The organism is bacterium (assembly GCA_021372515.1).
Lineage (GTDB): Bacteria > Gemmatimonadota > Glassbacteria > GWA2-58-10 > GWA2-58-10 > JAJFUG01.
The window spans coordinates 1-43,285 of record JAJFUG010000207.1 but is presented as its reverse complement, the minus strand read 5'-3'; the positions used below and the strand labels follow the sequence as shown (position 1 = coordinate 43,285).

36 protein-coding genes are annotated in these 43,285 nt (G+C 65.6%); 25 read left to right on the top strand and 11 right to left on the bottom strand.

The window, feature by feature from the left end; all coding sequences use genetic code 11:
- The 4 genes from LLH00_18725 to LLH00_18710 form a co-directional block, all read right to left on the bottom strand.
- Positions 1–323, bottom strand: a 323-nt coding sequence (locus LLH00_18725; protein ID MCE5273318.1) for a hypothetical protein, incomplete at its 3' end; no start/stop codon positions are given.
- Between the two features lie 42 nt (positions 324–365).
- Positions 366–1,169 (bottom strand): cytochrome b/b6 domain-containing protein, encoded by an 804-nt coding sequence (locus LLH00_18720; protein MCE5273317.1) that lies wholly within the window; start codon positions 1,167–1,169, stop codon positions 366–368.
- Positions 1,166–2,425 carry a cytochrome c3 family protein gene (locus tag LLH00_18715; protein ID MCE5273316.1) on the bottom strand — a complete coding sequence of 420 codons (1,260 nt, stop codon included), beginning with the start codon at positions 2,423–2,425 and terminating at the stop codon, positions 1,166–1,168. The genes LLH00_18720 and LLH00_18715 overlap by 4 nt, the downstream gene beginning before the upstream one ends.
- Entirely contained in the window at positions 2,422–3,690 is a 1,269-nt protein-coding gene (locus LLH00_18710; GenBank protein ID MCE5273315.1) for a cytochrome c3 family protein, read from the bottom strand. The genes LLH00_18715 and LLH00_18710 overlap by 4 nt, the downstream gene beginning before the upstream one ends.
- Positions 3,691–4,352: 662 nt before the next feature.
- Between LLH00_18710 and LLH00_18705 the strand changes: the two genes are divergently transcribed.
- From LLH00_18705 to LLH00_18695, 3 genes are read left to right on the top strand one after another with little or no spacing between them, the layout of a single operon-like run.
- Entirely contained in the window at positions 4,353–5,138 is a 786-nt protein-coding gene (locus tag LLH00_18705) for a 4Fe-4S dicluster domain-containing protein (GenBank protein ID MCE5273314.1), read from the top strand.
- Positions 5,135–6,283 carry a Ni/Fe-hydrogenase cytochrome b subunit gene (gene hybB / locus LLH00_18700; protein ID MCE5273313.1) on the top strand — a complete coding sequence of 383 codons (1,149 nt, stop codon included), beginning with the start codon at positions 5,135–5,137 and terminating at the stop codon, positions 6,281–6,283. The genes LLH00_18705 and hybB overlap by 4 nt, the downstream gene beginning before the upstream one ends.
- 28 nt (positions 6,284–6,311) lie before the next feature.
- On the top strand, positions 6,312–6,680 hold the full coding sequence (locus LLH00_18695) for a cytochrome c family protein (protein MCE5273312.1): 369 nt from the start codon (positions 6,312–6,314) through the stop codon (positions 6,678–6,680).
- 230 nt (positions 6,681–6,910) lie between these two features.
- Here the strand turns inward: LLH00_18695 and LLH00_18690 are convergent, their stop codons facing one another.
- A complete protein-coding gene (locus LLH00_18690; GenBank protein ID MCE5273311.1) occupies positions 6,911–7,492 on the bottom strand; it encodes a PepSY-associated TM helix domain-containing protein in 582 nt (193 codons plus the stop codon).
- Positions 7,493–7,494: 2 nt separating this feature from the next.
- Positions 7,495–8,082: a PepSY-associated TM helix domain-containing protein gene (locus LLH00_18685; protein MCE5273310.1), complete on the bottom strand. Its 588-nt coding sequence runs from the start codon at positions 8,080–8,082 to the stop codon at positions 7,495–7,497.
- Positions 8,083–8,415: 333 nt separating this feature from the next.
- Between LLH00_18685 and LLH00_18680 the strand changes: the two genes are divergently transcribed.
- From LLH00_18680 to LLH00_18630, 11 genes are all read left to right on the top strand, one after another.
- Entirely contained in the window at positions 8,416–9,798 is a 1,383-nt protein-coding gene (locus LLH00_18680; protein ID MCE5273309.1) for a DUF3365 domain-containing protein, read from the top strand.
- Positions 9,799–9,918: 120 nt separating this feature from the next.
- On the top strand, positions 9,919–13,011 hold the full coding sequence (locus LLH00_18675; protein MCE5273308.1) for a PD-(D/E)XK nuclease family protein: 3,093 nt from the start codon (positions 9,919–9,921) through the stop codon (positions 13,009–13,011).
- Positions 13,008–16,244, top strand: a complete 3,237-nt coding sequence (locus LLH00_18670) for a UvrD-helicase domain-containing protein (GenBank protein MCE5273307.1) — start codon at positions 13,008–13,010, stop codon at positions 16,242–16,244. The genes LLH00_18675 and LLH00_18670 overlap by 4 nt, the downstream gene beginning before the upstream one ends.
- Before the next feature lie 40 nt (positions 16,245–16,284).
- A complete protein-coding gene (gene moaCB / locus LLH00_18665) occupies positions 16,285–17,199 on the top strand; it encodes a bifunctional molybdenum cofactor biosynthesis protein MoaC/MoaB (GenBank protein MCE5273306.1) in 915 nt (304 codons plus the stop codon).
- A gap of 341 nt (positions 17,200–17,540) precedes the next feature.
- Positions 17,541–18,506 carry a family 43 glycosylhydrolase gene (locus LLH00_18660; GenBank protein ID MCE5273305.1) on the top strand — a complete coding sequence of 322 codons (966 nt, stop codon included), beginning with the start codon at positions 17,541–17,543 and terminating at the stop codon, positions 18,504–18,506.
- A 22-nt stretch (positions 18,507–18,528) separates the two neighbouring features.
- Positions 18,529–18,972, top strand: coding sequence for a hypothetical protein (locus LLH00_18655; GenBank protein MCE5273304.1), 444 nt, complete (start codon positions 18,529–18,531; stop codon positions 18,970–18,972).
- A gap of 32 nt (positions 18,973–19,004) precedes the next feature.
- On the top strand, positions 19,005–19,340 hold the full coding sequence (locus LLH00_18650; GenBank protein ID MCE5273303.1) for a VOC family protein: 336 nt from the start codon (positions 19,005–19,007) through the stop codon (positions 19,338–19,340).
- A 49-nt stretch (positions 19,341–19,389) separates the two neighbouring features.
- Positions 19,390–20,397 (top strand): uroporphyrinogen decarboxylase family protein, encoded by a 1,008-nt coding sequence (locus tag LLH00_18645; protein MCE5273302.1) that lies wholly within the window; start codon positions 19,390–19,392, stop codon positions 20,395–20,397.
- Between the two features lie 288 nt (positions 20,398–20,685).
- Positions 20,686–21,786, top strand: a complete 1,101-nt coding sequence (locus tag LLH00_18640; GenBank protein MCE5273301.1) for a sugar kinase — start codon at positions 20,686–20,688, stop codon at positions 21,784–21,786.
- 104 nt (positions 21,787–21,890) lie between these two features.
- On the top strand, positions 21,891–22,973 hold the full coding sequence (locus tag LLH00_18635) for a hypothetical protein (GenBank protein MCE5273300.1): 1,083 nt from the start codon (positions 21,891–21,893) through the stop codon (positions 22,971–22,973).
- Positions 22,974–23,187: 214 nt separating this feature from the next.
- The gene (locus tag LLH00_18630; GenBank protein ID MCE5273299.1) at positions 23,188–24,741 is read left to right on the top strand and encodes a DoxX family protein; all 1,554 of its coding nucleotides are present in this window, start codon (positions 23,188–23,190) and stop codon (positions 24,739–24,741) included.
- Positions 24,742–24,921: 180 nt separating this feature from the next.
- Here the strand turns inward: LLH00_18630 and LLH00_18625 are convergent, their stop codons facing one another.
- The 3 genes from LLH00_18625 to LLH00_18615 all read right to left on the bottom strand — a co-directional run bounded on the left by LLH00_18625 (position 24,922) and on the right by LLH00_18615 (position 27,088).
- On the bottom strand, positions 24,922–25,185 hold the full coding sequence (locus LLH00_18625; protein MCE5273298.1) for a transposase: 264 nt from the start codon (positions 25,183–25,185) through the stop codon (positions 24,922–24,924).
- The gene (locus LLH00_18620; GenBank protein ID MCE5273297.1) at positions 25,107–25,520 is read right to left on the bottom strand and encodes a transposase; all 414 of its coding nucleotides are present in this window, start codon (positions 25,518–25,520) and stop codon (positions 25,107–25,109) included. Before LLH00_18620 ends, LLH00_18625 begins: the two co-directional genes overlap by 79 nt.
- A gap of 257 nt (positions 25,521–25,777) precedes the next feature.
- On the bottom strand, positions 25,778–27,088 hold the full coding sequence (locus tag LLH00_18615) for a family 1 glycosylhydrolase (GenBank protein MCE5273296.1): 1,311 nt from the start codon (positions 27,086–27,088) through the stop codon (positions 25,778–25,780).
- Positions 27,089–27,249: 161 nt separating this feature from the next.
- On the opposite strand from LLH00_18615, the gene LLH00_18610 reads away from it, so the two are divergent.
- The 9 genes from LLH00_18610 (at position 27,250) to pta (ending at position 39,971) form a co-directional block, all read left to right on the top strand.
- Positions 27,250–28,125 carry a hypothetical protein gene (locus tag LLH00_18610; protein ID MCE5273295.1) on the top strand — a complete coding sequence of 292 codons (876 nt, stop codon included), beginning with the start codon at positions 27,250–27,252 and terminating at the stop codon, positions 28,123–28,125.
- Positions 28,125–31,631 carry a hypothetical protein gene (locus tag LLH00_18605; GenBank protein MCE5273294.1) on the top strand — a complete coding sequence of 1,169 codons (3,507 nt, stop codon included), beginning with the start codon at positions 28,125–28,127 and terminating at the stop codon, positions 31,629–31,631. The genes LLH00_18610 and LLH00_18605 overlap by 1 nt, the downstream gene beginning before the upstream one ends.
- 323 nt (positions 31,632–31,954) lie before the next feature.
- Positions 31,955–33,727, top strand: coding sequence for a BamA/TamA family outer membrane protein (locus LLH00_18600; protein ID MCE5273293.1), 1,773 nt, complete (start codon positions 31,955–31,957; stop codon positions 33,725–33,727).
- Between the two features lie 168 nt (positions 33,728–33,895).
- Positions 33,896–34,828, top strand: coding sequence for a hypothetical protein (locus LLH00_18595; GenBank protein ID MCE5273292.1), 933 nt, complete (start codon positions 33,896–33,898; stop codon positions 34,826–34,828).
- Positions 34,821–35,540 (top strand): UDP-N-acetylglucosamine diphosphorylase, encoded by a 720-nt coding sequence (locus tag LLH00_18590; protein MCE5273291.1) that lies wholly within the window; start codon positions 34,821–34,823, stop codon positions 35,538–35,540. The genes LLH00_18595 and LLH00_18590 overlap by 8 nt, the downstream gene beginning before the upstream one ends.
- A gap of 171 nt (positions 35,541–35,711) precedes the next feature.
- Positions 35,712–37,040 (top strand): phenylacetate--CoA ligase, encoded by a 1,329-nt coding sequence (locus LLH00_18585; protein ID MCE5273290.1) that lies wholly within the window; start codon positions 35,712–35,714, stop codon positions 37,038–37,040.
- Positions 37,040–38,245 carry a PLP-dependent aminotransferase family protein gene (locus LLH00_18580; protein MCE5273289.1) on the top strand — a complete coding sequence of 402 codons (1,206 nt, stop codon included), beginning with the start codon at positions 37,040–37,042 and terminating at the stop codon, positions 38,243–38,245. The genes LLH00_18585 and LLH00_18580 overlap by 1 nt, the downstream gene beginning before the upstream one ends.
- A gap of 19 nt (positions 38,246–38,264) precedes the next feature.
- Positions 38,265–38,855, top strand: a complete 591-nt coding sequence (locus LLH00_18575) for a DJ-1/PfpI family protein (protein MCE5273288.1) — start codon at positions 38,265–38,267, stop codon at positions 38,853–38,855.
- 126 nt (positions 38,856–38,981) lie between these two features.
- Positions 38,982–39,971 (top strand): phosphate acetyltransferase, encoded by a 990-nt coding sequence (gene pta, locus LLH00_18570; GenBank protein ID MCE5273287.1) that lies wholly within the window; start codon positions 38,982–38,984, stop codon positions 39,969–39,971.
- Between the two features lie 80 nt (positions 39,972–40,051).
- Here pta and LLH00_18565 read toward each other — a convergent pair whose 3' ends face one another.
- On the bottom strand, positions 40,052–40,813 hold the full coding sequence (locus LLH00_18565) for a sugar phosphate isomerase/epimerase (protein ID MCE5273286.1): 762 nt from the start codon (positions 40,811–40,813) through the stop codon (positions 40,052–40,054).
- 217 nt (positions 40,814–41,030) lie between these two features.
- On the opposite strand from LLH00_18565, the gene queC reads away from it, so the two are divergent.
- A complete protein-coding gene (gene queC, locus LLH00_18560; GenBank protein MCE5273285.1) occupies positions 41,031–41,720 on the top strand; it encodes a 7-cyano-7-deazaguanine synthase QueC in 690 nt (229 codons plus the stop codon).
- Positions 41,717–41,923 carry a hypothetical protein gene (locus tag LLH00_18555; protein ID MCE5273284.1) on the top strand — a complete coding sequence of 69 codons (207 nt, stop codon included), beginning with the start codon at positions 41,717–41,719 and terminating at the stop codon, positions 41,921–41,923. The genes queC and LLH00_18555 overlap by 4 nt, the downstream gene beginning before the upstream one ends.
- Here the strand turns inward: LLH00_18555 and LLH00_18550 are convergent.
- A complete protein-coding gene (locus LLH00_18550; protein ID MCE5273283.1) occupies positions 41,863–43,053 on the bottom strand; it encodes a glycosyltransferase family 4 protein in 1,191 nt (396 codons plus the stop codon). The two genes, LLH00_18555 and LLH00_18550, sit on opposite strands and share 61 nt — an antisense overlap.
- Positions 43,054–43,285 lie beyond the last annotated feature (232 nt).

Here is a 43,285-nt window from a genome sequence, read left to right as displayed (position 1 = left end):
CAGGTGGAACAGTCCACCTGCGGCACCGGGGTGTCGTGGCCGCCCTCATCCACTCCGGCCAGGGCGGCGTGGCAGTCCACGCAGCTTAAGGACGCGTGGCTGGAGCTGTCCAGCTGGGCCGCGCGGATATAGAGCGAGTGCTCGGCTCCGCTGGAATCAGTTGTGCTCAGGTCGGTCTGGCCGTGGCAGGTCAGGCAGACTTTGGAATCCTGGGCCGCGGCGGGCCGGGCGACAAACAGGCCGAGTAAGAAAAGCGGCAGGACGAGGCAAAAAGCGGCTGCTTTGCGGCTCGTGACAGAACGTTCAAGGTCGAGTGCGTGCATGCGCCGGGTTCCGTAAAGAGTTGAATGGTTCAGTTGTCTCTGTCAGGTCGTGACGGCCCCGGACACTGTGGGGCCGGAGGGGAAATGCACGCCCATCTGCGCCCGCACCCGTCCGGCCATATCCGCCGGGATGTGCCGCAGCATGCGCTCGAACTCCAGCGGGTGGTGCTCGGCCAGGTGCTCCAGCTCCATGCGGCCGTTCATCCAGACCCGGCTCATCGGGAACACCTCCGGGTTCAGGTGCACGTTGTACATGTGCCAGATGATCACCGCCAGGAAAGCCAGGATCGCCTCGAAGCCGTGGATCACACGGATGATGTCGAGCACGGGCCGCGGGAACACCAGCGTAGCCTGGACCGGGAACCAGAGGCAGGCCCCGGTGGCCAGCATGATCGCGCTGCCCCAGGCCGCGGCGTAGTACTCGAATTTCTCGATGAAATTGAAACGGTCGAAACGGGGCGGCTCGCCGCTGCGTCCAAGGTTGAAACTCAGCATGGCGAACGCCTGGCGGATGTCGTCGATCCAGACCACCATGCGCCGAAGGTCGCTGTTGCCGCGCACGCTGAACAGCACGTAGAACACATGAAACACCGACGCCGCCAGGAGCACCACCGCGGCAACCCGGTGGATCAGCCCGCGCAGCTCGTAGGCCCCTTCGAAGAAAAACATGTGGCGCACGAGCGGGCTGCCGGCGAACAGCAGAGGCATGCCGGTGGCGATCAGGGCGAAAAAGCTCGAAAAGAGCAGGATATGCTGGACCCGCTGGACCACTGAAAAGCGCTGGTAGTACAGACGGCCCTCGTGTTCGACCAGGCGGTCGGCGTATTCGTCCTCTCGCGCGCTCATGGCTTTTTCTCCGGGCCTTCTTCTTTATCGCCGCCCTGCGTCCGTCTGCGGCGACGCGCGGCCAGGTCGAGCGTGATGTAGCCCACGAACCCGCCCACCAGGGCCAGGATCAGCAGCACATAGGCCCGCTTGACCAGCCAAGCGCCCAGGTTCTCGTGCGGCTGGCCCTGCACGTGGATCTTGCCCTTGGCGAAATTCTCCCCGGCGTTGGGGTGGCACTTGCCGCAGGTGGCGGCCAGGTTGGCCGGGTTGACCGGGCTTTTGGGGTCGCTTGAGGGCCGGATGTTGTGGAACCCGTGGCAACTGGCGCAGTTGGCCACACGCATGTCGCCCAGCTTGAGCGCCACGCCGTGGTAGCTGGTCAGATAGCTGTCCAGCCGTCCCAGGGGCAGGCCGTACTTGGCGCTCAGGCTCTGGTCCTCGTGGCAGCGCGAGCAGACCTGGGCCAGCTGGCGCGGGTTCACCCGGCTCTCGGGGTCATCCGGCGGGCGGATGTCGTGCTCGCCGTGGCAGTCGGTGCAGAGCGGGACATCCCGGTTGCCTTTAAGGTACTCCGCGCCGTGCACGCCCTCCACATAGTCCCGGTAGATGCCGGCGTGGCACTCGCCGCAGGTGCGGGGAATGCCGGCCAGGAACTTGTCCAGCGGCTGGATGCTGTGTGAGCCGTGGCAGCTCGAGCAGGTGGCCGAGATCACAAGGCCGCGCTTTTCCAGGGCCTGGGCGTGCACGCTTCCCAGGTAGAGGCTGGCTTTTTCGGGCTTGCCCATACCCTCGTGCTTGAGTCCCAGGCTGCTGTCGGCGTGGCAGCGCAGGCAGGTGGCCGGCAGGTTGGAGGGGTAGACCGGACTCTGCGGGTCCTTGACCGGCAGGATATAGTGCGAGCCGTGGCAGTCGGCGCACCCGGCGGCGTCAAGGTCGCCCTTGTCGTGGGCCGCCTTGCCGTGCACGCTGCCGGTCCAGTCGAGCATGGCCTTGTCGTGGCAGGCCGAGCAGTCCACTTTCTTAAGGCTCTCCGGGTGTGGCCAGTCGGTCACGCCGGCCAGGTCCTGGTGGCAGGCGGTGCACTCCAGGCCGGCCTGGGCGTGGACCGAGGCGGTCCAGCGCTCGGAGTCGACATAGAGCGTGTCGCCGCGTGAGCCGGTGGCGGACTGGTCGTTGTGGCACTCGAAACAGACAGCCGTGTCCTGGCCGTGCAGCGTGGCGGCCAGGACGATGAGCAACAGCAGGACCGGGAGGAGGAGTATTCGCCTGGTCATTTATCCCGCCCCCGGCGTTTTTTGAGGATTATGTCCAGGACCATCCAGACAACCACGAAAGCGCCCACGGCCCAGGCCAGCCAGATCATCGCCCGGCGCAGGTAGAAGACCGCCCCGGCGCTCCTGGACCGCACGTCCACATGAATCTTGCCGGCGATGAAATTGGCCGTGGCCTTGGGATGGCACTTGCCGCAGGTGGTGAGCATGTTCTGCGGGTTGACGCTGGAGCGGGGGTCCGAGGCCGGGTAGATATCGTGCCAGCCGTGGCAGCTGACGCAGTTGGCCGCGTTCTGGTCGCCCAGGCCCGTGGCCGTGCCGTGGAAACTCTGCTTGTAGGTGTCCAGGCGATCGGTGGAGATATCGTACCGGGCCATACGTGTCTGGTCGGCGTGGCAGGAGGCGCAGGTCTTGGGGATATTCGCCCGGCTGATCGGGGACTCCTTGCTGGTGGGGGCCAGGATGCCGTGCTCACCGTGGCAGTCGATGCAGCCCGGGGCGTTGGGGTCGTGCCGTTCCAGGTGCAGCTGGCCGTGGATACTGGCGCGGTAGGTGTCGTACACCGCCACGTGGCACTTGCCGCAGGTGGCGGGCTGGGCCGCCATGGGCAGGCTGTCGCCGGCGGCCTGGATGGAGTGCGCGCCGTGGCAGTCGGTGCAGACCGCGGCCACCTGCAGCAGGCCGTCCTTGTACAGCGCCTTGCCGTGCACGCTGCGCTCGTACTCGTGATACGGAGCCTCGGCGTGGATGTCGTGCTTGAGCACCACCCGGTTGTCCTCGTGGCAGCGGGCGCAGGTGAGCGGGATGTTGCGACGGTTGACCATGGAAAGCGGGTCGTCCTGGCCCCGGATGTCGTGCCGTCCGTGACAGTCGGTGCAGACTGCAGCCCCGGAGCTGTCGGGAGCGGCCGCCACCGCCCGGCCGTGCACGCTGTCGTGCCAACGCTCGACCGGCTTGCCCTGGACATCGGTGGAGTTTTCGTGGCAGTTCAGGCAGTTGACCGGTCCGGGTTTGGCCGGGTGCGGCAGGGTGGTGACATCGGTGTGGCAGCCGGTGCAAGTCTGGTCGGAGTGCGCAGAGTGGCTCAGGGCCAGGGTGTCAATCCAGAGGCTGTCCTGACTGAGGTGGCAGTGCAGGCAGGCCTGGTCGGCCAGGCCCTCGGCCGCGGCGGCGGGAGTCACCCCGGAGGCGAGCCAGAGGGCCAGCAGCACCGGAAAGAGTGTGGCTCCGGAAAAAACTCGCCCGACTCTGCGTTTTCTACATTCCATTTTGACCTCTGTGCTTGAGTCCCGCTTTCAGGGGCCGGACGCAAAACGGCCGCGCCGCCTGGCACTTTCTATCCCTGGAGGGAGATGCGCGATACAATTGATATGGGAAGACTGTGTTGCCGTGCCGCCGGGTCCGTGACCCGATGGCCGGGACAATTCGATCTGGAGGGCTGCCCGTTCAACGAAAGCCGCAGGTAGTCTAACGGCCCCGGAACGCTCCGGGTTTCATTCTTCCCGGCCGGGAGAGGACTGAAATACTGTCCGGCCCGGAGGCATGAAGATTATCTATCCCAACGGGCGGTCCGGGGCAGATAGCGCCCGGTCCGGCCCGGCAGCCGACAGTGCGGGAGGAGCGGGTGCGGCCGCTCCCGTGTGTGGTTCTTACTTGCTTGAAAAGCTTTGATTTAGGCGGAAAAAGCTTGTATGAATAAATTATTGCATTACTTTCGCAACGCATCTACGTTAAACAAAAATATACAACATATTTGTTCCGGCCACAATTTTGTAGAGGTTTTTCAAAATCCCACCTTATTTGATTATGCCATATACGGCAAATCCATGTCAAGCGAGCCGGAGCGACAGCGGCTCAACATAATTGCATACTTCAGAAAAGAAGAATATTTTAAGCGCTTCTCAAGACAACCCCGCTTCGAGGAGTGTATATGGAAGAACCGCTCGGGATACTGATCGATTTCACCGAGTGCATCGGCTGCGGCGAATGCGTCAAAGCCTGCCGCCAGGAGAACCACCTGACCGGCACGCCCAACGACCGGGACCTGTCGGCCGCGAACTACACAGTTGTGCTCAAGCACGATGAGATGTACTACCGCAAGATGTGCATGCACTGTCTGGAGCCGACCTGCGTCTCGGTCTGCCCGGTGGCGGCTCTGACCAAGAGCCCGGACGGGCCGGTGCTGTACGACGCGGACAAGTGCATGGGCTGCCGCTACTGCATGATGGCCTGCCCGTTCGGCGTGCCGCGCTACCACTGGAATTCGCCTGTGCCCGTGATCGAGAAGTGCATTTTCTGCCACAGCCGGGTGGAATCGGGCGGCGAGACCGCCTGCGCCTGGGTCTGCCCGATGGGGGCGACCCGCATGGGACGGCGCAGCCACCTGCTGGAGATCGCCCGAGCCCGCATCGCCCTGCGGCCGGAGCGCTACGTCAATTATATCTACGGCGAGCATGATGCCGGCGGGACCAGTGTGCTGATGCTGTCAAGCGTCCCGTTCGAGCGGCTCGGTTTCCCGATGAAACTGGGCGATGAGCCGCTGCCCACGCTCACCTGGGCCGTGCTCAGCCGCATCCCGGGGATCGTGGTCACCGGCGGGGTGCTCCTGGGCGGGATCAGCTGGATCATCAACCGCCGCATACAGCTCGAGAAGACCGGCGGGGAAGACCTGCCGGACGGCACCGAGCCGCGCTCCCGGAAAGGGGGCGGACAATGAGGGAACTGTGGCGTATCCTGGACGTCAAGGGCCGTCATATCCTGCTGCCCGCCATGCTGATTATTCTGGGAGTGGGCGTGGTGCTCACTTTCCTGCGCTTTTTCGGCGGGCTGGGCGCGGTCACCGCGCTCAACGACCACCAGCCCTGGGGCTTCTGGATCGGGTTCGATGTCCTGGGCGGGGTGGCCCTGGCCGCGGGCGGGTTCGTGCTGACCGGCACCGTGCACCTGCTGAATTTCGAGCGCTACCGCAGCGTGGTGCGCCCCACCGTGCTCACTGCGTTCCTGGGCTACATCCTGGTCAGCCTGGGCCTTCTGTACGACATCGGCAAGCCCTGGAACATCTGGCACCCGCTGATCATGTGGAACCCGCACTCGGTGATGTTCGAGGTGGCCTGGTGCGTGATGCTCTATTCCACGGTGCTGGCCCTGGAGTTCAGCCCGGTGGTGCTGGAAAAGCTGGGCTCGCAGCGGATGCTGCGCGCGGTGCACTCGTTCACCCTGCCCATCGTGATCGCGGGCGTGCTGCTTTCCACCCTGCACCAGAGCTCGCTGGGAACGGTGTTCCTGATCGTGCCGCTCAAGCTGCACCCGCTGTGGTACACACCGCTGCTGCCGCTGCACTTTTTCCTGAGCGCGGTGACAGTGGGTTTCGCCATGGTGATAGTCGAGAGCTACGTTTCCAGTTTCCTGTTCCGCAAGAGCCTGGAGACCAAGATCCTGGTGGACCTGGGCCAGTTCATGGTGGTGGCCCTGATGCTGCACCTGGTGGTGCGGCTGCAGGACCTCTGGGGCCGGGTGCCGCTGTCGGCCGTGTTCAGCGGGAAACTCGAAAGCTGGGCTTTCCTGCTTGAAATGAGCCTGTTCGTGCTGCCGCTGGTGCTGATGCTCGCTTTCCGCAACCGGATGCGGCCCTCGGTGCTGTTTGTCTCGGGGCTTTCCACCGTGCTGGCCGTGCTGACCAACCGTCTGAACGTGAGCGTTGTCGGCATGGCGCGCTCGGCAGGTTTCAGCTATTTCCCCTCCTGGTCGGAGATCTGGCTCTCGCTGTTCCTGGTTACCGGCGGGTTCATCGTGTTCATCCTCTGCGCCAAGTACCTGCCGATCTTCCCCGAGGAAGAGGGCCGGGAGTCGGCCGGGGCGTAACCCTTTCACTCGAACGTGCGAGGTACAGATGGTGAAGAGGCTCCTGTTGATCGGCTTCGTGCTGATGGCCGTGGCCAACGTGGTGCTCATCCGGGCCAACATGCGCCTGGGCTACAACATCGAGGCCAAGATCAAGCAGCCGCCCAAGGTCCACGTGTTCCAGACCCAGTACAAGGGCGGCACCCAGATCGTGTTCGACCACGAGACCCACGTGCAGGGCTACGGCCTGGAGTGCATCGAGTGCCACCATGTCGAGTCCTGCGACCACTGCCACAGCAAGGAGATCAACATGGTGGAGGTGGAGGAGCTCAAGGTGGCGCTGCACAAGAACTGCCTGAACTGCCACCGTGCGATGGAGGTGGGGCCGCGCGAGTGTGACGAGTGCCACAAGCAGTAGAGGCAACGATCTGGAACGAGACTTGATCCGAAGGGGCGTCCATGCGTGGGGGCGGGTTTCAAACCCGCCCCTTGCCGTTTATACCGGTTTGCCTTCAAGAGGCATTGGTTCGGAAGCGCTTCTGTTTTTGTAGGGGCAGGCCCCTGTGCCTGCCCTGTTTGTTTCGGGCGGCCACTGGGGGCCGCCCCTACGCGATTTTTCTTTGTTCCCGGGTTCAACGCGAATCAGTATTACGGCATCAGCAGGAAATACAGCACCATCGCCGCAGTGAGCCCCAGCCCCGCGGCCAGGCAGAGCCAGCCCGCCCCACTTTTCTCCCGCCGCCCGAACCAGATCCACAGCCCGCTGGCCGCGAACAGGATCAGCGCGGCGCTCGAAAAATCGTACATGAATGCCCACAGGTCGTAGAGCGCCCCGCCGCCGTAGCCGTGCAGACGGTGGAAACCGACCAGGGTGCCGCGCAGACCCTGGCGGGTGGTGGTCAGGGTCAGGCTGTCGCCCGAGGCCCAGACCCGCGCCTGGACGCCCAGGCCGGGACGCATCCAGTCCAGCTGCCAGGAGCCGTCCGGCAGGCCGCGCGGGGCCAGGCGCTTACCCCGGATGCCGAAACGCAGCTCCAGCACCGAGGCCAGCTGCTCCGGCTCCAGGTTGCCTTTCAGCTCCAGGCGCTCGCTCCGGACAGTCCTTTCCGGGTCCGTGCGCGGGAACCAGCTCTCGTGGACCAGGGCCAGCCCGGTCACGAAATACATCATCAGGAAAGCGGCCGCGGCCAGTCCTGCGTAAAGGTGGATTTTCCGCAGTATCTCCCGCATTCTCACCCCCTCAGCCAGACAAGAAGCATGAACAGGAGCGACAGAACGCTCACCGCGGCCAGCACGACCAGCCCGGACAGCCGCTCGCGCCGGCCCTGGGTCCAGAGCGCTATTCCGCTCACGCCGGCGAACAGGACAAAGAAAGTGCAGAACTCCGTATACCAGGGCCAGAGGGCGCTGAAACGTGAGCCTGGGATCCGCTCCATGGCGTGAAGGTTGCCGAACACACGCCAGAACCCGAAACGCTGCTCCTCCACCCGGGCGAACCCACGCGCGGGGTAGTAGTGCACCGTGTAGTGCTTGCCGGGCCTGGAAAGCCCGAACTGGAACACCCCTCCGGAGTCCCGTTCAGTCTCCCAGGGCAGCGGCCAGCCCATCAGGCCCAGCGAGTCGCGCAGAGCCTCGGCCTGCGGCATGTCCTCCCCGAGCCCGGCCACGCGCACGGCGGCCTCCCAGCTTGCCAGAGTCGGCTCGTGATTGGCGAACGCGAAACGGTGGTTGAAATTGAGCGAACTGAACCCGAACACGATCAGGTAGGGGAAACAGAGCAGGCCGCCGTACATATGGATGCGGTACAGCCACTTGCGCATCGGCACCTCCTGGATGGGGAACACTTTCTATGGCGCGCAGGCCAATTATATTCCTTTCGGCATTAAACGCCAGAATTATCATAACGGTTATAGCAAAGTGAAACGGGCCGTCCGACACAGTGCGCGATTTCGTACAGCCGCGGGCGGGATAAACGGCTCAATCAGGACAGGATCTATTGGCGTGAGGGGCATAGATGTTTGCGGCTTAAGTGATTAACGGTATTCCGGATTGTGGCATGCGTCATGCTAAGTTGGAATCCTGGAGTCTTTTGTCACTCCGCTGTTTTGTCCGCGGCGGCGAGAAAGCCGAAGGTAACTAACGCTGGAATATTTATGACTGAATTGGATGAAAAAGAGGACATCTCCATCACCCGGGGCGGAATCCGTTCCCTGGCGCTGGTCTGGACCATGCTGGTCGCCCTGTCCTTTGCCTGGTTTTGTTACACCCAGCGCAATCTGAAAGAGGAATACGCCCTGAACGAGGCGCGGGAATCTTTCAAGCGCGAGTTGCTGCTCATGGACTGGTTGACCGGTAAAAGAGATACCAGCCAGGTGCAGACGCCGTTTTCAGCGCCGCAGCAGACCGGCGCCGGCGTGACTGCGGCAACTCTGGACAGGTTGAGAATTTCGTCCGGCCACTTTTCGGTGGCTTGTTTCGGCGTTACGGGCGCCTTTCTGCACCTGACCAGCCAGCAGCCGCTCGACGAGGAAAACCGTCCCGATGACTGGGAGCGTGAGGCCCTGGTGCAATTGGCGGGTGGCAGCAGCGAGGTGCACGCCGTGGCCCGCAAGGAGGGCCATAACTATTTGCGTTTCATGGGCCCGGTCAAGTGGGCGGATGAATGCTCCACCTGCCACGGCGGCCGGGACGGGGTCCAGAACGGCCTGAGCATCTCGCTGCCGCTGGACGGTCCGACCAGAGTGGCGCGGATGCACCTGCTGGAAACAGGATTGTCGTATCTTGTGCTGTGGGTTATCGGTCTTTCGGGGCTGCTCTGGGTCGGGCTGCGTTTCGGCCGTCAGAGGCGTGTCCACTCGGAGGTCCAGCGCGAGCTGACCCGTATCCGCTCGGCTGTGGAATGCGCCAGCGAGGCGATCCTGATAACCGATGAATCCGGCCAGGCCGTGTACACCAACCCGGCTTTCATCCTGCTGTTCAGCCGCACGCTCGAAGACATGAAAAGCGGCGGAATAGACGCCCTGTTCGACGAGCCGGCGGCTGCGACTCACGTGACCGACATCCTGGACGGCAAGCTCGATTTCTGGGAGGGCGAGGTGCTGGTGCTGGCCACCGAGCGGCGGCAGATTCCGGCTTGGTGCCGTTTCAGCCGCATCTACGACAGCGGTGGATTCAACGACGGGATGCGGCTGATGTTCACCGACATGACCGAGACGAAAAAGAACCAGGAGGAAAGCCTCAAGCGCGAGCGCCTGTCCGCGGCCCTGGCCCTGGCCGGCGCGACCTGCCACGAGATCAACCAGCCCCTGCAGGCCGCCCTGGGCTACAGCGAGCTGGCGATCATGAACGCCAAGGCCTGCACCTGCGGTAAATCGAACACCCAGTCCCTTGTCACCATCCGCGAGCAGGTGCTCCGCGTGGCCGACATCGTCAAGAAGCTCCACGGCATCTCGCGCTACCGCACCGCCGATTACGTGGGTAAGAGCCATATCGTGGACCTCGAAAAATCTTCCTCCACCGAACCTCCCGGCGAGTGAGCCGCCGCGGCCAGCCGTGTTTTATTATCTCCATCCGCACATTTTGGTCTGGAGTTGAGGCCCCTATCGTTGTAGGTTTATCCAGCGCGGTTATCGAATTCCCGGCCTGGAGAGACCAAGATGCGGCTGACCGAGACCCTGTCCGAGCTGTGCCGCACGCACCCGCTCACCGAAAAATGGCTGCTCGCCCCCTCGCGCCGCGTGGGTTACCAGTGGCTCGACCGTCTGGCCGCAGACGGGACCCCTGCGATCAATATGCGGGTGCGCACCCTGCGCTTCATGGCTTTCGAGCTGGCCGCGCCGCGGCTGGCCGGTCTCGGGCTGGGATTCCTTTCCCGGAGCGTGGGCACGTTCCTGGTCGGGGTGCTGTTCGAGCGCCTGCGCGGACGGGGCTCGGGCTACCTTCTGGCCCAACCGGCCGGGGAGGGCCTGTTCGACACCCTGCTGGGGGCGTTGACCGACCTGCGCCTGGCTGGCCTGAGCCCGGAGGCGCTCGCCCCGCGCCGTTTCGAGGACCCGGGCAAGGCCGAGGACCTGCGCCTTCTGCTGACTGAATACCTGCGCGAGCTGGAACGCCGCCGCCTGACCGATTACGCCGGGCTGCTGGAGCTGGCCTCGGCTCGACTGCAGAACGACAGCACGGCTCTGCCCGCGCTTTTGCGGGTGCTGCTGCCCGGCTGCCCCCGTCTCTCCCGCCTGGAAAAACGCCTGCTCGGCCTTCTGCCTCCCGGCTGCCTGTTGCGGACTGAGAATGAGGATGCCTGTGTCCGGCGCGGTTTCGACCCGCAGCGCCTGGGGGCTGCCCTGGCCCCGGAGGGCGGAGACGCTCTGCACACCTCGATTTTCCGCGCGGTGGGCGAGTCGAACGAGGTGCGCGCGGTGCTGCGGGAAGTGCTCGGCTCCGGCGCGCCCCTGGACCGGGTGGAGGTCCTTCACACCGACAGCGCGGTCTACGTGCCGCTGTTCTACGAGATCGTTCGGGCCTGCCTGCCCGCGGGAGAGTGGAACAGCCCGCTCGGGTTGCCGCTCACTTTCGCCGAGGGCATCCCCCTGCGCCTGACCCGTCCTGGGCGCGCCCTGGCCGCCTGGCTCGACTGGCAGGCGCAGGGTTACCCGCAGAGCGCCCTGACCGGGATGCTGCAGGAGGGGCTTCTGGAGCTGGGACAGGCCCCGGCCTCGGGCGCCGAGCTGGCCGCCGTTCTGCGCCGGGTCCCCCTGGGCCTGGGCCGCAGCCGCTACAGTCCGGGCCTCGCCGTCTGGCTGGAGAACCTGCAAAGCCGCTTGAAAACCAGCGGGCAAACGGATGAGGACAGCGATCCATCCGGAGCGGAAAGCCTTTCCCGCCAGATCGAGCTGACCCGCTGGCTGAAAGACTTCACGGGACGCCTGCTGGATATAACCCCTGAACTCGACCCACATGATCCGGTTCTTCTGGCGCGGGCGGCAGACTTCCTCGAACGTTTCGCACGCACCTCCGGCGAGCCGGACAATTTCGCCCGCAAGTCTCTCTGCGAGCGCCTGGATGAGTTGCGCCCCTGGGCTTCCGAAAGCGGCGGCGGCCTCGACCTGCGTGCGCATCTGGCCGGGCTTCTTGATTCGGTCAGCGTGCTGGGGGCCAACCCCGCGCCCGGCTGCCTGCACGTGGCCAACCTGCGCTCGGGCGGCCACAGCGGCCGTCCGGTGACTTTCATCCTCGGTCTGGATGACAGCCGTTTCCCCGGCGGTGCGATCCAGGACCCGGTTCTTCTGGATAGCGAGCGCACGGTCCTGTCCGGGAGCCTTCCTACCGCTGCGGCGCGCCAGGAACAGGGCCTGGCCGATTTCTGCGACCTGATCGGGGGGCTGAGCGGCGAGCTGCACCTGGGTTTTTCCTGCCGCAGCCTGGAGGACAGCCGCGAGATGTTCCCCAGCCCGGTCCTACTGCAGATTTTCCGCCGTCTGTCCGGCGAGCCGGAGGCCGACCAGGGCCGCATGCTGGAATACCTGCCCGCGGCGGCCTCTTTCGCCCCTGCGCCGGGCCAGGCCTGCCTGGATGGAAGTGAATGGTGGTTGCGCGAACTCTGCCCGCACGGCTCCGCCGACGCGGCCCGGCCGGTGGTGGAAAAGTGTTTCCCGTTTTTGGAACAGGGGCGGCTCGCGGACCGGGCCCGGCACAGCGGCCACCTGACCGGCTATGACGGGTTCGTGCCCGAGGCCGGGCGCGACCTCGACCCGACTCTTGCTTCTGACCGCGTGATGTCGCCTTCCGCGTTCGAGCACCTGGGACGCTGCCCGCTGGCCTATTTTTTCCAATACGCCCTCAGGCTCAAGCCACCCGAGGATTACGACGCCGACCTGTCGCTCTGGCTGGACCACCGCCAGGCCGGCAGCCTTCTGCACGAGGTCTTCCATAAATTTATCCGTAGCCTGATCGAACAGGGGGCGAAACCGGAGGATACCCCCGCGCAACGTGATCTTCTGGCCGCGACCCTTGAGCGTGTGGTCGGCCGCTACCGCGCGCAGTACCCGCCCGCCACCGAGGGGGCTTACCATCGCCGTCGCCGCGAGCTGGAGCGCACCGCGGCAGTATTCCTGGCCGAGGAGGCCGAGCACTGCCGCCGTAGCACGCCGTTCTACCTGGAATGGTCGATCGGCATGCAGGAGGACCCCCAGGCCGGGGACACGAGCGAAGCCCCGGGAGCGATTCGCCTGCCGGATGGCCGCACGCTGCGTCTGCGCGGACGGATCGACCGGGTGGACCGCGAGCCGGACGGCGCTTTCGTGATCTGGGATTACAAGACCGGGAGTGCAAGCCGGTTCAGCCTGTCCGACCCGCTCAAGCAGGGGCGGGTGGTCCAGCCCGCCCTTTACCTGGAGCTGGCCGGAGGGGCGCTGCGCGGGCTGCATGGCGAATCGGCGCGGGCCGCGGCGTTCGGGTTTTTCTTCCCCGGGCCGCGCGGACAGGGGCGGCGCCTGCGCTGGCGTCGCGAGGATTTGGTGGAATGGGGCGACACCCTGACCCACCTCTGCGATAGCCTGGCCGCGGGGGCCTTTATCGCCACGGATGCCGACAGCACCTCCGGCGACCCGCCCGACTGTGTCAATTGCGACTACCGGGCCGCCTGCGGCGACCTTCACCGCACCGTGGCTGCCTCCTCGGACAAGCGGCGCAATCTCGAAAACACGGCCCTCGAACCGTTCCGCCTTCTGCGGCCGGAGAAAGGGGAGGCATGAGCGGCAACCCTCACAGCGCGCCCCCGGACCAAGCCCAGCGCGAGCTGATCGACCGGGAGCTGACCCGCTGCCTCCTGGTGGAGGCCGCCGCGGGCACGGGCAAGACCACCAAGATGGTCGACCGTCTGCTGGCCCTGCTCGCCGCGGGGAGCTGCCGGGTGGAGAGCATCGCCGCGGTGACATTCACCCGCAAGGCCGCCTCCGAGCTGCGCGGGCGGTTCGTGGCCGCGCTGGAGCGACGAGCCGCCGCCTCCGCGGAGCCGCAGGAGCGCGCGCGTCTGGCCGCGGCCCTCGGGAGCCTCGACCGCTGCTTCATCGGCACGATCCACTCGTTCTGCGCGCGCCTTCTGCGGGAGCGCCCAGTGGAGGCCGGCGTGCGGGTGGGCTTCGAGGAGGCGGATGACGAGACCGATGAGCGGGTGATGGCCGAGGCCTGGCAGGAGTTCCTGGCCGGGATCTACGCCGCCGACAGTCCCTGGCTCGACCGTCTGGAGGCCCTGGGCCTGGAGCCCTCAGTCCTGGAGAGCGCCTACCGCAACCTCTGCCGTTTCGGCGACCTGGGGGATGACGCCTGGCCCGCCCCGGAGGTCCCGCTGACAGGCAGTGCGGCAGTGATCGCCGAACTGCGACGCTGGTGCGCCCATTTTGACTCGCTCGATCTGCCGGAGGACACGGGCAACGATGAGCTGATCCCCACGGGCCGTCTGGTGACCCGCCTGGTGCGGGCCCGCGACCTCGATGAGCCGGCCGGCCTGGCCGAGGTGCTGGAGGCGTTCAAGAAAGTCAAGACAGTCCAGAAAATCTGGCCCGGGAAAAAGGCCCAGGCCGGGGAAGAACTGGAACGCTGGGAGACATTCCGCAGCGAGCACGCCGCGCCCTGGCTGGAGCGCTGGCGGGCGCACCGCTATCAGGCGGCCCTGGGTTTCGCCCTGGAGGGGCGGAAAGCCTACCGCGGCCTTCTGGAATCGCGCGGCCTGCTCAGCTACCAGGACCTGCTCTGCCGGGCGGCGGCGCTTCTGCGCGACAACCCGGCGGTGCGGCGGTATTTCCGCGCGCGGTTCAGCCACGTGCTGGTGGATGAGTTCCAGGACACCGACCCCCTTCAGGCCGAGGTGCTTCTGCTGCTCACCGCCACCGACCCGCAGGAAACCGACTGGCGGCGCTGCGTACCCGCGCCCGGCTCTCTGTTCGTGGTGGGCGACCCCAAGCAGTCGATCTACCGTTTCCGCCGCGCCGATATAGTCACCTACAACCAGGTGCGCGGCCGGATCGAGGCCGCGGGTGGACTGCGGGTGGCCTTGAGCGCCAATTTCCGCTCCGACCCGGAGATTATCGGCTGGGTGAACGGGGCGTTCGAGGAGGCTTTCGCCGCGCGGGCCGGGGACTGCTCGCCCGAGTGGATGCCCCTTCTGCCCGGCCGCCAGCCGGAAAGCCCCGGCGAGCTGTCGGGGATACGTGCCCTGCGCTTGCCGAAAGAGGTGAGCCAGATCACCCGGGTGGAGAGCCTGCAGGTGGCGCGGTTCATCCGTCAGGCCGTGGACAGCGGCGCGGGCCTGCCCCGCACGGCGGCCCAGCTCGAACGCGGGGTGCCTCCAGCGGCCAAGCCGGGAGACTTCCTGATCATCACCCGCAACCGCAAGCATCTGCGCGATTTCGCCGCCGCCCTGGAGTCGGTCGGGCTGCCCTGCGCCGCCACCGGTGGGGGGGCGCTGGACCGGGTTGAGGAACTCAAAATGCTGCACCTGGCCCTTTCCGCCCTGGTCCGGCCGGATGACCCGGTGCGCCTGGCGGCGCTGTTGCGCAGCGCGGCGTTCGGCCTGAGCGACCGCGAGCTTTACGCGTTCGTGCGCGCCGGGGGACGGTTCGACTACCGCCGAACCCCGCCCGCCGGCCTGGAGCCCGCCCTGCGTGACAGTCTGGCCGGCATCTTCGACACGCTGAAAGAGTGCGCCCTCTGGCTGCGTCAGCTCCCGGTGGTGGCGGCTTTCCACCGCATAGCCGCGCGGCTGGGCCTTTTCGCCTCGGCCGTGGCCGCCGGGGGAGGAGACATGCAGGCCGGGAGCCTGGCCCGCGCCCTGGAGCTGGTCCGGGCGGTGGGACGCGAGGGCCTGGCCGCGGCGGTCGAGCGCCTGGGCGAGCTGGCCTACGGGAAGCGCCAGGAGGAAAGCCTCAGCGCCGCAGGCGCGGGCGGCCCGGCGGTCAGGCTAATGAACCTGCATCAGGCCAAGGGCCTCGAGGCGCCGGTGGTGTTCCTGGCCGATCCCTCCGGCGCGGACAGCGGCGGCCGCGAGCCCGAGGTGCACGTGGACCGCGGCGGCGGCAACCCCCGCGGCTACCTTCTGATCAGCGAAAGCTACGGACCGTATGCCTCTCGTCCGGTGGCCTGCCACCCGGACTGGGAGACTTTTGCCGCGCGCGAAAAGCAGTTCCTGGAGGCCGAGCACCTGCGCCTTCTGTACGTGGCCGCCACCCGGGCCGGCTCGATGCTGGTGGTCACCCAGCGCGCCAGCTACAATAACCGCAACCCCTGGAACTATTTCGCCCCAGTACTGGAGGGAGCCGCGGAGCTGCCCGCGCCCGGGCCGCAGGCGGGCGAGGCCGGGCCGGCTGCCGCCTTCACCCTGCCCGACCCTATACAGGCGGAAACTGAGATACAGGCGGCCTGGAGCATCGCCGCGCAGCCCAGCTATGACATTCTGGCCGCCCGAAAAAAAGCCGGAGTCACGGGCGAGGATTCCTACGTGGCCTCAGGCTCCGGGGCCGAGTTCGGCTCGGTGGTGCACCAGCTACTGCAGGCGGCCATGGCGCACCCGGGAGCTGATCTGCACAACCTGGCCCGTGCGGTCCTGCGAGAACAGGAACTGGAGCAGTCCCGGCTGGAGAGCGCCATCGAGACCGTGCGGGCCGTGGTTGGCTCGCCTCTCTGGGCCCGCGCCCGGGCGGCATCCCTCTGCCTGACCGAGGCCCCGTTCACTGTGCTCGCCCCGGACAGTCCGCCCGGGCGGCCCCAGATTGTCCGCGGCCAGATCGACCTTCTGTTCCGCGAGAGCGCCGGCTGGGTGATAGTGGACTACAAGACCGAGCGGCCTGGAGCGGCTGGTTTCGGGCCCCTGGTCGAGCGTCACGCCCCCCAGGTGCGCCTCTACGCCGACTACTGGCGGCGCATGACCGGCGAGCCGGTGGCCGAGTGCGGGCTTTTCTTTACCGGCGAGGGGACATACATTAAAATCTGACCGGACACAATCAGCCCAATTCGAGCGCCGGAGGTGCAACGTGCGGGATGTCTCACGCAAGATAAGGACTCTCAGGATCGCCGTGGCCGAGGCGGTGCTGAGCCTTCAGCCCGAGACCATCGGCCTGATCCGCGAGGGCCGTGTGCCCAAGGGCGACCCGCAGGAGGTGGCCCGCGTGGCCGCGGTCCAGGCGGCCAAGAACACTCCTTCAATAATTCCCTACTGCCATCCCCTGCCCCTGGATTACGCCGGGGTGAGCTACACTTTCGGCGACGACTGGATCAAGGTGCGCGCCGAGGTGAAAGCGATCCACAAGACCGGCGTGGAGATGGAGGCCCTCACCGCGGCCGCGGTGGCCGCGCTCACCCTGTACGACATGCTCAAGATGCTCGACACCACGATGGAGATACGCGAGGTGCGGCTGGTCTCCAAGACCGGCGGCAAGTCCGGCTGGGACAGCGAGCCGCCGCGGGGGGCGCGGGCCGGGGTGCTGGTGGTCTCCGACTCGGTGGCAGAGGGCCGCCGCAGCGACGGTTCCGGGCGGCTGATCGTGGAGCGCCTGGAGACGGACGGGTTCGCGGTGCCGGAATATGTGATCGTGCCGGATGATGCCGAAAAAGTGCGCGAAGCCCTGGTTCGCCTGGCCGATGAGGCCAAGCTCGACCTGGTGCTCACCACCGGCGGCACCGGGGCCGGGCCGCGGGATGTCACCCCCGAGGCCATGGAGAGCGTGATCGAGCGCGAGGCCCCGGGGATTGTCGAGGCGGCGCGGGTCTACGGCGGCGAGAGATCGCCGCTTGCCATGCTCTCGCGCGGGCGGGCCGGGCTTCGCGGCAACACTCTGATCGTCAACCTGCCCGGCTCGCCCGGCGGGGTGATGGAATCGCTGGATGCCCTGTTCCCGGCGCTCTTTCACGCTTTGCGCATGCTGGCCGGAGAGGGCCACAACCAATGAGCCGGATTAACGCGAGCCTGTGCAGGGCCGGGCGCAGTTGTCTTTGGGGGCCGCATCTGTCTGAGCCTCCCGCAAAGGCAGCGTGGGTCTGAGCGCGTGAAACATCTTGGCCCAGATATGCTTGCGGTGTGGTGGCGATTCGCGGCAGCGCCGCCCTGCAACTCTGGAGCGGAATCAGAATTCCGTAGACACTTGAAGTCGAAGAGGAGACGTGGCCGGGACGAGTTCGCGCCCCCGCTGGCTTTGCTTCTTTCGCCGAAACGAAAGAAGAGTAGGATGTTACGTCTGCATCTTGACATTACGCCTGCTCTCAAAGGGTCATATTATCAATGAGGTGCACCTTGCAGCGACGGTTCTTTCTGGGACTGGCCGGCGGGCCGCTTCTGGCCGCGGCGATAGGGGCAAAGTTGAGCGCGGCTGCCGAAACCGGCGCGCCGGTCAAGCCCTGGCGCCTGGACACCGGCTGCCCGGTCGCCGACCCGTTCATGCTGCGCCGGGGTGATTTCTGGTTCCTGGTGGGCACCGAGCACAAAAAAGGAGTCGAGGAGCGCCGCTACCTGATGTTCCGCTCCCCGGACCTCAAAAAGTGGGAGGAACTCGGCCCGGTTCTGGTCCGCCCGGAGTACGAGGGCAGCCACAAGGCCAACTACTGGGCCCCGGAGTTCGTGGAGCTGGAGGGGAAGTTCTATTTCTACTACACCTCCGATTCGGATGGCGACCCGGAGCGCCGCTACGTGCGGGTGGCCGTGTCCGAGCGGATCGAGGGCCCCTACCTGGACAGCGGGGCCAAGCTCGTGCAGCAGCCCTCCATTGACGGGGACCCGCAGTTTTTAACACCGCAGGACGGCCGCCTTTTCTATACCGGCAACGAGGGCAACCCGCACGTGGGCCAGCTCCTGGTGGACCGCTTTGTCGATCCGCTGCACCTGGCGAACGAGCCCAGGCTGGTGTTCCCGGATGAGACAGTGGAATGGGAGGAGGGACCGTTCGTGATCCGGCGCGAGGGCGTGTTCTACCTGTTCTCCAGCCGCGGCAACTGGCGCGATGGCTCCTACCACGTGACCGTGGCGCGCTCGTCGAGCCTCGACGGGCCCTGGGAGCGGATGCGCGGCTCGGATGGTGAGCCGTACGCCCTGCTTCACACCGTGGAGGGCCAGTGGGGGCCGGGGCACAACTCGGTGTTTGTCGGGCCGGACGGCGCCTGGTGGGTCTGCTACCACGCCTGGGACAAGGAAAGGACCGGCCGTTATCCCTGGGTCGCGCCGATCACCTGGGATAGCCGGGGGTATCCGAGCGTGGAGCAGTGAATCCTCTCCTGGAGGCGCCAGGATGGTGATCGACCCGCTGATAATACGTCTGGTGGTGGTGATCTTACTCGCCAACCTCATCATCGTGATCGGTTTTATTCCGGCCCGGAAACGGAAGATCGAGGATGCGAGCCTGCTCTATCAGGACCGTTTGATCGAGTTCTATCCCGACCGGTTTGTCCTGAACGGCTACTATTTCGGGCCTTTCGGCCGCAAGACCGTGCGGCTGGGGGATATTGTCTCTCTGGACACGGTGGATTTGAACCTGCGGACCGGTAAGTACCGCATCCAGGGCACCGGCGATTTCCGCACCTGGTTCCCGCAGGACCTGCGGCGCAGCGGGCGCAAAAAAGCCTTTATCGCCAGCCTGCGCGGCAAGAGGATGAAAATCGGGTTTACGGTCGAGGATTTCGAGCGGGTGCAGCAGATATTCTGTGAGCGGGGTTGGCTCAAAGAGAAAAATTGATTTTCATGTCGCATGGCCCGTGTTGAGGAAAAATGGCACGAGAATACCACCACCTGGGCATACCGACCAAGGTGAAACGGGAAGGCGAAACCTTCCTTGAGAAATTCGGGATGTATGTTTCGGGCTACGACACCAGCCCGTACCGTATCGAATGGATGCGGTTCGAGCCGGGCAGCCCGCTGCCGGAGCTGGTCCGGACCGTGCCCCACATCGCTTTTCGGGTCGATGACCTGAGCGCGGAGCTGGCCGGAAAGAAAATCCTGATCCAGCCCAACAGCCCCTTGGATGGCCTCCGGGTGGCTTTTATCGAGGACAACGGCGCACCGGTAGAATTCATCCAGTATCTGGACCGCAGCCCCGACAAGTGAATCGGTAATATTTTACCCATAACGCGAAAGCCTACCGGATAACCAGACCATGACCTCCCTCGAACGCTACAACGCCATCCTGCGCGGCGACTCTGTCGATTTCCTGCCCCGCCTGCCGATCCTGATGCAGTACGCGGCCGAGCATATCGGCTCCAACTACGGCGCGTTCGCCAGCGACCACCGGGTGCTGGTGGAGTCCAATCTCGCCTGCGCGCGGGATTTCGGGATGGACCAGCTCAGCGTGATCTCCGACCCCTACCGCGAGACCCACGGTTTCGGCGGGGCGGTGCATTACGTGGCGGATGGTGTCCCGCGCTGCCCGCATCCGCCGCTGGAGGCCTCGAAAGACCTGGACAGCCTTCCGCAGCCCGACCCTCTGGCCGAAGGCGGCCGCATGCTGGACCGGGTGGAGGCGGTGCGCCTGTTCAAGGCGCGCGACCGGGGCGAGCATTCGATCCTGGGCTGGATCGAGGGACCGGCAGCCGAGGCCGCCGACCTGCGCACGGTGATGAATTTCCTGATAGACCTGATGGACGATGAGCCGTTCTGCGAAGCCCTGATGGACCGCTGCGTGGAGGCGGGGATACGGTTCGCCAAGGCGCAGGTGGACTCCGGGGCGGACACGGTGGGCATCGGGGACGCCATCGCGAGCCAGGTCTCGCCCGATCAATACGAACGCCTGATACAGCCGCGCGAGAAACAGCTTGTGGAGGCAGTGCACTCGTTCGGGGCGCGGGTGCGGTTGCATATCTGCGGCAACATCAGCGGCCTGTTGCCCGGCATCTCCGCTCTGGGGGTGGACATCCTGGACGTGGACCACATGGTGGACATGCGCCGGGCGCGTCAGGCCGTGGGAAACGGCGTAACCCTCTGCGGCAACATCGACCCGGCCGCGGGCGTGGCCGCAGGTGACCCCCAGTCGATCCGCGAGACAGTGCTGCGCGCTTACGAAACCGTGGGTAACCCGTTCATGGTGGGCGCGGGCTGCGAGATACCCTCCGGCACGCCGACTGCCAACCTGCGCGCCCTTTGTGGGCCTGTGCCCTGGCAGGGGTGAGGTGAACCCATCCGGGTTGCGGCTGATTTATGGGGCACGGCAGGCCGTGCCCTTCTCTTTTATATAAAATCCCCTTCGTTCCCCCTACATGCAATAATCCCATGCAAACAGATAATATCGCCCGCATGTGTTACAGCCCTCCCCATCCTCTTGCCAGAAAGAGCGAAACCTTATATTATTCCCCTCCATACGTCCCCCGTGCGTCCGGTCGGCGGAAAGAGCTTTCCCCACAGCCGGAATCAAGATTCACTTACAAATATTGAACTGCAGGCAGGAGGAACCACAGCCATGAACACGATCAAAATCAAGAGCGCCGAAAGCTGCAAGTTCGACATCCTCTCCCTGGGCGAGATCATGCTCCGCCTCGACCCGGGCGATGTGCGTATCCGCACCACCCGTGCTTTCCGGGTCTGGGAGGGCGGCGGCGAATACAACGTGGCCCGCGGCCTGCGCAAGTGTTTCGGGATGCGCGCGGCGGTGGTCACCTCGATTCCGGACAGCGAGGTCGGGCACCTTCTGGAGGACCTGATCCTTCAGGGTGGTGTGGACATGGGCTATGTCAAGTGGGTGCCGTATGACGGGCTGGGACGTAGTTGCCGCGTGGGCCTCAATTTCACCGAGGCCGGGTTCGGCTGCCGCGCCGCCCTGGGCTGCTCCGACCGCGCCAACAGCGCCGCCAGCCAGCTCAAGCCCGGCGATATCGACTGGGAGAAGATTTTCGGGCAGGACGGGGTCCGCTGGTTCCACTGCGGCGGCATTTTCGCCGCCCTGGGTGACTCCACCGGCGATTTCATCATCGAGGCCATGGAATGCGCCAAGAAGCACGGCACGATCACCAGCTTCGACCTCAACTTCCGGGCCAGCCTGTGGCAGAACCACGGCGGCACCGAGAAAGCCAAGCAGGTCAACCGGCGCATCGCCCCGCTGGTGGATGTGATGATCGGCAACGAGGAGGATTTCACCGCCGCGTTCGGCTACGAGGTCCCGGGTGTGGACAAGGGCCTGAGCAAGCTGGACCCGCAGGGGTTCAAGCTGATGATCGGCAACGTGGTCAAGGATTTCCCGAATTTCAAGGGTGTGGCCACCACGTTGCGTAACGCCAAGACCGCCAGCACCAACGACTGGGGCGCGATCCTCTGGATGGACGGCGAGTTCAGCGAGGCCCTGCAGCGGCCCGACCTTCAGATCTACGACCGCGTGGGTGGCGGCGACAGTTTCGCCAGCGGCCTGATCTACGGCCTGATGAACGGCAAGACCCCGGCCGAGGCGGTCAACTACGGCGCGGCCCACGGCGCCCTGGCCATGACCACGCCGGGGGATACCACCATGGCCACGCTCAAGGAAGTCGAGAAAGTGATGAAAGGCGGCGGAGCCCGGGTGCAGCGCTGATTGCATTGCTCTTTCGAGGGCTGCCCCGCAAATTGGGGCAGCCCTTTTTTTGTGGTGTGTCCCCAGGTCAGTCGATCAACATCCTCCGCCCGGGAGGTCCGGCCATGAACTCCAAGGAAAGAGCCCTGCGCGCCCTGCACCGCATGCCCCCCGACCGCGTGCCGTTCGACCTGTCGGGCGGGTTCGCCGGGGCGGCCTGGGACCGCTTTGTCGAAAAGAGCGGCAGCACGAACCATTTCGACTATTTCGGCCTGGATGTCGAGTTCCACGAGGTGTTGGAGCCGCGCGCCGCGTTCGACTACCAGAAGGCCTATTACAGCGACCGTCTGCCCGTGGATAAAAAATTCCATTTCGACCGCTACGGGGTGCTGCACGAGGAGACCGAGGGGCTGCATTTCACCAAGATGGTGCCTCCGCTGACCGAGCACTCCCTGACTGCAATCCGCTCTTTCCCCCTGCCGGACTACAAGAACCCCGACATTTACCGCCAGGCCGCGGCCCGGATCGACCAGATCGACCGCAAGGGAAGGTTGAGCGCGCTGGCGCTGGGCGCGGAGACCATTTTCGAGGTCGCCTGGCCCTGGTACGGCCTGGAGGAATTCCTCGTGATGCTGCTCACCGAGCCGGAGCTGTGCGAGGCGGTCTACGACCGCTGGACCGAGGTGCGCCTGTGGCAGCTCGAACATTATGCCGCTGTCGGGGGACGCTACGATGTCCTCTGGCTGGGGGATGATATCGCCAACCAGCACGGCATGCTGATCCCGCCCGAACTGTGGCGCGCAACTCTCAAGCCGCGGATGAAAACGATAATCGAGTGCGCGAAGCACTACCAGCCGGACGGCCTGATTTTCTACCACACGGACGGCAAGGCGACCCAGGTGGTGGAGGACCTGATCGAGATCGGGGTGGATATCCTCAACCCCGTGCAGCCCGAGTGCGTGGACCCGGCCGAGTTCAAGCGCCTCTTCGGCGACCGTCTGGCGTTCTGGGGCACAATCGGCATCCAGCACACCCTGCCGTTCGGCACGCCCGAGGAGGTGCGGGCCGAGGTGAAAACCCGCATCGAGACCGTGGGCGCGGGCGGCGGGCTGTTGATCGGCCCCTCCCACGTGATCGAGCCCGAGGTGCCCTGGGAGAACGTGCTGGCGTTCGTGGAGGCGGTGAAAGAGTTCGGGGCCTACCGCTGATTTTTCTTGTAACTTCCAGGCCCCCTGCTAAATTAAACGTATTGGACTGTTCTGTCCTGTCTCTCCGCTCAAAATCCGGCCACGGGCCGGTTAATCGAACATAGATCAATCCACGGAAAAAACGCAGCCTGCCTGCGTTTTTTCCGGTCCTGTTCATCCGGATTCCGAACTATTGTTTTTCCAGCGCACACCCTTTTCAGGGGAGAGACCCGGCATGGAGAACGAGCGCAACAGCACACTAACCACGGTGCAGCTTTCTTTCCTCACCGTTCTCAGGATCGCGATCGGCTGGCATTTTCTGTACGAGGGCGTGGTGAAATTACTCGACCCGTCCTGGAGCGCGGCCGGCTACCTGGACAGCTCGCGGGTCTTCGGCTGGATCGTGGCCAACCCCAACCTGATGTCAATAGTGGACAAGCTGAACGCCTGGGGCCTGACCCTGGTCGGCCTGGGGCTGATGTTCGGGGCGTTCTCCCGGGTGGCTGCGGCGGGCGGCATCCTTCTGCTGGCGATGTACTACACGGCGCACCCGCCGCTGATCCGCATGCCGCTGACCACCCACACCGAGGGCAGCTACCTTCTGATCGACAAGAACCTGGTCGAGGCCCTGGCCCTGGTGGTGATCTCGCTGTTTCCCACAGGTAAGTTCCTCGGCCTGGATGGCCTGTTCGCCTCCCGCCGCGGGGCCGCCGCGCCCAAGCCCGAGCCGGCCGCAGCGAAAGCCAACCCGGTGATGGACAGCGTGAAAAACGCCCCGGTCCCGCCCGGACTGGTCAGCCGGCGGCAGATACTCACCCCGCTCATCACCCTGCCGGTGTTCGGCGGGTTTGTCTACTCCGTGCTGAAAAAGCGCGGCTGGGAGAGCTGGGAGGAAAAGCACCTCCTGGCGGCCCAGGGCGCCGAGGCCGTAACCAGCGCCACGATAAAGACTTTCCATTTCTCCGGCCTCAAGGAGCTCAAGGGCAGCCTGCCCCAGGGCAAGATCAAGGACATGCCGCTCAGCCGGATGATCCTGGGCGGCAACCTGATCGGCGGCTGGGCCCACGCCCGCGACCTGATCTACGCCTCGCAGCTGGTCAAGGCCTACCACACGGACCAGAAAGTGTTCGAGACTTTCCAGCTCGCCGAGCGCTGCGGCGTGAACGCGATCATCACCAACCCGGTGCTGGCCCGCGTGATCAACGAGTACTGGCGGCGCGAGGGTGGCAAGATCCAGTTCATCTCGGACTGCGCCTACGGCGGGGACGCGATCGAGGGGATCAAGGTGAGCGTGGACGGCGGCGCGAACGCCTGCTACGTCCAGGGCGGCATCTCCGACCGCCTGCTCAAGGAGGGCAAGGTCGAGGACATCGGCAAGGCGGTGGACTACATCCGCTCGCAGGGCCTTCCCGCCGGAGTGGGCGCGCACAAGCTGGATACGGTCAAGGCCTGCGTGGCCCTGGGGATCAAGCCGGATTTCTGGGTCAAGACCCTGCACCATGTCGACTACTGGTCGGCGCGGGTGGGCGAGACCGAGTGCGACAACATCTGGTGCGACAACCCGGTCGAGACCGTGGAGTACATGAAGAGCCTGGAGGAGCCTTGGATCGCGTTCAAGATCCTGGCCGCCGGGGCTATCGAGCCCAAGGTGGCGTTCCCCTACTCGTTCAAGAGCGGCGCCGATTTCATCTGCGTGGGGATGTACGATTTCCAGCTCGTGGAGGATGTCAACCTGGCGCTGGACGTGCTCGGCTCCGACCTGGGCCGCGAGCGCCGCTGGATGGCGTAAGAGGGTTCCAGTTCAGCATTGCGAAGGCCGTCTCCAGGGCACGGGGGACGGCCTTTTTGTATTTATATTCGCTACAGGGGCAGCCCCTGCGGCCGCCTGAAAAACCTTGGGGTTGTCCCAAAAGCTCCGACACAGGGCCATCCTGAAAGAGGATGGTCCTGTTTTTTTAGTTGTGTGTTTTTAGGAGTTTTTATCGATAGGTTGACTTGATGAAATGGGGGGAAAAGTGTGTGGATTTCCCCCATTTATCAAGTTGTGTGCAATGGCTGCCAATCTGTATTCGATGTTTACCTTTTCCAATCCGCGGAGCAGGAAGCGCCTGAACTGGCGGTTATGTTTTATCTGAGCGAAGACCGATTCAACCTTCACCGGCCGTCTGGCCCTGTAATAGCGGCCTTGTTCAGACTCCAGGCGTTCTCTGGCCTGCTGTCGCAGCAGTTGCAACGGTTCGCATTCGCCTCTACCTTTGTCCCGTCCAGAAAATATTCCCGCAGGTCTACAAGACCTCCCTCCACCAACAACGCCACCACCGTCGCAAACACCTCATCTATCACTGCCTTCAAACGTGAAGACCGAAACCGGTTGATCGTGCGAAAATCCGGTCGGTTCCCGCCACTCAACCACATAAAATGCACATTTTCTCGTAACGCCTTCGCTATCCGCCGAGATGTATATATCTGCTGACTGTATCCGTATACTAACGCTTTCAACAACATCTTCGGATGATAACTCGATGTCCCCACGCCTTTATATCCTCTCAACAACGGCTCTACATGCATCCGTTCCACCGCCTCGTTCACCAGCCGCACTGGCGTGGACCAACTCCTCAAAACTCGGCGGCAGCAAGCTCAACTGGTTCTGATCATAAGGCTTGAATACTATCTCCCCGCTCTGGCCTGGCATTCCATATCCCCTGGCGCCGGTCAGATTTTTACTGCTCCCTTTGATCTCAAGTACCTCCATAAATTAAAAGGGACTGCCCTTTTACGGCAGCCCCTGCGGGAATCGAGGCTGAACTGAAAATAAATGCCCCGTCTCAAAACCGGTAGCTCTCGGGTAGGTATTTCTCCATCAGGGTCCTGGTCACCGCGCCGCCCTCAATCACCTCGGCCAGGAACCGTCCGCTGGGCTTGACCGTGCGCGCCAGGGACTCGTAGTCCACGTGTATCAGCCCGAACCGGGGACGGAACCCGTTGGCCCACTCGAAATTGTCGATCAGCGACCAGTAGAGGTAGCCCCGGATGTCCATGCCGTTCTCCACCGCCAGCGAGACAATCCGCAGGTGGTCGGCCACGAAACGCACGCGCTCCAGGTCATCCAGGGTGCCGATCCCGTTCTCGGTCACGTAGAGCGGCTTGCCCAGGCTGGAGTAGCGCTGCAGCGCCCGGTAGAGGCCGGCCGGCTGCCAGGTCCAGCCCATCTGGGTCACCCGCTCGCCGCGCAGGGCGTTGGTCACGCCACGCGGGTCGCGCGAGTCCACCCGCTGATCGGTGTAGAAATTGACCCCCCACCAGTCGCAGGAGTCTTTCAGCTCCGGCACGAACTGGTCGGGCCCGCCGCTGGGCAGGCTGATCCAGCCCGTGGTGGGGGCCTCGTACCAGATGCGGTTCCAGAGGTAGTCGTACAGCCCGGCGTAGGTGGTGTCCAGAAAATCCTGGGTCCGGTGGGGAAGGAACTCGCTGATCGAGTTGACAAACCCCACCCGGGCGCCGGGACGCTGCTCCCTGATCGCGGTGCGGGCCGCGGCGTGCCCCCGCAGCCGCCCGGCGAACTCGCGCGCGGTCAGCTCCAGGTCGTTCTTCTCGGGTGGGAAATCGGCCCAGTAGGTTCCCATCATCCCCACCTGCGGCTCGTTGAACGTGATCCAGAAATCCACCAGGTCGCCGAACTCTTTGGCGACGCGGCTCACATACTTCGCAAAGTCGCGCTCAGCGCCGGACCGGGTGAAACTGCCCGCGTCGAAGAACCAGAGCGGCTCGGTGAAATGGTGCAGGGTCAGAAAAACCGTGAGCCCGCGCTTTTTGAGCGCTTCGAGCACCAGGCGGTAGTGCGCGATTTCCTTCTCGTCGAAACGGTCCGGGGCCTCGGGGCACAGACGGCTCCATTCGAGCCCCAGGCGGTGGGTGTTGTGTTTCAACTCGACCGCCAGGTCGAAATCGCCCTCGTAAAGCTCGTACTGGTTGGCGCTGCGGCCGCAGCGCTCGCCGTTCTCGATCTTGCCCTGGCTTTCCCAACGCGCCCACTGGTTTTTATAGTTGCCGCCCTCCACCTGGTAGGCGCTGGTGGCAGAGCCCCAGAGGAAATCCTTCGGGAAAGTCGCCTTGTCGAAGCCGTTGGAAGAAAGCATTCTCCACTCCGCTTGATATGTGGTCCCCAAAAAGTCGCTCGTACCGGTGCGTCGCACGTAGAAATCTGGCTTTCCCGGTCCGGCAAGTCAAGCAAATACGGAACCGGGGTAACTGCTTCGATTCTCTTGACTTTCGCGCCGGGCGGCGAAAGGTTTCATCCATGCGCCGACTGCTCGTCACAATGACTTTCCTGGCCCTGCTCGGGTCGGTTCCCGGTTTCACCGCCCGTGTCGAGCTGCCGCTGTTGCCAGCCGGCGGAGCGGAGAGCTTCACGCCCTGGCGTCTGGCTGTGGGCGGCTCGGGCGAGGTGTTCGTGCTCGACCGTGAGCACGCCCGCCTGCACAAGTTTTCGCCGCGGGATGGGCGCGAGATGTGGCGCACGGACGGCACCGAGAGCGGCGAGGCGTTTATCGACCCGTCGTTTCTCAGCCGTCCGGACGGTTTCTATCTCTACCTGACCGACCGCGGCAACCGCAAGGTCTGGCGCATCGACTACCGGGGCGAGATACGCGGCAGCCTGGACCTTCCTTTCGCCACGGACCCGATCTTTTTCGACCTGGCCGCAGGACGGCAGTTCGTAGTCTACGACCGGGCCTCGGGACTCGTGCACCTGCTGGACGACAGTGGGCGCAGTCTGTTCTCGTTCCCTCCCGGCGGGCCGGAGGTGGCCGCCGAGCCGCTGGACATGGCCCTGGACGCCGAGGGCAAGCAGGTCTTTTTCCTCTGGCCGGGCAGCGGCGGGATCAGCTCCAACTCCCTTTCCGGGCAGAAAGGTCTGGCCCTGGCGCTCAGCGGGGAGCACGCCGAGCCGGTGCGACTGTCACTTTGCTATGGCGCTCCGCTGATCCTGACCCGTGACGGCAGGCGGTACGTGGTCGGGCCGAGTGCCAGTGGCTGGATGAGCAACGCCGACACGACGGATACGGATTTACGGGATAATTTACGCGATATCCTCAATGTGCCTGGAGCGGGGTTCTACAGCCTGATGGACAATCCGCCCCGGCTGGTGATCGATACCAAGGAGCGCCCGGACTGATGCCCAGGGGCCACAGTGTTGCGCGCACGGCGGCGGCCCCCGTCATTCCGCTCGTCCTCGCAGCCTGGCTTCTTGTCCCGCTCACGGCGCTAAGCGCCGGGCAGGCGCAGGCCGGGACCGTTAGCACAATCGAGCGCTGCGACAGCCTGGTCCTGGCCGACAGCAGCCTGAGGCTGGGCGCGCGCTATGTCGTTCCAGGCAGCCTGCGCCTGTTCCGCGGCGACAGCCTTCTGCCCGACAGCCTCTACAGTCTGGATGCCGTGGGCGGCCGGCTCACTTTCCTGTTTCCGCCCGCTCCCGGCCCGCTCGTGGCCCGCTACCGCACTTGGCCGTTCACCTTTCCCGCCTCTTACAGCCTTCGCTCGGCCAGCCGCGACAACCTCGCGCCCGACACCCTGGAGCTTTCCGCCGTGCTCCGCCCGGACAGCCTGCCGCGCGGGGCCGAGGCTGGAGCCGGCGATGCCGCCGAGGGTTTCCGCCTGGTGGGGTTCGACATAAGCGGGACCAAGAGCGTCTCCGTGGCCGGCGGCGGCGGTGTGGGCGGGACCACCCTGGACCAGAACCTCAGCCTGGAGGTGGCCGGGCGGCTGAGCCGCACCACCAGCCTCAGTCTGCGTCTCAACGATCAGGACCTGCCGCTCACCGCCGAGGGCCGCAGCACCGAGCTGCGCGAGCTGGACGAGGTCTCGGTGCGGCTCAATTCCCCTCTGGGCTCGGTCGAGCTGGGGGACTACGATTTCCGGCTGGACGGTTTCCGCTTCGCCCAGGTGGAGCGCAAGCTGGATGGGGTGGCCGGGACTCTCACCCGCGGCGACGCCGAGGTTTCGGCTGCGGCGGCCCTGAGCGGCGGCACGTTCAACAGCCTGCGGTTCAACGCCCGCGAGGGCAGCCAGGGACCCTACCAGCTCACGGACAAGACCGGCGCCCCGGCGCGCGTGCTGGTGGGCACGGAGCATGTCTACCTGGACGGCAACCGGCTCACCCGCGGCGCCCGCGCCGACTACACCATCGACTACACCCAGGGCGTGCTGTACTTTACCGAGCGGCATATCCTGGGCGCGGAGAGCCGTATCGAGGTGGATTACGAGTACACCAGCCTCTCGTTCAAGAAATCGTTCTACAGCCTGACCGGCGGGCTTGACGGCAAGCTGGGCCAGGTGCGGGGCTATTTCATCCGCGAGTCGGACCTGGAGTCCAGCCCCCTGGGCGAGGATTTCACCGCCGAGGAGCGGGCCTGGCTGGAAAGCCAGGGTGTCAGCGCCGACAGCCTCAAGTTCTCGGGCGTGCGCTACCTGGGGCCGGGCAAGGGCGAGTACAACCTGCGCGGGGGGGGCGACGGCGGCGCGGGCTCCGTGTTCGAGTACGCCGGCCCGGGCGGCGGCGACTGGATGCTCACGTTCCGGGATGTCGGCGACTGGCGCGGCTCCTACGTGTTCAACAGCTCCACCGGCGGCTACATGTTCGTGGGTGAGGGGTTGGGGAATTTCGAGCCGGTGGGACGGTTCAGCCCGCCGCAGCGCCAGGACCGCGCCGGGGCGGCGTTCGAGCTGCACCCGGCCGCGCATCTGAGCCTGAGCGGCGAGGGCGCGATGCTGAAGCGCTCGCTCAACCTCTACTCCGGGGCCGGGCTGCCCGCGGCCCTGGCCCACAGCCTGGGCCTCAGCCTGGACACCCTGGGCCTGGCCGCTCTGCCGGGGGTGCGGCTGACCTTGCGCGGGGAGGAAAGCCGGGTTGGGAAAGACTTCACGTACCAGGGACGGCGCTACGGGCCGGATTTCGAGCGCGCCTGGAACCTCAGTCCCCTGGCGGATGGCGAGGATGGCTCCGGGGTGGGTGAGAACAGCCATGCGGCCAGCGCCCGGCTCGACCTTCCCCGCGGCCTGGCCCTCTCGGCTGGCTACGGCGGCTTGAGCCGTAGCAACGACGAGCAGGCCGAGCGCCGCGAGTACGGCCTGGAGTTCCGCCCGGCCCGCGAGCTGGAGGCGGCCTGGCAGCGCCTGAATGTCAGCTCGACACGCCTGGCCCCGGCAGGGGAAAGCCTCGCCGACAGCTCCCTTTCCTCGGGCCACCGTCTGCGCGACAACCTCTCCCTACGCACCGCCGTTGGCCTTTTCCAGCCCCGCCTCGACCTGGAGCGCGAGCGCGAGAGCGGCCCGGCCAGCCTCTACGGCACGGGCTCGGCCGGGATCGGGCACCTGGAGCTCAAGCCGCGCCTGAGCGCGCGCTTTTCACCCCGCTTCGAGACCGGGCTGACTTTCTACCAGCGCGGCAACGATTATCTTCCCTGGGACAGCCTGTCCGGTGCTTCCGCCGACTGGCGGCGCGAGAGCACGGTCCAGGCCACGGAGGCCGATTTCAGCTACCAGGGACGCGGCTCGTTCCGCCTGAGCGGGCGGCTCGGCCACCGCAGCCGCCGGTTCAGCCGCACCCTCCAGGAACGCGCCACCTCCACCGCCGGGCGGCTGGAGATGTTCGCCGGGAGTTTCGCCGGGGCGCTTCAGTCGCACCTTCTGTACGAGATATCCCACGGCTCCTCGCTGCGCTCCCAGGTGCGCTATCTGCCCGAGCGCTACCCGGACGAGGGGGAGTACCTGGCCGACGGCACCTGGGTCGGCAAGGAGCAGGGCACCCACCGCCGCGAGGTGATCGTGGGCGGGATCGACCCCCGTGCCGCGGCCACGCTCAGCCTGACCTCGCGTGAAAATATCGACCTGACCGGCTGGGTCGACACCGCCGCCACCCACATCCGGCGCATCACCGCCGGCAGCACGGTGCAACTGGAGCGCGAGAACACCTCGGTCGAAAGCTGGAAGCTCTACTGCCTGCTGCCCTCGGCGCTGGGGGACAAGGACGGGGCGGTGATGCGCGGCACGCTGATCAACGCCGACCTGAGCGTGCAGTGGGCCGACCCGGAGGTGTACAGCCGCCTGGAGTTGCTCTGGAACTCACGATTCGACCGCCGGTTCGAAAGCGGGTTCGAGGAGAGCGGCGAGCGCACCCTGCGCCTGCAGATGCGTATCCCCCTGGCGCGGCATGTCCAGTGGGACCCGACCCCGTCCTGGAGCCGCCGCGCGCGCACCAACCTCAACGGCTCGGGGCGGGCCGTGCGTTCGCTGGGCCTGGAGAACCGCCTGACCTGGGATATCACCGGCGCCTGGCGGGTGGGGCTCGAGGCCGACGCAGCCCGTCACCGCCTGGAGGGAGGCAGCCGCGCCCTGTACGGGCGCTACGCCCTGGGGGGCACACTCACCCGTTTCCTGGGTCGCGGGGGACGGATCGAGGCGGGCGGAAGCGCGTTCCGGGTGACAGGGGAGGGCATCTCGGACGTGACCCTGGTCGATATCCTCGGCCTGGCCTCCAGCGGCTCGGGCTACGAGGCCACGGCCGGGGCGAGCGTGGAGCCGACCGAGCGCATGACTCTCTACCTGCGCTACACCGGCCGCACGGATTACCTGCGCTCCAGATTCGTCAACTATGGCCGGGCCGAGGTGAAATATGTGTTCTGAGGGGGAGGTGTTTTGGAGTGAGCCTGGTGTTTACCGTAGGGGCGACCGGCCGGTAGCCCCTACAATGGGCCGATTGCTTTGGATATGACACGGAGGCTGGGGCACGGTGCAGCGTGCCCCTACACAAGAACCGGCAATTGGTGGATGGGTGGGGTTGGAGTCGTAAATCCCCTAAAAAGAGGGGTGGCGGCGTAGCCGACGGGGTGTGTGCGATTGGGCGGAAGCACGGGTGAATCTTGGGAAGATGTAGGGGCAATTCATGAATTGCCCCTGCGGAGATGAAGGAACTGTCGGTAGTCGATAGCTTATTATCGGGAGATTCGATGCCTCGCGGATTCTTAAAACCCTTACTCTCGTTCGTACTGTTGGTCGCGGTTGCCTTTCCCGCGGCTGGCTCGGCCGCGGATGAGCCTGCACCCTGGCTGCGGCGGGAGGCTCTGCACCTGACAGGCGGCAGCGCCCTGGAGGAATCGGTCCTGCGCGCCGCCCTGCCCGACAGTTTCCGGGCCGCTGGGGCGCGGGCGCTCCTTGACAGCGTGCAGCGCAGCCTCCACGCCGACAGGGGCTACTATGCCGCGCGCCTGCTCTCTTTGGAAACCTCCACCGATGGCCTGCGTCTGCGCCTGGAGAGCGGCCCGCGGGCGCGGATAGGCCGGGTGAGCCTGGACAGCACTGTTTCCCCGGAGCGGGAGACTCTCCGCCCGGCCCTGGAGAGCTGCCGCGGCCTGGCCGCCGGGCGCACCGGGGTGGAGCTGGCCTTGGAGCGTCTGGCCCGCGCCGTGGCCGAGCGGGGTTACCCGTTCTGCCGGGTGGAACTGGCTGCTGTGAGCCTGGACAGCACGGCCCGTTGGCTGGAACTGACAGTACGCCTGGAAACCGGCCGCCGCTGCCGTCTGGGCGAGGTGAGTTTCCCGGGCCTGAGTCTCACCCGTCCGGCGACGGCCCTGCGCCTGTCCGGGCTGGAGCCTGGCGCGGATTACCGCGAGTCCGGGCTGCGCTCGGCCCGCGGACGGCTCTTGCGCTCGGGCCTTTTCCGCGAGGCCGGACAGGTGCGGGTGGCCCCCGGGCGCGACTCCTGGCGCGCGGATGTCAGCCTGCCGCTCAAAGAGGCCCCCGCCAGCCGTCTGGAGGCGGCCCTGGGCTCGGGCGGGGCTTCCGGGGCCTCGACTGTTTCGGGCTATTTCCATCTGGAGCTGGCGAACCTGTTCGGCACGGCGCGGCGGGCGCGGGTGAGCTGGGAGCACCCGCGCCGCGACTGGAGCTCGCTGGAGGTCTCCTACCGCGAGCCCTGGCTCCTCGGGACCGGCCTGGCCTTGGAGGCCATGCTCTCCCAGAGCCTGCGCGACTCGCTCTACAGCAGCACCGGCGCGTCCCTGCGCCTGACTGTCCCGGCCGGCGCCTGCGGCCGTCTGGGCCTGGGGGCGCGCTATGAGAAGACCAGCCCCGGCAGCGAGACCTGGGAGCTGTCGCGGAGCGGCTCGCTCTGGAGCGTGGAGGGGTTGTACGAGCGCTCCGACCTGGACAATCCCTACAATCCAAGGCTGGGCAGCCGGGTGACTGCCACGGGCTCGGCCGGAAGGCGCAGCGTGGAGGCGGTCGACCGGCGCGAGATTCGCGCCGCGGTGGAGCTGCGGGCTTATCACCCGGTCACGCGGGGCCTGCCGGTGGCGGCCCTGGCTGCGGGCTACAGCTTTGTCTCCCGTGGCAGTTCCAGCGTGGCCGAGCTGCCCTACCAGGCCCGTATCCCGGTGGGCGGAGTTTCACGCGAGGGCGGGCCCGTGGTGCGCGGACACCCGGAGGAGGAACTGCGCGCCAGGCGGGCTTTCTGGTTCAGCCTGGAGCAGCGCTGGCCGATTGGTGAGCTGGGGCGGGTGTTCCTGTTCTATGACCTTTGCACGGTCCAGGCCCCCGACACCCCGGAGCGCGCGCCGGAGGGGATGGAACGCGCGCGCTGGGAGACTGCCACATTGCAGGGTTACGGGGCCGGGATGCAGCTCGAAAGCCGCCTGGGCCTTCTGGGGCTGGCCCTGGGTTTGCAACCGGGTCGCGGACCCGGGCAGGCCCGTCTGCACCTGAGCCTGAGCGAGCTGTTTTAATTCTCACCCCGCAGCGGGATAACTTGTCTTGAGGCTGGAAAACAATGAATGAATAGCGTTTAGGAAGGCCTGATTTTACTTGAGATAGAGGAAAATGTCGTATATATTTCCAAACCTGTTTTGTTTAGAGTATAGTTTTTTCACTGGGCGCGCCGGAGGGTTTGACTGATGGAAAGCGGTGTCACCGCCGCCTGGGTCAGGCTCGGGTTGGAACTTGCCGCGCAGGCTCTCCTGCGGGGGGGGATATTCGGGACCGGGGAGACCTTGCCGGGCCGGGCTGTCAGGTCGGCAGCCGGGGGCGGCGCGGGTGTGGATGGACAGATGACCCTGGAAGGTGAGATGGAGGACTATTACATCGAGCAATTGGCCGAGCGCGGGATTGACACCGTGTTCCTAAGCGCGAGTGCCGGCCGTCTGAAAGAGGAGCCCCGCTGCGCCCCCGAGGTCGAGCACGACCGCCCGGTCTATTTTGTCAGCGCCCCGTTCGACAGCTCTCTGCTCAACAAGCCAGGCCTGCAGTCGGTCGCAGTCTCGGCCCTTGCCATCTATACCCGCCCGGTCCGTCCCGAGCTGGCCGATTCGCTGGCCTCGGTTGTGGTGAATATCCCCGAGCGCTCGGTGACATTCTCCGGCGCGCGCAGCGCCTTCGAGGGGCGGCTGGACCATGCCGGCAAGCTGGTCGACTGGCGCACTATCTCGCCCAACGGCGCCGAAAAGCTGGCCGAGGCGCAGCTCGAGGTCTATCTGATGAAACCCGTGCGGCACTTTCCCGCGGTCGAGAAGCTCAAGCTCCAGTTCCGCGGGGTCAAGTTCCTGCTGCCCAACAGCGGGCCCGCCGGGTTCTGCGATGTGGCCGCCGGCAAGGCGGATGCCTGCCTGGCTTTCGGCCAGCGCTGCACCGAAATATTCCCCGGCCTGGCTGTGGCCGAGCGCGCCGGTTGCGTGGCGACCACATTCGAGGGCCAGCGCGTGGCGTTCGGTGAGGACCCCTCCCGGCGTATCAACGTCGCCTGCTCGGCCAATGGAAAGCTGCATACGCGTCTGCTCGACGCTCTCAAGGCCGGGGCTTTGACCGACAGCACCGGGCTGGAAGATGACTGAGACGCAGCTCACACCCGGCTACTATTTCGACCCGGCGTACTGGCCCCTGGAGGGTCTGTACGACGGGGTGGAATATGTCTGGCAGGCGCTGGAACGCTTACCGGAGCTGCTGGACAGACATCTGGTTCCGGGAGTGCATCCCTCGGCCAGAGTCAGCCCGGGGGCATTTATCGGCGAGCGGGTGAGCCTGGGCGAGGGCGTGGTGGTGGAGCACGGGGCCTCGATCCCCGGGCCGGCCCTGATAGGACCCGGCTGCGTGGTGCGCAGCGGGGCCTACCTCCGCGGCGGCGTGTTGGCCGGGGCGGGCTCGATCCTGGGCTACTGCTGCGAGTTCAAGAACTGTATCCTACACAAGGGGGCGGAGGTCTACCACTTCGCCTACGTCGGCGACAGCATCCTCGGCCACCGGGCGCACCTGGGGGCCGGGGTCAAGATATCCAACGTCAAGCTGAGCGGCGGCACGGTGGCAGTGAGTGCGCCGGACGGCCGCGTTCTGGACACGGGCCTGCCGAAATTCGGGGCCGTGCTGGGCGACTCCGCCGAGGTCGGCTGCAACGCCGTGCTCAACCCCGGCTCACTGCTCGGGCCGCGCTCGGTTGTCTACCCCGGCGCCTCCTGGCGCGGCTGTCTGGACGCCGATACGATCGCCAAGGTCCGGCAGAGTTTCGAGCTGGTGAAGCGCCGCCGCCGGGACTTGCCGCCGCCTGTCTGACAGGCTGTAGACCGGCCGTGAAAAAACGAAAATAAATCAAAGCCCTATAGAACACTGCTCCGGTCAAATGCCGCACCCGCCCGGACGTGTTCCGGGCCCGCGCCGGGGTGGCCCGCACCGCCCCGAGTCGTTAACCCGACGCTTTCAATCCAACCGAAGAAGAACTGTAAAATGCCCAAACTCCCACTGCCCCGCAATATCCGCCATCCCGAGTTCGAATGCATGGAACGCAGCGAGCTGCGCCGCCTCCAGACCGAGCGCCTTAAACAGACAGTCGCCTGGTGCTGGGAGCGCGTGCCTTTCTACCGCAGCCGGATGGAGGCCGCCGGTGTGAAACCGGACGATATCCGCTCGCTGGATGACCTGCGCCACCTGCCGTTCACCACCAAGGACGATCTGCGCGACAACTACCCGTTCGGCCTGTTCGCCGTGCCCCAGACCGAGCTGGTGCGGATACACTCCTCCAGCGGCACCACCGGCAACCCGACCGTGGTGGGCTACACCCGCGAGGACCTCGACCTGTGGGCCGAGGTCTGCGCCCGGTTTATCACCGCCGCCGGGGTGACGGCCCAGGACACGGTGCAGATCGCGTTCGGCTACGGCCTGTTCACCGGCGGTTTCGGGCTGCATTACGGCATGGAGAAAGTGGGCGCGGCGGTGATCCCTGCCTCCAGCGGCAACACCCGCCGCCAGGTGAAGCTGCTCAAGGATTTCGGGGTTACGGCCCTGGTCTGCACACCCAGCTACGCCCTCTACATCGGCGACACCATGCGCGAGATGGGCATGGACCCGGCTGAGCTGAAACTTCGGATCGGGCTGTTCGGCGCGGAACCCTGGAGCAACCGGATGCGCGAGAAGGTCGAGCAGGCCCTGGACATCCATGCCACGGACAACTACGGCCTGAGCGAAATCATTGGACCCGGAGTGAGCGGCGAGTGCGCGTGCAAGGACGGGATGCACATCCAAGAGGACCATTTCCTGCCCGAGCTGATCGACCCGGATACCCAAGCCCCGGTGGAGCGCGACTCCGGGCGGTCCGGCGAGCTGGTGCTCACCACGCTGACCAAGAAAGCCCTGCCCATGCTGCGCTACCGGACCAAGGACCTGACCCGTCTGACCGACAGGCCCTGCGCCTGCGGCCGCACCACGGCGCGGATGGAAAAGACCTCGGGCCGCACGGATGACATGCTCATTATCCGCGGGGTCAACGTGTTCCCCAGCCAGATCGAGAGCGTGCTGCTGGAGGTGGACCACGTGGAGCCGCACTACATGATAATCGTGAACAGCGAGAACAACCTCGACCGTCTGGAAATCCAGGTCGAGGTGAGCGAGTCGCTGTTCCATGACGAGATGCGCCGCTTGCACGAGCACCACCTGAAACTCAAGCGGTCGATCGAATCCACCCTCGGCCTGGGGGTCGACCTGAAGCTGGTCGAGCCCAGGACCATCGCGCGCAGCGAGGGCAAGGCCAAGCGGGTGATAGACAACAGGAGTAAATGATGGATGTGAGCAATCTTTTCAGCCTGGCCGGCAGCCGGCTAAAGAGCAGTAAGATACGCGAGCTTATGAAACTGATGGGGCAGCCGGGCATTATCTCCATGGCCGGGGGCAGCCCGGATGCCGAGCATTTCCCGTACGAGGAGATCAACGCGATCACCGCGGCCTGGGATGAGCGCAAGCGCGCCCTGGCGCTTCAGTACGGAGCTACCGGCGGCTACGGGCCGCTGCTGGAGCAGATACGGGCCTATGTCGCCCTGGGCGGGGTGAGCTTCGCCGGACAGGCTGTGCTGCCCACCACCGGGGCGCAGCAGTCGTTGCAATTGCTCACCCGCGTGCTGACCGACCCCGGGGATGTGGTCCTGGTCGAGATTCCGGCCTTTATCGGGGCGCTGGCCGCGTTCGCGGGCTACGGGGCCGAGGCGGTGGGAGTGGAGCTGGACGACCAGGGCCTGCCGCCCGAGCGCCTGGAGGCGACCATAGTTGCGCTGCGCAAGGCCGGCCGTCGGATCAAGTTTCTCTACACCAACCCGACTTTCCAGAACCCCTCGGGCCTGAGCCTGACCCAGGCGCGCCGGGACAAAGTGTACGAGGTCTGCTCCAAGCACGACATCCTGATCTTGGAGGACGATCCCTACTACGAGCTGTATTTCACGGGTGGGCCCTCCGACTACCGCAACCTGAAGAGCCGGGACGTGGACAACCGGGTGGTGCTGGTCAACACGTTCAGCAAGATCCTCTCGCCGGGGTTGCGCCTGGGCTGGATGACCGGCCCCGAGGCCCTGATCGCCCGCTGCGAGACCGCCAAGCAGAGCGAGGACGCCTGTTCCTGCTCCTACAGCCAGGTGGTGGCCGCCGATTACCTGGCCGCCGGGCACGTGCCGGTCTATACCCGCAAGATGCGCCAGGTCTATGGCGGCAAATGCCGCTTGATGCTTGAGTGCCTTGAGCGCGAGATGCCGAAAGGCGTGAGTTGGTCGCACCCGGCCGGTGGGTTCTTTGTCTGGGTCAGCCTGCCGGAACACCTGGACAGCGAGGACCTTCTGCGCGCCAGCCTCGAGCGCAAGGTGGCGTTCGTGACCGGCGAGCCGTTCAACGCGGACGGCGGCGGGAAGAACAAGCTGCGCCTGGCGTTCAGCAATTCCAGCCGCGAGGAGATAACCACCGGGATCGCGCGCGTGGCCGAGGCTTTGCGCTCGATCCTGTAAGCTGTACGGGAAGGTCGATATGCCGAAGAAAGCCTACGTGCTCGTGTTCGACGGCTACGCGGACTGGGAAATCGGGTTCGCCCTGGCCGAGATACGCCGCACCGGCGGCCTCGAGGTGGAGGCGGCCGGTTTTGACGGCGGGACCGTGGTCTCGATGGGCGGCTTGCATGTCGTGCCCCAGACTGTCATATCTAAGATAGACCCTTCAGAAGCACTCGTTTTCATCCTGCCCGGCGGCCACCTGTGGGAGCAGCAGTACCCCGTGGACGAGGTGGAGGACTGTCTGTGGCGCATGGAGCGGGCCGGGGTGCCCATCGCCGCGCTCTGCGCCGGGACCACCGTGCTGGCCCGGGCCGGTATTCTGCGCCAGCGCAGGCACACCAGCAATTCGCGCGAATACCTGGAGCGCGTGGCCCCGGACGCCACGAACCCCGCGCTCTACGTGGACAAGCTGGCCGTGACCGACCGCGGGGTGATCACCGCCAGCGGCCTGGGGGCGCTGGAGGCGGCGCGGGAGATATTCGAGCTGCTCGATATCGCCACGCCGCAGATGCGCGAGGGCTGGTACAGGGCGTTCAAGAGTGGAGTCATGCCGAAGGGCTATTATTGACCACATCCCGCGGGGCCACGGTGCGCCGGTGGATGAAACCAAACACGATCCCCGTGTTCGATGGGGAATAGACGGCCTCGGGCGGCTGCGGCCCCCGAAACAACAGTAAAAGCTAAGGAGATTCCCTTGTCCGACATTATCAGCCGTATCAAGGCAAAAGCCCGCAGCGCGGGCAAGACCATTGTCCTGCCGGAATCGGGCGATGAGCGCATGCTCAAGGCTGTGCCGATCATCCTGGCCGAGGGCCTGGCCAAGATCATCCTGCTGGGAGAGCGTGACACGATCCTGGCGGATGCCAGGAAAGTGGGCGCGGATGTGAGCGGGGCCGAGATCATCCCGGTGCAGGGCACCGAGCTGGCCGGGCGTTTGGCCGGACGCCTGTACGAGCTGCGCAAGGCCAAGGGCATGACCGAGGAGCAGGCGGTCGAGACCCTCAAGACACATATGTATTTCGCCGCCATGCTGGTCAAGGAGGACCTGGCCCACGGCTACGTGGCCGGGGCGCAATGTACTACGGCGGCGACTCTCAAGCCCGCCCTGCAGATTATCAAGACCCGTCCCGGGATCAGCATCGTCTCCAGCTATTTCATGATGGTCCACCCCGACCCGCGCTGGGGCGCGGAGGGGGTGCTGTTCTACGCCGACAGCGGCCTGGTGATCGACCCGAATGTCCAGGAGCTGGCCGAGATCGCGATCACCACGGCCGACACGTTCCGCACCATGCTGGGCGTGGAGCCGCGCGTGGCCATGCTCAGTTTCAGCACCAAGGGCAGCGCCAGCCACGCCCTGGTCGATAAAGTTGTTAACGCTACGAATATTGTCAAAGAGAAACGGCCGGACATCATCGTGGACGGCGAGTTGCAGGGCGATGCCGCCCTGATCGAGAAAGTGGCGGCCAGCAAGGCCCCCGGCAGCCCGGTGGGCGGCAAGGCCAACATCCTCATCTTCCCCGACCTCAACGCCGGCAACATCGCCTACAAGCTGACCCAGCGCCTGGCCGGGGCCGAGGCCTACGGACCACTGATCCAGGGCATCGCCAAGCCGGTCAACGACCTGTCGCGCGGCTGCTCGGTGGATGATATCGTCTCGGTCACCGCGATCACCGCAGTCAGTTGAACCCTGGCTGAAAGTGAAAAAGCAAAAGGGGCGGGTCAACTGACCCGCCCCTCCGTTTTTATGTTCCAGGCTTGGCCGGTTCAGACCTCTTCGAGCATACGCTGGATGAATTCCGCGTCCTTGGCCAACTGGGCCGGGCTGTTGTCCAGGTTGAACTCGAAGAACATGCAGCCTTTCCAGCCGGCCTCTTTCAGTTTGCCGATATAGCCGCGCCAATCCTTCTCGCGGTCGGCCAGTGGACCCAGGTCATCCATGCCCTGCGGGTTCTGCATGTGCACCATCGCCAGATAGGGCAGCACCTTGACCAGGTTGTCCAGGCTTTTCTCATAGCTGTCGAACGGCAGCACCTGCCAGTAGGAGAAAACATTCGGATGGTCGATGGCGCGCAGGAGCTTGAGCGCGTGGTCGCCGCCGTGGGTCGGGGTGTTGTTGTGGAACTCGAAAGCCACCTTGACCTTGCGCGCGGCGGCCAGGTCGGCGATGTCGCGCGTGTTGGCGGCTATCTTGGCCAGTTGCTCGCCGGTCAGCTCCACCGCCTCGATCCAGCCGGCCCAGACCCGGATCACCTTCGCTCCCAGGGTCGCTGCGGCCTCCAGCACCGGCATGAAAGCGGCGGGCTCGTGCTCGTAGACATTGAAATACGAGCCGTAGCTCGGGGTTGCCAGCCCCGCGGCTGCGCATCTGGCCGCGATCTGGCGGATACCTTCCGCTCCCAGGGAGGGCTTCACGTGGACATCCCCGCCCCATTCGATAGCCTGAAGGCCGGTGTCACGGGCGGTGCGGATAACCTCGTCCACGCTCATCTTGCGGAAAGTCACGCTGCAAAGACCGAGTTTAATCAAAGGGAGGCCTCCTTAAGCTGAACATTGCCCCGCACTGCGCCGCACATAGCGACACGGTTTATTCGATAAGCTAAAATATCGGACATTGATTGGCTTTGTCAAGGTGGAGCCGTCTGAGCCACCCTTGCGCCGGACCGGCGCCGGACACATATTTAACCGTCCGCGCGGACCGGGGCGGGAATCGAAGACGGGATTTCAATGCAGGAGAGAGACGATCATGACGGATAAATCGGGCAGCGCGGTGGTTTGCGCCAGCGGCGGGATGGACAGCGCGGTCTGTGCGGCCCTGGCCTGCCGTGACCACGAGCGGGTGTTTTTCCTGCACGCCGATTACGGCCAGCTCACCGAGTCCACCGAGCGCGAGCGTTTCAGCCGTCTGGCCGCGCATTTCGGGGCAACCGGCACCCTTCTAATCCGCCTGGACCACCTGCGCGCCATCGGAGGCTCCAGCCTCACCGACCCGCAGATCGCCGTGCCCGAGGCCGACCTGTCCAATCACTCCATCCCCAGCACCTATGTCCCGTTCCGCAACGCGCAGATCCTCTCGGCCGCTGTGGCCTGGGCCGAGGTGCAGGGGGCGGACGCGGTCTACATCGGGGCGGTGGAGCAGGACTCCAGCGGCTATCCCGACTGCCGGCGCGCTTTTTTCGAGGCCTTCGAGCGCGCGGTGGACCTGGGCACCCGTCCCGGCACGCGCATCGACATCCGCACCCCGCTGATCGGGATGAAGAAGAGTGAGATCGTGCGGCTGGGCCTGTCGCTGGGGGTGCCGTTCGAGCTGACCTGGAGCTGCTACCGGTCCGAACAGCGCGCCTGCGGACGCTGCGACAGTTGCGCCCTGCGCCTGCGCGCTTTCCGCGAGGCCGGGGTGGAGGACCCGATCCCGTACGAGGCGGGGGCGCGATGAAAGACCTCCTGCGCCCGGACAGACCCGGCGAGGTCCGCCGCGAGGACCAACGCATGCGGGTCGAGCGCCTGTGCCTGGATTTCGACGAGGACTGCGTGCTGGGCGACGCTCCGCCCTTCGGCTCGTTCCGCCGCTGCTGGGACTACGACCGCTCCACCGGTTTCTGCCCGTTCTGCCTTCCCCGCGGCAACGCCCCGGCCTGAGAGCCGCGCACCAGGCGGATGAACCGTTCCTCCACCACCTGCATGTTGTTCTCCCAGAGCGCCCGCGCAGCGATCAGCTTCAGGTTGTGCCCGCGCGCGCGACGGCGCAGGGCCTGGTCGGTCATGGCGCGGCGCAGGCACTCGGAGAGACGGCCGAAATCGCCGGGCGGGAACAGCAGCCCGTTCACCCCATCGCCCACCCACTCGCGGTTGCCGGGGATATCGCTCACCACCGGGAAAGCGCCGCAGGCCATTGCTTCGAGGAGCGACACCGAGGCCCCGTCCGAGCGGCTGCACGACACGTAGATGTCCGCGGCGCGCAAGGACGCTGCCAGGCAGGGCGGGTCGAGCCAGCCGTGGAACCCGCTCAGGCGTTCCCCCAGGCCGTAGTAATCCGCGAAATGCTCCAGGTGTTCCCTCTCGCTGCCCTCGCCCACCACCGAGAGCCTGAAATTCCAGCCCGCCTCGCGCAGGATCAGCGCGGCGCGCAGAAGGGTGTCCACGCAGTAGACCGGCTCCAGGCGCCGCGTGCTGATTATCGAGAACGGACGTCCCGGCTCGCCGCAACGCGCTGCCGGAGGCTCGGGCTGCGGTTCGGCCGGGAAGAATATCTCTTTTTCGATCCCCAGCGGCGAGCAGATTATGCGGTCGTTTTCCACATTGAACGTGCGCAGCTTGTCGGCCAGCACCGTGGCGTCACAGGTGAATAGCGTCCCGGCGCGCAGGACCAGGGCGGTCCGTAGACTGTGCAGCGGGCTGCGGCCAGCGTTGACCAGAAGGTCGGAGCCCCAGCAGGTCACGGCCAGGGGCCGGGCCGAGCGCACCAGCGCTGCCAGGAACCCGTAACCGGGCACGTAATGGGCGTTGACCAGGTCCGGGCGGAAACGGTGCACCTGGTGGGCCAGCGCGGGCGCGGCCAGGCTGTAGCGCAGCGCCAGGGGACGCAGGAACGCGGTGGGCAGGACTTTCTCCTCCAGGTCGCGCCCGGGTGAGGGCTCCAGGGTGACAAGCTGCACCGTGTGGCCGCGGGAGCGGAAATAGCTCACCCAGCGGCGCGTGTGCACCACATCCGCGCTGGCCAGCACGAGCAGGCGAAGCGGCTGCGCCGGGCTTGGGAGGGTCTGTGTCATGGAGTGTGTCCTGGCGGAGGAACGGGTGGCACGGGGAGGATCTTTTTACGCCCCGCTATGGACCATCGATCCACTATATAATACCGCAAAATCCCCGCCGGTTCAATCCGGGCCGGAGGCTGTCGAGCCGTTCCAAGGCAAACCGTAATGTGTAAAAATGCGGGGCGGATCTGCGTGTCCGCCCGTCCTTGTTTCGTCCTTTCGGTCTTGCCCAGCAATGTCCGGTTAGGGA

Bases quoted from the DNA above. Each gene is read 5' to 3' on its own strand.
- LLH00_18615 (MCE5273296.1), bottom strand. From the start codon at position 27,088: ATGCTTTCTTCCAACGGCTTCGACAAGGCGACTTTCCCGAAGGATTTC.
- LLH00_18605 (MCE5273294.1), top strand. From the start codon at position 28,125: ATGCCCAGGGGCCACAGTGTTGCGCGCACGGCGGCGGCCCCCGTCATT.
- LLH00_18590 (MCE5273291.1), top strand. From the start codon at position 34,821: ATGACTGAGACGCAGCTCACACCCGGCTACTATTTCGACCCGGCGTAC.
- LLH00_18705 (MCE5273314.1), top strand. From the start codon at position 4,353: ATGGAAGAACCGCTCGGGATACTGATCGATTTCACCGAGTGCATCGGC.
- LLH00_18555 (MCE5273284.1), top strand. From the start codon at position 41,717: ATGAAAGACCTCCTGCGCCCGGACAGACCCGGCGAGGTCCGCCGCGAG.
- LLH00_18715 (MCE5273316.1), bottom strand. From the start codon at position 2,425: ATGACCAGGCGAATACTCCTCCTCCCGGTCCTGCTGTTGCTCATCGTC.
- LLH00_18575 (MCE5273288.1), top strand. From the start codon at position 38,265: ATGCCGAAGAAAGCCTACGTGCTCGTGTTCGACGGCTACGCGGACTGG.
- LLH00_18680 (MCE5273309.1), top strand. From the start codon at position 8,416: ATGACTGAATTGGATGAAAAAGAGGACATCTCCATCACCCGGGGCGGA.
- LLH00_18635 (MCE5273300.1), top strand. From the start codon at position 21,891: ATGAACTCCAAGGAAAGAGCCCTGCGCGCCCTGCACCGCATGCCCCCC.
- LLH00_18650 (MCE5273303.1), top strand. From the start codon at position 19,005: ATGGCACGAGAATACCACCACCTGGGCATACCGACCAAGGTGAAACGG.
- LLH00_18610 (MCE5273295.1), top strand. From the start codon at position 27,250: ATGCGCCGACTGCTCGTCACAATGACTTTCCTGGCCCTGCTCGGGTCG.
- LLH00_18695 (MCE5273312.1), top strand. From the start codon at position 6,312: ATGGTGAAGAGGCTCCTGTTGATCGGCTTCGTGCTGATGGCCGTGGCC.
- LLH00_18675 (MCE5273308.1), top strand. From the start codon at position 9,919: ATGCGGCTGACCGAGACCCTGTCCGAGCTGTGCCGCACGCACCCGCTC.
- LLH00_18655 (MCE5273304.1), top strand. From the start codon at position 18,529: ATGGTGATCGACCCGCTGATAATACGTCTGGTGGTGGTGATCTTACTC.
- queC (MCE5273285.1), top strand. From the start codon at position 41,031: ATGACGGATAAATCGGGCAGCGCGGTGGTTTGCGCCAGCGGCGGGATG.
- LLH00_18550 (MCE5273283.1), bottom strand. From the start codon at position 43,053: ATGACACAGACCCTCCCAAGCCCGGCGCAGCCGCTTCGCCTGCTCGTG.
- LLH00_18640 (MCE5273301.1), top strand. From the start codon at position 20,686: ATGAACACGATCAAAATCAAGAGCGCCGAAAGCTGCAAGTTCGACATC.
- LLH00_18685 (MCE5273310.1), bottom strand. From the start codon at position 8,082: ATGCGCAAGTGGCTGTACCGCATCCATATGTACGGCGGCCTGCTCTGT.
- LLH00_18670 (MCE5273307.1), top strand. From the start codon at position 13,008: ATGAGCGGCAACCCTCACAGCGCGCCCCCGGACCAAGCCCAGCGCGAG.
- LLH00_18720 (MCE5273317.1), bottom strand. From the start codon at position 1,169: ATGAGCGCGCGAGAGGACGAATACGCCGACCGCCTGGTCGAACACGAG.
- LLH00_18710 (MCE5273315.1), bottom strand. From the start codon at position 3,690: ATGGAATGTAGAAAACGCAGAGTCGGGCGAGTTTTTTCCGGAGCCACA.
- LLH00_18645 (MCE5273302.1), top strand. From the start codon at position 19,390: ATGACCTCCCTCGAACGCTACAACGCCATCCTGCGCGGCGACTCTGTC.
- LLH00_18585 (MCE5273290.1), top strand. From the start codon at position 35,712: ATGCCCAAACTCCCACTGCCCCGCAATATCCGCCATCCCGAGTTCGAA.
- LLH00_18620 (MCE5273297.1), bottom strand. From the start codon at position 25,520: ATGCATGTAGAGCCGTTGTTGAGAGGATATAAAGGCGTGGGGACATCG.
- hybB (MCE5273313.1), top strand. From the start codon at position 5,135: ATGAGGGAACTGTGGCGTATCCTGGACGTCAAGGGCCGTCATATCCTG.
- LLH00_18595 (MCE5273292.1), top strand. From the start codon at position 33,896: ATGGAAAGCGGTGTCACCGCCGCCTGGGTCAGGCTCGGGTTGGAACTT.
- LLH00_18630 (MCE5273299.1), top strand. From the start codon at position 23,188: ATGGAGAACGAGCGCAACAGCACACTAACCACGGTGCAGCTTTCTTTC.
- LLH00_18600 (MCE5273293.1), top strand. From the start codon at position 31,955: ATGCCTCGCGGATTCTTAAAACCCTTACTCTCGTTCGTACTGTTGGTC.
- LLH00_18690 (MCE5273311.1), bottom strand. From the start codon at position 7,492: ATGCGGGAGATACTGCGGAAAATCCACCTTTACGCAGGACTGGCCGCG.
- LLH00_18580 (MCE5273289.1), top strand. From the start codon at position 37,040: ATGGATGTGAGCAATCTTTTCAGCCTGGCCGGCAGCCGGCTAAAGAGC.